Source organism: Sphingomonas elodea ATCC 31461 (genome assembly GCF_000226955.1).
Taxonomy (GTDB): Bacteria; Pseudomonadota; Alphaproteobacteria; order Sphingomonadales; family Sphingomonadaceae; genus Sphingomonas; species Sphingomonas elodea.
Window position 1 is genome coordinate 55,860 of record NZ_AGFU01000009.1, and the last position, 55,733, is coordinate 111,592.

54 protein-coding genes and 2 tRNA genes (2 of these 56 cut by a window edge) are annotated in these 55,733 nt (G+C 67.4%); 28 read left to right on the forward strand and 28 right to left on the reverse strand.

Annotated elements, in window-relative coordinates:
* From KK7_RS0103665 to KK7_RS0103690, 6 genes are all read right to left on the reverse strand, one after another.
* Positions 1-53 carry the 5' end (the start) of a superoxide dismutase gene (locus tag KK7_RS0103665; RefSeq protein ID WP_010543289.1) on the reverse strand. It extends 571 nt beyond the left edge of the window, so the window shows 53 of its 624 coding nt (coding positions 1-53); the start codon lies at positions 51-53; its stop codon lies off the left edge, out of view.
* Positions 54-154: 101 nt separating this feature from the next.
* Positions 155-1,504 carry a family 43 glycosylhydrolase gene (locus KK7_RS0103670; RefSeq protein ID WP_010543290.1) on the reverse strand — a complete coding sequence of 450 codons (1,350 nt, stop codon included), beginning with the start codon at positions 1,502-1,504 and terminating at the stop codon, positions 155-157.
* Positions 1,501-3,039 carry an alpha-N-arabinofuranosidase gene (locus KK7_RS0103675; RefSeq protein ID WP_010543291.1) on the reverse strand — a complete coding sequence of 513 codons (1,539 nt, stop codon included), beginning with the start codon at positions 3,037-3,039 and terminating at the stop codon, positions 1,501-1,503. The genes KK7_RS0103670 and KK7_RS0103675 overlap by 4 nt, the downstream gene beginning before the upstream one ends.
* The gene (locus KK7_RS0103680) at positions 3,039-6,290 is read right to left on the reverse strand and encodes a glycoside hydrolase family 2 TIM barrel-domain containing protein (protein ID WP_010543292.1); all 3,252 of its coding nucleotides are present in this window, start codon (positions 6,288-6,290) and stop codon (positions 3,039-3,041) included. Before KK7_RS0103680 ends, KK7_RS0103675 begins: the two co-directional genes overlap by 1 nt.
* A gap of 80 nt (positions 6,291-6,370) precedes the next feature.
* The gene (locus KK7_RS0103685) at positions 6,371-7,876 is read right to left on the reverse strand and encodes a tryptophan halogenase family protein (protein WP_010543293.1); all 1,506 of its coding nucleotides are present in this window, start codon (positions 7,874-7,876) and stop codon (positions 6,371-6,373) included.
* 100 nt (positions 7,877-7,976) lie between these two features.
* Positions 7,977-10,763 carry a TonB-dependent receptor gene (locus KK7_RS0103690; protein ID WP_202798660.1) on the reverse strand — a complete coding sequence of 929 codons (2,787 nt, stop codon included), beginning with the start codon at positions 10,761-10,763 and terminating at the stop codon, positions 7,977-7,979.
* Positions 10,764-10,948: 185 nt separating this feature from the next.
* On the opposite strand from KK7_RS0103690, the gene KK7_RS0103695 reads away from it, so the two are divergent.
* From KK7_RS0103695 to KK7_RS0103705, 3 genes are read left to right on the forward strand one after another with little or no spacing between them, the layout of a single operon-like run.
* Positions 10,949-11,656: a FadR/GntR family transcriptional regulator gene (locus KK7_RS0103695; protein WP_010543295.1), complete on the forward strand. Its 708-nt coding sequence runs from the start codon at positions 10,949-10,951 to the stop codon at positions 11,654-11,656.
* A 58-nt stretch (positions 11,657-11,714) separates the two neighbouring features.
* Entirely contained in the window at positions 11,715-13,082 is a 1,368-nt protein-coding gene (locus KK7_RS0103700) for a glycoside hydrolase family 27 protein (protein ID WP_083836031.1), read from the forward strand.
* Entirely contained in the window at positions 13,079-14,563 is a 1,485-nt protein-coding gene (locus KK7_RS0103705; RefSeq protein ID WP_010543297.1) for a glycoside hydrolase family 30 protein, read from the forward strand. Before KK7_RS0103700 ends, KK7_RS0103705 begins: the two co-directional genes overlap by 4 nt.
* 194 nt (positions 14,564-14,757) lie before the next feature.
* Here KK7_RS0103705 and tig read toward each other — a convergent pair whose 3' ends face one another.
* The gene (tig, locus tag KK7_RS0103710) at positions 14,758-16,365 is read right to left on the reverse strand and encodes a trigger factor (protein ID WP_010543298.1); all 1,608 of its coding nucleotides are present in this window, start codon (positions 16,363-16,365) and stop codon (positions 14,758-14,760) included.
* Between the two features lie 58 nt (positions 16,366-16,423).
* A tRNA-Leu gene (locus KK7_RS0103715) sits at positions 16,424-16,508 on the reverse strand.
* 112 nt (positions 16,509-16,620) lie between these two features.
* Here KK7_RS0103715 and KK7_RS22450 point away from each other — a divergent pair.
* From KK7_RS22450 to KK7_RS0103730, 3 genes are read left to right on the forward strand one after another with little or no spacing between them, the layout of a single operon-like run.
* Positions 16,621-16,803 carry a hypothetical protein gene (locus KK7_RS22450; RefSeq protein ID WP_010543299.1) on the forward strand — a complete coding sequence of 61 codons (183 nt, stop codon included), beginning with the start codon at positions 16,621-16,623 and terminating at the stop codon, positions 16,801-16,803.
* Positions 16,804-16,806: 3 nt separating this feature from the next.
* Complete coding sequence (locus KK7_RS0103725) at positions 16,807-17,010, forward strand: hypothetical protein (protein WP_100207503.1); 204 nt, start codon at positions 16,807-16,809, stop codon at positions 17,008-17,010.
* Positions 17,011-17,036: 26 nt separating this feature from the next.
* The gene (locus tag KK7_RS0103730; RefSeq protein ID WP_010543301.1) at positions 17,037-17,756 is read left to right on the forward strand and encodes a Crp/Fnr family transcriptional regulator; all 720 of its coding nucleotides are present in this window, start codon (positions 17,037-17,039) and stop codon (positions 17,754-17,756) included.
* 34 nt (positions 17,757-17,790) lie between these two features.
* Here KK7_RS0103730 and KK7_RS0103735 read toward each other — a convergent pair whose 3' ends face one another.
* The 4 genes from KK7_RS0103735 to gatB form a co-directional block, all read right to left on the reverse strand.
* Positions 17,791-18,648, reverse strand: a complete 858-nt coding sequence (locus KK7_RS0103735) for a hypothetical protein (protein WP_010543302.1) — start codon at positions 18,646-18,648, stop codon at positions 17,791-17,793.
* Positions 18,645-19,289 (reverse strand): hypothetical protein, encoded by a 645-nt coding sequence (locus tag KK7_RS0103740; RefSeq protein WP_010543303.1) that lies wholly within the window; start codon positions 19,287-19,289, stop codon positions 18,645-18,647. Before KK7_RS0103740 ends, KK7_RS0103735 begins: the two co-directional genes overlap by 4 nt.
* A gap of 100 nt (positions 19,290-19,389) precedes the next feature.
* The gene (locus tag KK7_RS0103745; RefSeq protein WP_010543304.1) at positions 19,390-20,001 is read right to left on the reverse strand and encodes a peptidylprolyl isomerase; all 612 of its coding nucleotides are present in this window, start codon (positions 19,999-20,001) and stop codon (positions 19,390-19,392) included.
* Between the two features lie 14 nt (positions 20,002-20,015).
* Positions 20,016-21,527, reverse strand: a complete 1,512-nt coding sequence (gene gatB / locus KK7_RS0103750) for an Asp-tRNA(Asn)/Glu-tRNA(Gln) amidotransferase subunit GatB (protein ID WP_010543305.1) — start codon at positions 21,525-21,527, stop codon at positions 20,016-20,018.
* Positions 21,528-21,655: 128 nt separating this feature from the next.
* Between gatB and KK7_RS0103755 the strand changes: the two genes are divergently transcribed.
* Positions 21,656-22,615, forward strand: a complete 960-nt coding sequence (locus KK7_RS0103755; RefSeq protein ID WP_010543306.1) for a glycosyltransferase family 2 protein — start codon at positions 21,656-21,658, stop codon at positions 22,613-22,615.
* Positions 22,616-22,649: 34 nt separating this feature from the next.
* On the opposite strand, the gene gatA is transcribed toward KK7_RS0103755, so the two are convergent.
* Both gatA and gatC read right to left on the reverse strand, forming a co-directional pair.
* Positions 22,650-24,131, reverse strand: a complete 1,482-nt coding sequence (gene gatA / locus KK7_RS0103760; protein WP_010543307.1) for an Asp-tRNA(Asn)/Glu-tRNA(Gln) amidotransferase subunit GatA — start codon at positions 24,129-24,131, stop codon at positions 22,650-22,652.
* Positions 24,128-24,415, reverse strand: a complete 288-nt coding sequence (gene gatC / locus KK7_RS0103765; RefSeq protein WP_010543308.1) for an Asp-tRNA(Asn)/Glu-tRNA(Gln) amidotransferase subunit GatC — start codon at positions 24,413-24,415, stop codon at positions 24,128-24,130. Before gatC ends, gatA begins: the two co-directional genes overlap by 4 nt.
* Positions 24,416-24,562: 147 nt before the next feature.
* On the opposite strand from gatC, the gene KK7_RS0103770 reads away from it, so the two are divergent.
* A complete protein-coding gene (locus tag KK7_RS0103770) occupies positions 24,563-25,675 on the forward strand; it encodes a DUF3089 domain-containing protein (RefSeq protein ID WP_010543309.1) in 1,113 nt (370 codons plus the stop codon).
* On the opposite strand, the gene KK7_RS0103775 is transcribed toward KK7_RS0103770, so the two are convergent.
* Positions 25,676-26,737 carry a Glu/Leu/Phe/Val family dehydrogenase gene (locus KK7_RS0103775; protein WP_010543310.1) on the reverse strand — a complete coding sequence of 354 codons (1,062 nt, stop codon included), beginning with the start codon at positions 26,735-26,737 and terminating at the stop codon, positions 25,676-25,678.
* A 123-nt stretch (positions 26,738-26,860) separates the two neighbouring features.
* Here KK7_RS0103775 and KK7_RS0103780 point away from each other — a divergent pair, with 123 nt between their 5' ends.
* The 4 genes from KK7_RS0103780 to KK7_RS0103795 are packed head-to-tail and all read left to right on the forward strand — an operon-like array spanning position 26,861 to position 30,073.
* Entirely contained in the window at positions 26,861-27,322 is a 462-nt protein-coding gene (locus tag KK7_RS0103780) for an Lrp/AsnC family transcriptional regulator (RefSeq protein WP_010543311.1), read from the forward strand.
* Positions 27,323-27,361: 39 nt separating this feature from the next.
* Entirely contained in the window at positions 27,362-27,823 is a 462-nt protein-coding gene (ruvX, locus tag KK7_RS0103785; protein WP_010543312.1) for a Holliday junction resolvase RuvX, read from the forward strand.
* Positions 27,824-27,866: 43 nt separating this feature from the next.
* The gene (locus KK7_RS0103790) at positions 27,867-28,856 is read left to right on the forward strand and encodes an aspartate carbamoyltransferase catalytic subunit (protein WP_010543313.1); all 990 of its coding nucleotides are present in this window, start codon (positions 27,867-27,869) and stop codon (positions 28,854-28,856) included.
* A complete protein-coding gene (locus tag KK7_RS0103795) occupies positions 28,853-30,073 on the forward strand; it encodes a dihydroorotase (protein WP_010543314.1) in 1,221 nt (406 codons plus the stop codon). The genes KK7_RS0103790 and KK7_RS0103795 overlap by 4 nt, the downstream gene beginning before the upstream one ends.
* 4 nt (positions 30,074-30,077) lie before the next feature.
* Here the strand turns inward: KK7_RS0103795 and KK7_RS0103800 are convergent, their stop codons facing one another.
* Genes KK7_RS0103800 through KK7_RS0103810 form a run of 3 tightly spaced genes read right to left on the reverse strand, consistent with a single transcriptional unit; the run spans position 30,078 to position 32,424 of the window.
* Positions 30,078-31,325: an SPOR domain-containing protein gene (locus tag KK7_RS0103800; protein ID WP_051121242.1), complete on the reverse strand. Its 1,248-nt coding sequence runs from the start codon at positions 31,323-31,325 to the stop codon at positions 30,078-30,080.
* Positions 31,326-31,327: 2 nt separating this feature from the next.
* Complete coding sequence (locus KK7_RS20055; protein WP_051121244.1) at positions 31,328-31,714, reverse strand: hypothetical protein; 387 nt, start codon at positions 31,712-31,714, stop codon at positions 31,328-31,330.
* Positions 31,711-32,424, reverse strand: coding sequence for a ParA family protein (locus KK7_RS0103810; RefSeq protein ID WP_010543317.1), 714 nt, complete (start codon positions 32,422-32,424; stop codon positions 31,711-31,713). The genes KK7_RS20055 and KK7_RS0103810 overlap by 4 nt, the downstream gene beginning before the upstream one ends.
* Positions 32,425-32,560: 136 nt before the next feature.
* Between KK7_RS0103810 and KK7_RS0103815 the strand changes: the two genes are divergently transcribed.
* Both KK7_RS0103815 and KK7_RS21455 read left to right on the forward strand, forming a co-directional pair.
* Positions 32,561-33,499, forward strand: coding sequence for an SPOR domain-containing protein (locus tag KK7_RS0103815; protein WP_010543318.1), 939 nt, complete (start codon positions 32,561-32,563; stop codon positions 33,497-33,499).
* 14 nt (positions 33,500-33,513) lie between these two features.
* Complete coding sequence (locus KK7_RS21455) at positions 33,514-34,308, forward strand: MipA/OmpV family protein (RefSeq protein ID WP_010543319.1); 795 nt, start codon at positions 33,514-33,516, stop codon at positions 34,306-34,308.
* A 4-nt stretch (positions 34,309-34,312) separates the two neighbouring features.
* Here KK7_RS21455 and serB read toward each other — a convergent pair whose 3' ends face one another.
* The gene (gene serB / locus KK7_RS0103825; protein WP_010543320.1) at positions 34,313-35,191 is read right to left on the reverse strand and encodes a phosphoserine phosphatase SerB; all 879 of its coding nucleotides are present in this window, start codon (positions 35,189-35,191) and stop codon (positions 34,313-34,315) included.
* Here serB and miaA point away from each other — a divergent pair.
* From miaA to KK7_RS0103855, 6 genes are all read left to right on the forward strand, one after another.
* Positions 35,190-36,116 carry a tRNA (adenosine(37)-N6)-dimethylallyltransferase MiaA gene (miaA, locus tag KK7_RS20065; RefSeq protein WP_193377988.1) on the forward strand — a complete coding sequence of 309 codons (927 nt, stop codon included), beginning with the start codon at positions 35,190-35,192 and terminating at the stop codon, positions 36,114-36,116. The two genes, serB and miaA, sit on opposite strands and share 2 nt — an antisense overlap.
* A gap of 93 nt (positions 36,117-36,209) precedes the next feature.
* A complete protein-coding gene (locus KK7_RS0103835) occupies positions 36,210-37,955 on the forward strand; it encodes an acetolactate synthase 3 large subunit (RefSeq protein ID WP_010543322.1) in 1,746 nt (581 codons plus the stop codon).
* Positions 37,956-38,002: 47 nt separating this feature from the next.
* Entirely contained in the window at positions 38,003-38,518 is a 516-nt protein-coding gene (ilvN, locus tag KK7_RS0103840) for an acetolactate synthase small subunit (protein WP_010543323.1), read from the forward strand.
* A 50-nt stretch (positions 38,519-38,568) separates the two neighbouring features.
* Positions 38,569-39,588, forward strand: coding sequence for a ketol-acid reductoisomerase (gene ilvC, locus KK7_RS0103845; protein WP_010543324.1), 1,020 nt, complete (start codon positions 38,569-38,571; stop codon positions 39,586-39,588).
* Between the two features lie 96 nt (positions 39,589-39,684).
* Complete coding sequence (locus tag KK7_RS0103850) at positions 39,685-40,284, forward strand: YceI family protein (RefSeq protein WP_010543325.1); 600 nt, start codon at positions 39,685-39,687, stop codon at positions 40,282-40,284.
* A 199-nt stretch (positions 40,285-40,483) separates the two neighbouring features.
* Positions 40,484-41,083 carry a TMEM175 family protein gene (locus tag KK7_RS0103855; protein WP_010543326.1) on the forward strand — a complete coding sequence of 200 codons (600 nt, stop codon included), beginning with the start codon at positions 40,484-40,486 and terminating at the stop codon, positions 41,081-41,083.
* 1 nt (position 41,084) lies between these two features.
* Here KK7_RS0103855 and KK7_RS0103860 read toward each other — a convergent pair whose 3' ends face one another.
* Positions 41,085-43,745: a TonB-dependent receptor gene (locus tag KK7_RS0103860; RefSeq protein WP_010543327.1), complete on the reverse strand. Its 2,661-nt coding sequence runs from the start codon at positions 43,743-43,745 to the stop codon at positions 41,085-41,087.
* Between the two features lie 218 nt (positions 43,746-43,963).
* Between KK7_RS0103860 and folE the strand changes: the two genes are divergently transcribed.
* From folE to KK7_RS0103885, 5 genes are all read left to right on the forward strand, one after another.
* Positions 43,964-44,587 (forward strand): GTP cyclohydrolase I FolE, encoded by a 624-nt coding sequence (gene folE, locus KK7_RS0103865; RefSeq protein ID WP_010543328.1) that lies wholly within the window; start codon positions 43,964-43,966, stop codon positions 44,585-44,587.
* The gene (locus KK7_RS0103870) at positions 44,587-45,360 is read left to right on the forward strand and encodes an SDR family oxidoreductase (protein ID WP_040597544.1); all 774 of its coding nucleotides are present in this window, start codon (positions 44,587-44,589) and stop codon (positions 45,358-45,360) included. The genes folE and KK7_RS0103870 overlap by 1 nt, the downstream gene beginning before the upstream one ends.
* Complete coding sequence (locus KK7_RS0103875) at positions 45,353-45,718, forward strand: dihydroneopterin aldolase (protein ID WP_010543330.1); 366 nt, start codon at positions 45,353-45,355, stop codon at positions 45,716-45,718. Before KK7_RS0103870 ends, KK7_RS0103875 begins: the two co-directional genes overlap by 8 nt.
* A gap of 108 nt (positions 45,719-45,826) precedes the next feature.
* Positions 45,827-47,590 (forward strand): methyl-accepting chemotaxis protein, encoded by a 1,764-nt coding sequence (locus KK7_RS0103880; RefSeq protein ID WP_010543331.1) that lies wholly within the window; start codon positions 45,827-45,829, stop codon positions 47,588-47,590.
* A 68-nt stretch (positions 47,591-47,658) separates the two neighbouring features.
* Entirely contained in the window at positions 47,659-48,054 is a 396-nt protein-coding gene (locus tag KK7_RS0103885) for a hypothetical protein (RefSeq protein WP_010543332.1), read from the forward strand.
* A gap of 87 nt (positions 48,055-48,141) precedes the next feature.
* On the opposite strand, the gene leuA is transcribed toward KK7_RS0103885, so the two are convergent.
* Positions 48,142-49,800 carry a 2-isopropylmalate synthase gene (leuA, locus tag KK7_RS0103890; RefSeq protein ID WP_010543333.1) on the reverse strand — a complete coding sequence of 553 codons (1,659 nt, stop codon included), beginning with the start codon at positions 49,798-49,800 and terminating at the stop codon, positions 48,142-48,144.
* Between the two features lie 284 nt (positions 49,801-50,084).
* Between leuA and KK7_RS20070 the strand changes: the two genes are divergently transcribed.
* Together KK7_RS20070 and KK7_RS0103900 are read left to right on the forward strand one after the other, a co-directional pair.
* Positions 50,085-50,480, forward strand: coding sequence for a BLUF domain-containing protein (locus KK7_RS20070; RefSeq protein WP_010543334.1), 396 nt, complete (start codon positions 50,085-50,087; stop codon positions 50,478-50,480).
* Between the two features lie 261 nt (positions 50,481-50,741).
* Positions 50,742-50,999 (forward strand): SWIB/MDM2 domain-containing protein, encoded by a 258-nt coding sequence (locus tag KK7_RS0103900; RefSeq protein WP_010543335.1) that lies wholly within the window; start codon positions 50,742-50,744, stop codon positions 50,997-50,999.
* Between the two features lie 112 nt (positions 51,000-51,111).
* Here KK7_RS0103900 and KK7_RS0103905 read toward each other — a convergent pair whose 3' ends face one another.
* Together KK7_RS0103905 and KK7_RS0103910 are read right to left on the reverse strand one after the other, a co-directional pair.
* A complete protein-coding gene (locus tag KK7_RS0103905; protein WP_029622754.1) occupies positions 51,112-51,912 on the reverse strand; it encodes a universal stress protein in 801 nt (266 codons plus the stop codon).
* A 79-nt stretch (positions 51,913-51,991) separates the two neighbouring features.
* On the reverse strand, positions 51,992-52,720 hold the full coding sequence (locus KK7_RS0103910) for a Crp/Fnr family transcriptional regulator (protein ID WP_010543337.1): 729 nt from the start codon (positions 52,718-52,720) through the stop codon (positions 51,992-51,994).
* A gap of 184 nt (positions 52,721-52,904) precedes the next feature.
* On the opposite strand from KK7_RS0103910, the gene KK7_RS0103915 reads away from it, so the two are divergent.
* Complete coding sequence (locus KK7_RS0103915) at positions 52,905-53,579, forward strand: OmpW/AlkL family protein (RefSeq protein ID WP_010543338.1); 675 nt, start codon at positions 52,905-52,907, stop codon at positions 53,577-53,579.
* 127 nt (positions 53,580-53,706) lie between these two features.
* Here KK7_RS0103915 and KK7_RS0103920 read toward each other — a convergent pair.
* The 5 genes from KK7_RS0103920 to KK7_RS0103940 all read right to left on the reverse strand — a co-directional run.
* Positions 53,707-53,783, reverse strand: a tRNA-Arg gene (locus KK7_RS0103920).
* Between the two features lie 34 nt (positions 53,784-53,817).
* Positions 53,818-54,258, reverse strand: coding sequence for a DUF1178 family protein (locus KK7_RS0103925; RefSeq protein WP_010543339.1), 441 nt, complete (start codon positions 54,256-54,258; stop codon positions 53,818-53,820).
* The gene (locus tag KK7_RS0103930; RefSeq protein WP_010543340.1) at positions 54,255-55,079 is read right to left on the reverse strand and encodes a carbon-nitrogen hydrolase family protein; all 825 of its coding nucleotides are present in this window, start codon (positions 55,077-55,079) and stop codon (positions 54,255-54,257) included. Before KK7_RS0103930 ends, KK7_RS0103925 begins: the two co-directional genes overlap by 4 nt.
* A complete protein-coding gene (gene grxC, locus KK7_RS0103935; protein WP_010543341.1) occupies positions 55,076-55,333 on the reverse strand; it encodes a glutaredoxin 3 in 258 nt (85 codons plus the stop codon). The genes KK7_RS0103930 and grxC overlap by 4 nt, the downstream gene beginning before the upstream one ends.
* Before the next feature lie 35 nt (positions 55,334-55,368).
* A protein-coding gene (locus tag KK7_RS0103940) for a ComF family protein (protein ID WP_010543342.1) crosses the window boundary here: on the reverse strand, positions 55,369-55,733 show its 3' portion. Its footprint extends 367 nt past the window's final position; 365 of the gene's 732 nt are visible here — the last part of the coding sequence; the start codon falls outside the window, past its right edge — the gene reads right to left on this strand; it ends in the stop codon at positions 55,369-55,371.

Sequence of the window (55,733 nt, forward strand, 5' to 3'; positions counted from 1 at the left end):
TGCGGCGCGAGCGCGTCCTTTGCGTAGGGCAGTTCGGGAAGTTCGAAGGCCATTTCATGCTCCTCTGGCATTGGAAAGCGTGTGCGGTCGCCTAACGCACGGAAGCGCGAGGCGCCGCAACATTTTTTGTTTCACCCCTGATCGACAATGGCGATCAGAAGAGCTGCCACTCCCAGACACCCGCTCCGGCAGGCACCTGCAGCCGAAGATACCGGGCGGTGACATTTACTGGCAGCACGATGGGCGAGCCACTGGCGCCCGGCCTGGAAACGACCTGCCGCCAGCGCCTACCGTCCGCAGATGCCTCGATGGCGACATCGTAGGGCCGGCTGGCATATTCCATCCGGAGCTGCGTCTGCCGCACCGGTCGTGCCGAGCCCAGGTCGGCGACGAGCGTCGCCCCGGGGGCGGCGCGCCAGAGCGTCGCGTAATTGTCGTCCCCGGCCCGCTCGGGCCCATGGAGCGCATCCGCCGCGGCGCCCGTCAGCGAGAGCGGGAGTCCACGTGTCCGGCGCGGCGCGAAGCCCGCCACCGCACTGCCGTGACTCGGCGTCACCTTGGCGATGGTGCCGTCCTCGTGGATCGCCAGCGGATCGACCGCGATCTGGCGCAGCGTGGCGTCGTCCCCCGGCCGCGGCCAGGGCAGCGACTGGCGGTGATAGAGGATATAGGGCTGCTGGCCGACGCGGAAGATCGCGTGGTGGCCGGGGCTGACCACGTCCCTGCCCTTGTCGGTCGACAGGATCGGGCTGTCCGGCCCCTCGCGGAAGGGCCCGAACGGCGTGTCGCCGATCGCGTAGCGGACCTTGTACGTGTCCTCGGTCGTCTTGCCGTCGCTATAGGTGAGGACATAGTGCCTGCCCGCCTTCACCAGGAACGGACCCTCGAAATAATTGGCGGGGGTCACGTCCTTGGGTTCGCCGTCGAAGCGGACCATGTCCGGTTTCAGCTTCACGACGAAGCAGTGGCCGTTGGTCCAGTTCAGCCCCGAGCCCCAATAGAGATAGGCCGTGCCGTCGTCGTCGACGAACGCCTCGGCGTCGATCATGTGATAGGCGGGTGCGAAATTCTTGGCGATCAGCGGCTTGCCGCCGTTCGCGTCGGCCCAGGGGCCGGCGGGCGACGGTGCGCTGCCCACCCATACCTCGGAGCCGACTGAGACATACATGTACCAGCGCCCGTTCGCCGCCTTCACCACGGAGGGCGCCCAGACCTTGGAATCCCCCGAGGTAGGGCTGGTCGCCGCGGCCTTGGTCGGCCAGGCCGGCGTCGAGAAGGTCCAGTCGCGTCCGTTGCTGGAGGTCCACATCCCCAGCCGGTCGTCGCCCCAGGGATCAATGGTGGCGTAGAGGTACCATTTCCCCCCTTCCCGCACGATCGACGGATCGGCGAAATAGCCGGGGATCAGCGGATTGCCGGCCCTCTGGCTATCCCAGCGCGGCGCGGGCGCGTCGGCGGCGGCGAGCAAGCCCGCCGCCACCGTCAGAAGAAACGCCTTGCTCACTTGATGTCGAGCATCACGATCGCCTTGGCGGGCACCTGCACCGTCAGGGTGCCGGCCGACAGGCTCGCGCCGGTGAACGCCGCCGGCTTCACGACGTCGGGCGCCTTGAAGTCGTTATGCGCGTCCATCGCCGCCCCGGTGAGGATGCGGCCGGCCACCTGCGTGCCGGCCACGCCGTCCAGCTTGACGCTGACGCTCGCCGGCTGGTTGGGATCGACATTGACCAGGCCGACATGGACGACGCCGTCGGTGCCGCGGACGGCGCTGGCGCTGACCGCGCGCATCGTCCACTGATCCTTGTTGTACCAGCGGGACTGCACGTCGACCGGCAGCACCGTGCCGTCCATATAGTCCTTGTACAGGTCGAACACCCAGTAGGTGGGCGTCTTCACCATCTTGGCGCCGTCGGTCAGCAGCATCGCCTGCAGCACATTGACCATCTGCGCGATGTTGGCGCCGCGCACACGGTCCGCATGCGCCGCGAAGATGTTGAAGTTCAGCGCCGCGACCATCGCATCGCGCAGGCTGTTCTGCTGGTAGAGGAAGCCCGGATTGGTGCCCGGCTCGACATCGTACCAGGTGCCCCATTCGTCGACGAGCAGCGCGACCCGCTTCTTGGGATCATACTTGTCCATGATCTTGCCGTGCTCGGTCAGCAGCTCTTCCATCTTGAGCGTCTTGGAAAGCGTGCGGGCCCAGCTCTCCTCGTCGAAGCCGGTGGCGGCCCCCTTCTTGCTCCACGGTCCGGGCACCGTGTAATAATGCACGCCGATGCCGTCGATCTTGTCGCCGGCCTTGCGCATCATCACGTCGGTCCAGTTATAGTCGGCCGAGTTGGCGCCGCTGGCGATCTTCATCAGCTTCTGGCCTTCGGGCACCTTGAGGAAGGTGGCGTAGCGGCGGGTCTCGTCGGCGGCATATTCCGGGTGCATGTCGCCGCCGCAGCCCCACAGCTCGTTGCCGATGCCGAACATCGTCAGCTTCCAGGGCTTGTCGCGGCCATTGGCGCGGCGCTGGTTGGCGATTGTCGAGCTGGTCGGCGAGGTCATGTACTCGACCCACTCGGCCATCTCGCTGGGCGGCGCGGTGCCGACATTGCCCGAGACATAGGGCTCGGCCCCCACCACTTCGGTGAAGTCCATGAACTCGTTGGTGCCGACGGCATTGTCCTCGGTCACCCCACCCCAGTTGGTGTTGACCTTCACCGGGCGCTTGGACTTCGGGCCAATGCCTTCCCGCCAGTGATACTCATCGGCGAAGCAGCCGCCCGGCCAGCGGATGACGGGCACCTTGATCGCCTTGAGCGCGTCGATCACGTCGCGGCGAAAGCCCTTCACATTGGGGATCTTGCTGTCGGTGCCGACATAAAGGCCGCCATAGATGCCGGTGCCCAGATGTTCGGCGAACTGGCCGAACAGGCGCTTGTCATATTTGGCACCCGGCTTGTCGCCGTGCACCGTCACCGAACCGCCGTCGGTCTGCGCCAGCGCAGGCATGGCGGCGATGAGCGCAATCGCACTGATAAGGCTTCGCATTATTCTTTCTCCGTCGCACGCGCCGGGCGCGCCTTGGCTGGGGTAGTGCCTTGGCCCGCGAACGGGGTCAGGCGGAAATGAAGAGACATGGGCATCAGCTGGGTGCGATATTTGAGCAGCGGCTTGCCGAACTCGCTCCACTGGGTGTCGCCGCCGACGCCCCATTGCGCGGCGTCGACCAGCAGCGTGCCCTGCGCCTTGGGCACCACATCGGTGCTCTTCCAGGTGCCGGGCACATGCCGGTCGAGATCGGCATAAGGGAAAGCGAGCGCGGTCATCATCAGCGGCACATCGCCCTGCACCCGCAGGCCCGCGCCGCCCCCGATCAGTTCCATCCAGCGGACATCGACCTTGTTGCCGGTTTCCTGCGGGCGGATATAGTCGTGGTTCTGCTCGGCGATCGCGCCGCGCCACAGCCCGATCGGGGCCGACGTCTTGCGGTCGACATAGCTTTCGTGCGGGCCCCGGCCATACCATTCGACCGTCTTGAAGCTGCCCGGCGTCGTGAAGGCGAGGCCGATGCGGAACGGCGGCGGCAGCTGCTTGGAGACCGGCTCGAACTTGCCATCGACCGCGACCGAGCCGTCCCCGGCCATGCGATAGACGCTGGTGAAGCGCACCGCACCCGCGCCCATCGTATAGGCGACGCGGACCTCGGCGCCTGCCTCGCCCAGATCCTGCACCTGCACCGAGGCGACGGTGCGCGTCTGGCTCATCCCCTTCCAGGCGGCGAGCTGCTTGTCGGTGCCGATGCCGATGTCGTTGTCCGTCACCGCGCGCCAGAAATGCGGTGCGCCGCCGCTGAGCAGCGTCTTGCCCCTGGCGGCGTAGCGATCGACGAGGCCCGTCGCGCGGTTCACCACCAGCGTGGCGCCGCCGGCCGAGAGCGTGATCGCCCCCTGCCCGTCCTGCGTCGTCACCTTGCCCTTGGGCGCCGCGACCTCGGCCGTGCGATAGGCCGGATCGAGCGCGAACTGCTCCCAGCCGATCACCGTCCCGCCCGGCACCAGCGGCACGGCATCGGCCTTTGCCCGAGCGCGGATCGTGACGAAATACTCGGCGCCCGGCTTGCGAGCGAGGCCCGCCAGCGGCAACGCGATGGTGCCCGCCCCGTGCGCCGCCACGTCCGGCGTCGCCAGCGCGCCCTTCGCCACCGCGACGCCGTTTTCCTGTACTTCCCACTCGAAGGTGAAGCCGGACAGGTCGCGGAAGTCGTGGCGGTTGCGCACCGTCACCGTGCCGGCCGCGGCATCGAAGCCGTCGAACTGGATCGGCGCATAGACCTTGCGCAGCTCGTAAAGCTGCGGGTTCGGCGTGCGATCCGACTGGAGCAGACCGTCCCCGAACTCGATGTCACCACCCGGGTTCGGGCCGTACTCGCCGCCGTCCCCCCAATAGCGTTTGCCGTCCTTGGTGTACCGGTACATCGACTGATCGACCCAGTCCCAGGCGAAGCCGCCCTGCAGCTTGTTCGGGTGGGCGTAGATGGTGTCCCAATATTCCTTCAGATTGCCGCCCGAATTGCCCATCATATGGGCGTATTCGCACTGGATCACCGGCTGCTTGAAGTTCCAGTTGGTGGCGTAATCCTCCAGCTTCACCGCCGGATCGTACATCGGCGCATAGATGTCGGCATAATAGTTCGGCCGATGATCCTGGATCCCGTCCCAGGTGCCCCAGCCGAGATAGGAGACCAGCCGGCCCGGATCGACCGCCTTGGCCGCCGCGGCCGCCGCCTCGAAGTTCGGGCCGATCCCCGCCTCGTTGCCCAGCGACCAGAAGATCACCGAGGGGTGATTCTTGTCCCGCTGGACCATGTTGACGACGCGGGAAACATGCGCATCCTTCCACGCAGGATCGAAGCCGACCTGCAGCTCGGCACGACGCTCGCCATGCTTGTTGGCATAGTCCATGTACGCGTGGCTCTCGATGTTCGCTTCGTCCATCACGTAGAGGCCGTAGCGATCGGCGAGCTCGTACAGATACGGGTCGTTCGGATAGTGCGAGGTGCGGATCGCGTTGACGTTCGCCCGCTTCATCAGCTGGATGTCGCGCTCCATCGACGCGCGGCTGACGACGTGGAACGTCTCCGGATCATGCTCGTGGCGGTTGACGCCGCGGATCGTGATCGGCTTGCCGTTGACGCTGACCAGGCCGTTCCTGATCTCCACCGTGCGGAAACCGATGCGCTGCGGCGTGGCCTGCACCACCTTGCCCTCGGCATCGACCAGCTCGACGAGCAGCGTGTAGAGATTGGGCGTCTCGGCCGTCCAGGGGCGCACGCCGCCCACGTCAGCGGCGAGCGTCAGCTTCTGCGCCGGGCCGGCGGCAAGCGCCGCCTCACGGACCAGCACGGGCTTGTCACCATCCAGTAACGTCATCCGTGCGGTGAGCGGCGCGGTGCGATCGGTGAGCGTCAGCTCGGTCGAGAGTTTGCCGTCCTTGTAGGCGGCGTCCAGCCCGGCATGGACAAACAGATCCGCCACGCGGGCCTTGGGCACCGCCGCCAGATAGACCGAGCGTTCGATGCCCGAGACGCGCCAGAAATCCTGATCCTCCAGATAGGAGCCGTCCGACCAGCGATGTACCTGGATCGCCACGGTATTGCGGCCTACATGCACCAGCTTGGTTACATCAAACTCCGACGGCAGCTTGGAATCCTCGGAGTAGCCGGCCTCGACGCCGTTCACCCAGACGCGATAGGCGGAGCCGGCCGCGCCGATATGGAGGATCACGTCCTGTCCGGACCAGGTCGCGGGAAGCTGCACGTCGCGGCGATAGGACCCCACCGGATTGGTGGCGTGGGGGATCAGCGGGCGGTTCGCCGGAAAGGGATAGGTGATGTTGTTGTAGCGCGCCTGGTCGAAGCCCTCGGCCTGCCAGTCGGCGGGCACCTTGATGCGCTTCCACGCGGTGACGTCATAGTCCGGCTTCTCGAACCCGTGCGGCACCGCGTCCGACGAGGGCGAGAAGTGGAACTGCCACTGGCCGTCGAGCAGCAGATAGCGGCTCGACCGGGCGGGATCGCCCGCCAGGGCGGCGGCGCGGCTCTCATAGGGGAAGTGGGTGGCGCTGGCGGGCATCTTGCCGCGTGCGAACACCGCCGGATTTTCCCAATCGGGGCGGCGCGGATCGACCTGCACCGGCTGGACCTGCGGTGCGTCACCTATCTTCGGGCCGTCCTGCGCGATCCCCATGCCGGAGGCGAGCGCAACACTTCCCACCGCCGCCAGCAACCCAAACTTGTTCACGTGATTCCTCCCGCCCCTGGGGGCATACTGCAAAGGCTGATTGTTTCGGTCAAATTTCTCGGAGTAATTTTGGCATAATTTTATGCCTGCATGGCTGCTGCATCACGCAGGAACGCCGCGTGGCTCGGCATGCGGGACGCCGCCAGCCCGGTCACCTCGGCGATCCGCGCCAGCCTTGCCTCCGCTTCGTCTCGCGGCATGCCGTCGGCGATCGGGTCATAGCCGCGCGGGTCGATGCCCTGTCCATGCAGCACCGCCAGCCAGCTGGTCTTGGAGAAAAGCTCGTCCGCCTCGCGGTACAGCCGACCGCTGGCACGATAGATCTCCAGGCGCTCGGCCAGCGCGTCCGGCACCGCCATCGTCCGCAGCCGACGCCAATAGTCGGTATCGCCGCGGCTGGTGGCGTGGAAATGGAGGATGAGGAAGTCGCGGATGGTCTCGAACTCCGTGGCCATCAGCCGGTTGTAGCGTCGAATGTCCGCGGGCGTGCCGCCGCCCACCGGCAGCATCTCGAGCAGGCGCGCGATACCCGCCTGGACGAGATGGATGCTGGTCGATTCCAGCGGTTCGAGAAACCCGCTGGCGAGCCCCAGCGCGACGCAGTTCTTCTCCCAGAAGCGCGCCCTCCGCCCGGCCCGGAAGCGCAGGAAGCGCGGTTCACCCAGCGGCGCACCCTCGATATTGCTAAGCAATAGCGTCTCTGCTGCGACATCCGTGCAATGGTCGCTCGCATAGACAAGGCCGTTGCCGACGCGGTGCTGGAGCGGGATGCGCCACTGCCAACCGGCGCCGCGTGCAGTGGAACGCGTAAAGGGGGAGCGCCCCTCCGGGCCAAGCGCACAGGGCACCGCGACCGCGCGGTCGTTGGGCAGCCAGCGGCCCCAATCCTCGAACGGCACGCCCAGAATGTCACCGAGCAGGTACGAACGGAATCCCGAGCAGTCGATGAAGAAGTCCGCGCCGATCCGCGCGCCCGATTCGAGCGCTACCGCCGCGATCGCACCGTCTTCGGCCTGTTCGACCGAGACGATCCGCCCTTCCTGCCGCCGCACGCCCCAGTGCTCCGCCTTTTCGCGCAGGAAGCCGGCATAGAGCGCCGCATCGAAATGATAGGCATAGCCGATATGGGCGAGCGGGTTGTTGCCGCTGGCCACCGGCCGCTGGAACCGGCCGAGCCGCGCCGCCTCGGCGCAGATCGAATAGGCCTCCAGCGGGGCAGCCTTGCCGGTAAGCCGCGCGCGCTGCCACACCGCCTCGAACGGGATCGCCCCGAAATCGACGCCGTGGGTGCCGAAGGGATGGAAATAGCGCGTGCCTTGCGCCCGCCAGTCGACGAACTCGATGCCGAGCTTGGCGGTGCCCCTGGTGGCGCGCAGGAATTCGCTCTCGTCGAGGCCCAGCAGCGCGTTGAACGCCTGGATCGGCGGGATCGTCGCCTCGCCGACGCCGACGGTGCCGATCGCTTCGGATTCGACCAGCGTGATCGCGATCGTGCGGGTGTCGAGCACGCGGGCGAGCGCGGCGGCGGCCATCCAGCCGGCGGTGCCGCCGCCGACGATCACGATATGCGAAAGCGGCGCGCTCATGCCGCACGCCGCCCGGTTGAAACCTTGATGTGGAAAGCCGTCATGCGCCGTCCCTCCCGCGAACGGCGGCCGGAGCGGTTGCCCGCCCCGGCCGGGATGGTCAGTAGGTCGCCCGCAGCGACAGGCCGAAGCGCCGATCGTTGAGTTCGTACCGCAGCGGTGCGGCCGGCGTTCCGATGTAGATCATGTTCAGCCGGTTGTTGAGGTTCACCACATCCGCCGAGACCGCGATCTGCTTGGTCAGGTTCACGCTGATCGAAGCGTCGAGCGAGGCATAGGGCTTGGCATATTGCGGGATGCCGTTGGCGCCGCTTCCCTGGGTCTGGTCGAGATAGCTGGACCGCCAGCTCCACGCCACGCGCGCGGTGACGGGGCCCTTCTCGTAAAGGCCGACAAGGTTGTAGCTGTGCTTCGACAGCTTCTCGAGCGGCAGCTGCTGCGGCGTGTTCGTACCCGCCACGGCGAACGGGTTGCTCACGCTCGAATCGACATAGGTATAGTTGGCCTGGAGGCCGAGCCCGCTCAACGGCCCGGGCAGGAAATCGAAGAACTGGTTGTAGCCGATCTCCGCGCCCTTCACCGTGCCGTTGCCCGAGTTCACCTGCGTGCTGATGTCGTAGGTGACGCCGTTGAACACGCCGGTGACGATGCCGCCCGCCAGGAAGCCGTTGACCTTCTTGTAGAACAGGCCGCCGGTCAGCGATCCGCTGGGGGCGAAGTACCATTCGGCGGTCACGTCGAAATTGTCCGAACGGATCGGGTTGAGCCGCGGGTTGCCCGAGCCGGCGCTCGGATGGCCGGTGACCGGGTTGATCTGGTTCGGATTGTTCAGCGTCAGATTGGTCGAGAGCTGGTCGAAGTTCGGCCGCGCCAGGCCCTTCGAATAGGCGAAGCGCATCTGGAACGTGTCGGTCAGCTTGCCGCGGAGGTTAAAGCTCGGCAACGCCTTGGTGTATTCCCTGCCGACGCTGATCGGCGCGGAGGTGCCGTCATTGTTGAACTGGGTGCCCACCGACGTCGTCCTGGTCTTCACCACGCGCACGCCGAGGCCGCCGTCAAAGCTCACGCCGCCCACATCGAAGCCATAGTCGGCGATCGCCCAGCCGGTATAGGTCTTCTCGGTCTGGCGATTGAGGTCGCCGGGCCTGAAACTGTCCTGCGTCGTCGCGCCGAGCAGCGCATACAGGGCCTTGGTCTGCGCCCATACGCCGTCACCGCCCGGGAATGCCGGGTAGAGCAGCCCGCCCTTCACGGTGTTGCCATCGAACCAGTTCTTCGACGGACCCGGCATCGCAAGCTGCGGATTCTTGGTCAGCGGGACCAGCGGGGTTCCCGACGGCGCACCGCAATTGGGATCGGCGCCGAGCGAGGTGATGCACACGCCGTGCCAGGTGCCGCGCAGGTCGATGCTGTTGTCGGCATAGCGAACGCCGGCGCGCAGCTTCTTCAGGAACCCGCCTTCGACGTCATATTCGATGTCGGACGCGAGTGCGAACGTATCCGCGTCGTTCCGCTGGAGTGCATCCGCAACATAGGGCGTGGTGTAGTTCGCCGGGTTGTTGAGCACACCCTGCTGACGCACGTCCCAGCGCGGATATTTGCCGCGCAGGTCGAAGTCGACGCTGAGCGGGTGCGGCGTGGTCAGCGAGGTCTGGCCGGACTGGCTGTACAGCGACAGCACATGGCCGTTGCGATCCGCATTGTAATAGGAATGGAGATACTGCGCGTCGAAATTCGCCTTGAGCCGGTCGGTCGGCTGCCAGGCTGCATTCAGCGTGAAGTTCTTGCTCGCGCTCCACAGCTGCTGGTCATAGCGGCCGGTCTCGAACGCGATCGGCGCCAGGGTGCCGCTGGTCGCATAGCCTTCCTTGTTGAAGGTGAAGGTCGCGCCCGGCGCCGGCGCGGTACCATAGCTGGTCACGACTCCGGCGGCGTTCCGGACGTTCGAGCGGTTGCTGTAATCGTAATAATAGGCGCCGGTCCGGTTGAACCAGTATTTGGTCATCTGCCCCTGCGCCGTGATGAGCAGCGCGTCGCTCGGCTTCCACTGGATGGCGCCGGCCACGCCCAGGCGCTTGCGATCGCCGCTATCGTCGTAGATTTCGGGACCGTACGGGATCTGGGCGTTCGCCGGCGCGCCCGCGATCGAGCCCGGCGCAACCGTGTCGAACGGCCCGATCAGCAGGCCGTCCTGGCGATACTGGCTCTTGGAATAGACCGCGTTGATCAGCACGCCGATCTCGCCCTCGCCCGCCTGGAAGCGATTGCTGTACAGGCCCGACACGGCATAACCCGGCTTGTCGACGCGGTCGTAGTAATTGCCGCGGACCGTGGCGCTGATCACCTGGCCGGCGGAATCGAACGGCTTGCGGGTGCGCAGGTTCACCGCGCCGCCCACGCCGCCTTCGATGATGTTGGCGGGCGCGTTCTTGTACACGTCGATGCCCGACAGCAGTTCCGGCGGCACGCCTTCAAGGTCGAACGCGCGCCCGCCCGAGGCGGAATAGACCGCGCGGCCGTCGAGAAAGTTCTGGACCTGGGTCAGGCCGCGCACGGTGATCGCGGGCTGGGTGCGGTGGTCGAAATCGGTGGCGCCTTCGCCGTAGCGGCGCTGGATCTGCACACCGGTGATGCGCTGCAGCGCCTCGGTGGTGTTCGCGTCCGGCAGCTTGCCGATGTCCTGCGCCTGCACCGAATCGACGATCTGGTCGGCGTTGCGCTTCAGCGCCTGGGCGGAGCGGAGGCTCTCGCGCACGCCGGTGACGACGATTTCCCCCGGCCCCTCATTGGCACCCTGCCCGCTGGCCTGCTGGGCATGGGCCGGCATGGCTCCGGCCACCGCCAGTGCGATCGCGGACGTGCCAAACAACGCAATTTTCGTGCTCACCCTCATCAGATCCTCCCTCATCCCCTGGCCCGAAGCTCCACGTCTGCGCGCGGATCAGGACCAGTTGTCTGACAACATATCCCATCTTATTTGTAAGACAAGTGAGATTCGAGCCGCGTGCATTTCCGGGATGGCGCCCGGCGCCAAGACCGACCAAGATCAGGCGGGATAGAGGGGGATGGCGATTGGCTGTCGAACGAAAGCGTAACCCGGCACATCGATCGATCGCGCGGGAACTGGGCGTGGCGATCGTGACGGGCCAGTATCTGCCAGGGGCGATATTGCCGGGCGAATTCGAACTGGCCGAGACACGCAGCGTCTCGCGCAGCGTCGTGCGCGAAGCGCTGCGCATATTGGCGGCAAAAGGACTGATCGAAAGCCGCCCCAAGGCGGGCACGCGGATCCGCAATCGCGGCGACTGGAACCTGCTCGATCCGGACATCCTCGCCTGGACGTTCGAAGCGGAGCCCTCTGCCACCTTTGTCGAGAATCTGTTCCAGCTCCGCATGATCGTCGAGCCGTCCGCCGCCGAACTGGCCGCAAAGTTCCGCACCGCGCGCCAGATCGGCCGGATGGGCCACGCCCTGGAAGTGATGGAGGAAATGGGGCTCGCGACGGCGGAAGGGCAAGCCGCCGACCAGCAGTTTCACAACGTTCTGCTGGAGGCGACGGCGAACGACCTGCTGGTCAGCCTTTCCGGAAGCATCGGCACCGCGGTGCGGGCGACCGCGCTGTTCAAGGCGCGCAAGGCGAAGCAGCTGCGCGACTCCATCCCGCTGCACCGCGACCTGTTCTCCGCCATCACCAACGGCGATCCGGCAGCGGCAAAAGCGGCCTGCGTCACGCTTATTCTCCAGGCGCACGAAGATACCGAACTCTCGCTGAAGCCTTGACCCGGCAGCGTTGACGCCCCCCATTCGTCCGTTTAGTCAGACAAAAACGGAGGGACGGATGAGCGAACGGAAACGCGGTGGTGTCCGCATCGATCGGCGCGGCCTGTTACACGGAGCGGCGACGCTCGGCGGTGCGGCCCTGGCGGCTCCGGCTGCGGCACGGGCCGGCCCCGGGCAGCTGGCCCCTACCCCGCCGATGGGTTGGAACAGCTGGAACAGCTTCGCCACCACGATCACCGAGGCACAGGCACTGGAGACCGCCGCCATCCAGGCGCGCGAGCTGCTGCCGTTCGGCTACGACATCTTTACCATCGACATCCAATGGTACGAGCCGGAAGCCAACAGCTACACCTACAACGCCAAGCCGGTGCCGGCGATGGACAGCCATGGCCGGCTGCTGCCCGCCCCCAACCGGTTTCCGTCGTCCACGAATGGCAAGGGCTTCGCACCCATCGCGGCCAAGGTCCACGCACTCGGCATGAAGTTCGGCGTCCACCTGATGCGCGGCATCCCCCGGCTGGCGGTGGAACGCAACCTGCCGGTGCTGGGCGCGAACGGCGTCCGCGCCGCGGATATCGCCGACACCACGAGCATCTGCCCGTGGAACCCCGACATGTACGGCGTCGACATGCGCAAGCCGGGCGCACAGGCCTATTATGACAGCGTCTTCGCACTGCTCGCCTCCTGGGGCGTCGACTTCGTCAAGATGGACGACATGAGCCGCCCCTATGACGCGCATGCGCCGGAAATCGAGGCGGCGGCCAAGGCGATTCGCGCGACCGGGCGGCCGATCCTGCTCAGCCTCTCGCCCGGCGAGACGCCGGTCCCGCACGCCGCCCATGTCGCGCAGCACGCCCAGATGTGGCGCATCTCCGACGATTTCTGGGACGACTGGAAGATGCTGGAGGCGCAGTTCACCCGGCTGGAGAACTGGAGCCCCCACGCCCGCCCCGGCGCCTGGCCCGATGCCGACATGCTGCCGCTCGGTCGGCTCGCGCTCGGCCAGCGCGACACCAAGTTCACGCCGGACGAGCAGCGCACGCTGATGACGCTCTGGGGAATCGCCCGCTCGCCCCTGATCATGGGCGGTGACCTGCGCCACCTAGACGCCCGCACCCGCGCGCTGCTGACCAATCGCGAAGTGCTAGCGGTCAACCAGGCGAGCAGCGGGAACCGGCCCTGGTTCGTCGCCGACGATCGCCGCGTGTGGACCGCCCGCGCTGCCACGGGCGGCCACTATGTCGCGCTGTTCAACACCGGCGACAAGGCGGGTGAGGCCGCGTTCGACCTGCGCCTGCTCGGCGCGACGGGCACCGTGCGGGTGCGCAACCTGTGGGAGGGCAAGGACGAGGGGACGAGCCCCTTGCGGCTCGCCCGCACGCTGCCGCCGCACGGCGCCGGTCTCTACAAGGTGACAGCGGCATGATCCGCGCGCTGGCCCTGTCGCTGCTGATCGCCGCCTCGCCCGCGGCCCTCGCCCAGACCAGCCCGCAGCCGCCGGTCGCGGAGCCGCACGTCACGCTGACGCTGCGGCCGGATCTGAAGCGCCGAGGCCAGCCTTTCGAGGGCTGGGGGACGGCGCTCGCCTGGTTCGCCCATGTCACCGGCGGCTATCCAGACCCGATACGCGAGAGGCTGGCGGACCTGTTCTACGGGCCGGAGGGACTGGGCTGGACGATCGCGCGCTACAATATCGGTGGCGGCGACGCGCCCGAGACCAAGCCCTATCTCCGCCCCGGCGCCGACGTGCCCGGCTTCTGGCGCCGCCCGGCGGGCGCGACCGGCACCGACTGGTGGAACCCTGCCGATCCCGCGATGTGGGACTGGCAAGCCGATGCCAATCAGCGCTGGTGGCTGGACGCGATCCGCAAGCGGGTTAAGGCCCCGATCTTCGAGGCCTTCTCCAACTCGCCGCCCTGGTTCATGACCGTCAGCGGACGTGTCTCCGGCGCCGAGAAGGGCACCGACGACAATCTCCGCCCCGGCCAGGAAGCGCGCTTCGCCGAATATCTGGCGATCGTGGTGGACAGGCTGCAACGTGCGCACGGCATCACTTTCCGCACGCTGTCGCCGGTCAACGAACCGAACACCGACTATTGGTTCGCCGCCAACACGCAGGAAGGTGCGCACTGGAGCCCGGCCCGCCAGGCGATGATGATCAACGCCGCCGACCGCGCGCTGAAGGCGCACGGATTGAAGACGGTGATCGCGGCGCCGGACGAGACCAACTCCCACCTCTTCGTGCGCGACTGGCAAGGCTATCCGGCGGCGACCCGCGCGCGGATCGGGCAGTTGAACGTCCACAGCTATGGCACCGTCCACCAGACTGCGGTGCGGGACATCGCGCAGGCGCACGGCATCCGCCTCTGGATGAGCGAGAACGACACCCCGCTCGACAAGGATCCCGAGCATTTCGACGGCATGGCCTCACCGCTCGCCTTCGCCGAACATGTCGTCCACGATCTCAAGCGTCTGGAGCCGGTCGCCTGGGTGTTCTGGCAGGCGGTGGAGCGCCAGAGCAGCGACAAGGGCGACGGCAGCGCCGGCGGCAGCAACTGGGGGCTGGTGAAGATGGCCTACGCGCCTGCCACCGCAGCCGAGCATCCGATCCACCTAACCCGCAAATACTGGGCCCTGGCGCAGTTCAGCCGGTACATCCGGCCGGGCTATCGGCTGGTGCCGGTAGACGACGAAGATACGGTCGGCGCAATCTCGCCGGAGGGCAAGCGGCTGGTGCTCGTGCACGTCAATGGCGGCGTAGTGCCGCGCCGGCTGACGATCGGCCTACCCGGGGCGCGGGTGGTGGAGCGGGTCGTCACCGATGCCAGCCGCGACGCGGCGGCGGTGTCGGCGGAAGCGCTGGCGGAGCCCAAGGCGGTCACCACGCTGGTCGTCGCGCTGCGCTGAACCCTAAGATCCTCCCCCAGAGGCGGAGCCCCCCCCCCGCCGAAGGCCGTGGTGGAGGGTTGTCCCGGCCGGGCAGGCACACGACACACCAGCGTCGCTCCCTCCGCCCCGCTGCGCGCGCAACCTCCCCGTGAAGGGGAGGATTTGGAGTAGAAAGAAGAAGGGCCGGAACTTTCGTTCCGGCCCTTCTCAAATCACTCGGCGTCGGCCTTCTTCTTGGCCGCTGCCTTTTTCGGCTTCGGCGCGGCGTCTTCGCCCTCGCCTTCGGCCTTGGCAGCCTTCTTGGCCTTCTTCACCGGCTCGGCATCGCCCTCGGCGGCCGGCTCGGCGTCTTCGGCCTTGGCCTTCTTGGCAGCCGGCTTCTTGGCGGGCTTTTCTTCACCGGCCTCGTCCGACGCGTCGGCCTTCTTGGCGGCCTTCTTCTTCGGCTTGTGGTTGTCGTGATCGTGGACATGGGTGCCCGACGAGAAGCCGTCCTCGCTCTCGATCGCGGCTTCCAGCTCTTCCTTGGTCACTTCGCGATCGGTGATCTCGGCCTTGTCGAACAGGAAGTCGACGACCTTGTCCTCGAACAGCGGCGCGCGCAGCTGGGCAGCCGCCATCGGCTCCTGCTGGACATACTGGATGAAGCGCTGGCGATCCTGCGGGCCGTACTGCTGCGCGGCCTGCGCGATCAGGCGGTTCATTTCCTGCGCGGTCACTTCGACGCCGTTGGCGGTGCCGATCTCGCTGAGCAGCAGGCCCAGGCGCACGCGGCGCTCGGCAATCGCACGATATTCGTCGCGCTCGCCTTCCAGCTCGGCCAGGGCCGCGGCCGGATCTTCCTCATGCTCGGTCTCGTGGACGAGCTGGTGCCAGATCTGGTCGAACTCGGCTTCCACCATCGACGGCGGCACCGGGAAGTCGTGGCCGGCGGCGAGCTGGTCGAGCAGCTTGCGCTTCATGTGGGTGCGGGTCAGGCCGTTGAGCTGCTGCTCGATCTGCCCCTTCAGCAGGCCGGTCAGCTGCTCCAGATCCTGGAGGCCGAACGCCTTCGCCATGTCGTCGTCGATCTTGGTCTCGCCGGCGGTCTGCACCGCGGTGATCTTGACGTCGAAGGTCGCGGCCTTGCCGGCCAGATCCTTGGCGCCGTAATCGTCCGGGAAGGTGACGTTGAGCTGCTTCTCGTCGCCGACCTTCACGCCTTCCAGCTGCTCCTCGAAGCCCGGGATCAGGCGGCCCGAGCCGAGCTCGACGGCCATGCCCTCGCCGGTGCCGCCGTCAAAGGCAACGCCGTCGACCTTGCCGACGAAGTCCATCACCACCTGGTCACCCTTGGTCGCGGCATGGCCCTCGTCCGCGTCGTCGAAGCGCTTCTGCTGGTTGGCGAGCTGCTTCAGCTGCTCCTGCACTTCCTCGTCCTTGACCGGCACGGTCAGGCGCTCGAGCTTCAGGCCCTCGATGGAGGGGGTCGGAACGTCGGGGAGCACTTCCAGCTCGACCTTCACTTCCGCGTCGCCGCCGGGGGCGTATTCGCCCTCGAGGCTGACCGACGGCTGCATCGCCGGGCGCAGCTTGTGATCGGCGATCAGCTTCTGGATGCCTTCCTGGATCGAGCTGTTGAGCGCGTCCTGCGTCAGCGCCTCGCCGTGCATCTTGCGGACCAGGTTGATCGGCACCTTGCCGGGGCGGAAGCCGGGCATGCGAATCTGCGGAGCGACCCGCTTGACCTCGGCATCGACCTTCGAGTCGATGTCCGCGGCGGTGATCTTCAGCGTGAAGGCGCGCTTCAGGCCCTCGTTCAACGTCTCGACAGTCTGCATTCTCACGCTTTCTCAAAGAATTCGGAATTGCGGTGTACCACACATCAGCCGCGAGGACTGGTGCGGGCGAAGGGAGTCGAACCCCCACATCTTTCGATACTGGAACCTAAATCCAGCGCGTCTACCAGTTCCGCCACGCCCGCAGGGGACACCGCCGGTCGGCGGGCTCTATAGCAGTCATGGGGTTCGGGGCAAGCACGAAGCAACGATTGGGCATCGCAAGGCGTTGGGGCTGAAACGACCAGGAGATGTCCCATGCCGGTAGAGCCCCCCATCCAGCCTACCACCCCGCCCTCCGAGATGCCCGCACCCAACCCGGGCCAGCCGAGCGGCCCGCCGCCGGAAATCGATCCGCCAGGCCCCGATATCGACGTGCCCGCCCCCCAGACCGAACCGGGCATCGATCCGGGCATCACCCCCGGCCAGCCGGTCGCCTGACCCATGGAGAACAGCCTTATGCCCGAGTCCGACAAGGACCACGCAGACCCCCGCTCCGACATCCAGCAGGCGGTGGAATCGCGTTCGGACGCGGCCGATGCCGCCACCAAGGAAGGCCTTCCCCTTCAGCGCGCGGTGCCGCTGGGCGCAGGCGGCGAGAACGGCGCCGACGGGGTCGTGAAGAACCAGGATCTCAACCAGCAATAATCACGCTGTCGGAGCCTCGCACCGCAATGATCGAACGCCACCTGCTGAAACTGCGCCTGCGCGACACGATCAGCGCGGAGGAGGACGCCGCGATCCGCGGGACGATCGTCGACACCATCGTGCATCCCGCCGGCCGCACCATCGTGCGCGCCGGCGAGGAACTGAACTATTCCACGCTGCTGCTCGACGGATTGCTCGGCCGCTACAAGGACCTCAAGAACGGCCAGCGCCAGATCACCCATGTCCATGTCGCCGGCGACTTCGCCGACCTGCACGGCTTCACGCTGAAGCGACTCGACCACTCGCTGCTGGCGATCACCCCCTGCACCATCGCCCGCGCGTCGCATGCGCGGCTTCGGCAGATCACCGAGACGCTGCCGCACCTGACCCGGGTGATGTGGTATTCCACCAATGTCGACGCCGCGATCCACCGCGAGTGGGAAGTCTCGCTCGGTCGCCGCTCCGCCATCCAGCGCGCGGCGCACCTGTTCTGCGAGCTGCATGTGCGGCTCCAGGTGGTCGGCCTGGCGGAGGTGGATAGCTATCCCCTCGCCATCAGCCAGGCGGAACTCGCCGAATGCCTGGGCCTCACCCCCGTGCATGTAAACCGGGTACTGCGCGAACTTCGCGAGCGCGTCCTGGTCGAGTTCCGCAACGGACGGGTGTCGTTCCACGATCTGCCCGGCCTAAAGCGACTTGCGGAGTTCGACCCCGGCTATCTCTACCTGGAGCCGCAGGCGCTGTAGGGCCGACACCCCTCACAGCGCCCGCGGCTACCCGTCACTGCGCGGTGAGATCGACGATCCGGTCGCGATCGTAGCGGAGCACGCCCGGAATCTCGGGAATACGGCCGATCATCACGCCGAAATAGTTCGGCAGCTTGCCGACCGGGCGATAGCTGGCCCGCCGGATCGGTAGGTTGGCGAGGCGCGGGTCGATTGCCTGCCCGTCCGGCGCGGGTCCGAGCAGATTGGGAATTGCCTGCGGTGCCGGGAAGTTCTTGTCCGCCACCGCGACAATGGGCTTGCCCTGCTTGCTCGCGATATAGCCGAGATCGGTGATCTCGCCGGCACGGACCTCCACCTTCACGCTGCCCATGCACCAGCAGGTGCCGGCCGCCCCGCCCTGCGGCATCACCATCACCGGCCCGTAGAGCCGGTACTCGCCGGGTGTGAGTTCCTGCAGATAGGTGGAACCGCCACCGTCCTGCTTGGCGAAGCGGTTGGTCGGGCCGATCGACGCCGCGGCCATGCGCTCGAAGGGGACGAACTGGAAATTGGCCTCGGTCGGCTCGACCGGCTTCTCCGGCACCGGCGTATTGGCCGCCCCGGACTTGCGGGCCTTCAGCGCATCCTCGTAGGATTTCAGCTTCTTCTCATATTTGCGACGGGCCTCGGCAAAGGCCCGGGCGCGCAGATCGGCATAGGTCGTGCGTTCCGCCTCGGTCGGTATCCGCATCAGATGCATCGGCATCGCCACATCGGTACGCAGCAGGACATAGCCGAACGCGGGATTGAGCGCGACGGCCGGCTTGTCGGCCATCGCCTTGGTCTTCACGAACACCGGCGGCTTCTCGCCGGCCAGCGCGGGCGCGGCGAGTAGGAGCCCGAAGGCGGCGAACAGAATTGTACGGATCATAGCCCCAGAGCCTCCCCCTTCGGCGTCGCCTGCGCGGCGACCAGCGCCTGGCGCTTCAACAGCTCGACGCGGCGTTCATGGCCGACATGGCCGATGCCTTCCTCGAAGTTGAACTCGGTCCATAGCGATTTGGGCAGCCCGAAACGCTGATAGCCCTTGTAGAACATGCACAGCCGCATGTTCACCCGGCGCGCCTTGCGCTTCTCGGCCGAGCCGAAGATCGCCACCGCCAGCGCGCTGCCGATGGCACCGCCCAGGGCGCCGGCCATGGTGCCGGTGTAGGGATAGGGCACCCCGGTATAGTCGATCCCGCTCGACAGACCGCTGGCATAGCCGTCGCATTCGCGCAGATCGGCATAGGCGGTCGCGAAATCGGTGCTGTCCCGATGGAAATAATAGTATTTGTCGAAGTCCTCGGCGTCGGTCGGCGAGGGCGTGAACGCCAGTTCCGGCATTTTCACCGAGGCAGGATCCAGTTCGGCCGCCTCGGGCTTGCCGAACGGCGACGCGCTGTCGGCGAGAATGCGCGGGGCCCCTCCGCCGTTCGCCGCCGTCAGGGCGCTGTCCTGCGCGATTGCCGCCTGGCTGCAGACCGAAACGGCCAGCAGGGCGCCGATGACGGCGCGACCTCTTCCTTTCATGCTTCCCCCTCCTCGGCGTCACCCGATCGGTACGCCTGGCGAGGAAGCTATGCGAAAATATATTGGCCGCGCAACGATTCTCCCCAAGCCAGCGTCGCGATCACGGCGTCAGGCGGCGAGCCGAGAGGATCTTGACGGGCGCTTCCGGCACCTCGCCCTTGAAGCTGCCCATCAGCGTCTTGGTCGGCGAGATCGGCCCGTCCAGAATCTTGAGCAGCACGTCGTGCCCTTCGATTACCCGGCCGAACGCGGCGAAACCCAGATTATCGCCGGGCTTGCTCGGGTCCGCATCGAAGGAGGGCTGATCGCCGACCATGATGGTAAACTCGCCGCGCGCGCTGCCAGGTGCCAGGCGGGGCAGCGAGAGCGTGCCGTCGAGATGCTTGATGCCGGTTTCGCTGGTCGGCTCATGCTTGATCGGCGGGAACATCTTGGCCGGCGCGTTCTGGATGCCGAACTGGACGAAGCCGAACTTCTCCGCCGGCTTGACGGTGCGGTAGAACACCACCCCGTCCAGCCGCTTGGCATCGACATAGCGCAGGAAGTTCCGGGCGGAGACGGGCGCCTTGTCGAGATATACCTCGACCACCATCCGCCCGGCGCTGGTCTCGATCGCCACCTTGGGATTGGCGGCAGGGGATGCGGGCGCGGTCTGCGCCGACGCGGTCAGCGGGAACAGGCACAGGGCCAGGACGACCAGTCGACGCAGCATCCCCTTGCCTCCCCTCAGCTCAGCGCCTTCTTGAGCAGCTCGTTGACCACCGCCGGGTTGGCCTTGCCGGCCATCGCCTTCATCGTCTGGCCGACGAAGAAGCCGAACAGCGCCTCCTTGCCGGCGCGATACTGTTCGAGCTGATTCGGGTTCTTGGCCAGGATCTCGGCGATCACCGCCTCGATCGCGCCGGTGTCGCTGGTCTGCTTCATGCCGCGCTCTTCGACGATCTTGCCCGGCGCATCGCCGGTCTCCAGCATGATCTCGAACACCTGCTTGCCCAGCGTGTTCGAAATGGTGCCGTCGGCGACCAGTGCGAGCAGTTCGGCGCCCGCCTCGGGGCTGACCGGGCTCTCGTCGATGCCCTTGCCCAGGCGGTTGAGCGCCCCGTACAGGTCCGAGAGCAGCCAGTTGGCTGCGGCGCGAGCGACTTCCTGCTCGCCCTTCTTCTGGATGCGCGCGCTTTCGGCGAGCAAGGCCTCGAACCAGCGCGCCGTCTCCGCCTCGGCGGTCAACACCGCGGCGTTATAGGCGGTGAGGCCCAGCGACTCCTCGTAGCGGCGGCGCTTGGCGTCCGGCAGCTCGGGCAGGCTCTGGCGGCATTCCTCGAGGAAGCTGTCGTCCAGCTCCAGCGGCAGCAGATCGGGATCAGGGAAGTAGCGGTAATCATGCGCGTCTTCCTTCGAGCGCATCGAGCGGGTCTCGCCCTTGTCGGGATCGAACAGGCGGGTTTCCTGAACGATCCGGCCGCCGCCCTCCAGCACCTCGACCTGGCGCCGCGCCTCATATTCGATCGCCTGCATCACGAAGCGCACCGAGTTGACGTTCTTGGTCTCGGTACGCGTGCCGAACGGCTCGCCCGGCTTGCGCACCGAAACGTTGACGTCGGCGCGCATCGAGCCCTGGTCCATGTTACCGTCGCACGAGCCGACATAGCGCAGGATCGAGCGCAGCTTCGAGAGATAGGCGCCCGCCTCGGCCGGCGAGCGCATGTCCGGCTTCGACACGATCTCCATCAGCGCCACGCCCGCGCGGTTGAGGTCGACATAGGAGCGGGTCGGGTGCTGGTCGTGCATCAGCTTGCCGGCATCCTGCTCGACATGGATGCGCTCGACACCGATGGACTTGATCTCGGCCTCCGGGTCCTTCTCGTCGAGGCTGATCGTGATCTCGCCCTCGCCCACCAGCGGGTGGTAGAGCTGGCTGATCTGGTAGCCCTGCGGCAGATCGGCGTAGAAATAGTTCTTCCGATCGAAGCGCGACCATTTGTTGATCACCGCGCCGATCGCCATGCCGGTGCGCACCGCCTGGCGGATGCACTCGCGGTTGGGCGTGGGCAGCATGCCGGGCATCGCGGCATCGATAAGGCTCACCTGGCTATTGGGCTCTGCCCCGAACGCCGTGGCCGCACCGGAAAACAGCTTGGCGTTCGACGTGACCTGGGCATGGACTTCGAGGCCGATCACGACCTCCCATTCGCCGGTATCGCCCTGGATTCGGTAGCTCGATGCAGTCTTGGTCGCCATGTGCTCTTCACAAGGTAATGGGATATGCGTGGCTCTGCCTATCGCGCGTCGCCGCCCTCAGGTCCAGCGCCCAATTGCGCGGCGCCCTCGAGTCGACTAGGCGCCCGGCGAGAAGGAGTATGGCGGGCATGGCCTCGGTGGCGTCGCGGTTTCAGGATCGGTTTGCGGGCTTGCGGGTGGCGGTCCTGCTGCCCTGCTACAATGAAGAGGTGGCGATCGCCCGCACCGTAGAGGCGTTTCGGTCGAGCCTGCCGGGCGCCACGGTGTATGTGTACGACAACAACAGCCGCGACCGGACGATCGAGGTGGCGCAAGCCGCCGGCGCGGTGGTGCGCAGCGAGCGGATGCAGGGCAAGGGCAATGTCGTACGCCGCATGTTCGCCGATATCGAGGCGGACGTGTACGTCCTGTCCGACGGCGACCTCACCTATGACGCCGATGCCGCGCCTGCCCTGATCGAGCGGCTGCTCGACGAACAGCTCGACATGGTCGTCGGCGCGCGCAAGTCCGAGGTGGAGCTGGCCTATCGGCGCGGGCATCGGCTGGGCAACCGGATGCTCACCGGCATGCTGGCCCGGCTCTTCGGCCGCAGCTTCAGCGACATCCTGTCGGGGTACCGGGTGTTCTCGCGGCGGTTCGTGAAGAGCTTCCCCGTGCTCTCCGCCGGGTTCGAGATCGAGACCGAGATCAGCATCCACGCGCTGGAGCTGCGCATGCCGGTGGCGGAGATCGTCACCGCCTATGCCGCGCGGCCCGAAGGCTCGACCTCGAAGCTCTCCACCTATCGCGACGGCTGGCGGATCCTGCGCACGATCGTGACGCTGTTCCGCATCGAGCGACCGATCCTGTTCTTCGGCGGCATTGCCGGTGCGCTGGCGCTGCTGGCGGTGCTGCTCGCGATACCCCTGGGTGTGACCTACTGGCACACCGGCCAGGTCCCGCGCCTGCCGACCGCCGTGCTGGTGACCGGCCTGTCGATCGTCGCGACATTGAGCTTCTTTACCGGGCTGATCCTCGACACGGTGGTGCGCGGCCGCCGCGAGGTACGGCGGCTGGCCTATCTCGCCGTGCCGATCGTGCAGGGATAAAAAGATCCTCCCCGGCACGGGGAGGATCGTTAGGTTACCACCAGGCCTTGGGACGCGCGGTGAAGCCAGCGCGCTGCTCGATCGCGAGGCCGGCGTTGAGCACGCCCTGCTCGTCGAACGGCTTGCCGATGATCTGCAGGCCCAGCGGCAGGCCGCCCGCATCCAGACCGCCCGGCACGCTCATCGCGGGCACGCCCGCGAGGCTCGCCGGCACGGTGAACACGTCGTTGAGGTACATCGCCAGCGGATCGACCTTCTCGCCCAGCCCGAACGCCGCGCTCGGCGCCGTCGGGGTGAGCAGCAGGTCGCACTGGCTCCAGGCATTGTCGAAGTCGCGCGCGATCAGCGTGCGGACCTTCTGCGCCTGGGTGTAATAGGCATCGTAGAAGCCGGCCGACAGCACATAGGTGCCGATCAGGATGCGGCGCTTCACCTCGTCGCCGAAGCCGGCGGCGCGGGTGGCGGCGTACATGTCCTGCAGGTTCTGGCCGTCGGCCAGTTCGCGGAGACCATAGCGCACGCCGTCATAGCGGGCGAGGTTGGACGAAGCTTCGGCCGGCGCGATGATGTAATAGGCCGGCAGCGCATATTTGGTGTGCGGCAGGCTGACCTCGACGATCTCGGCCCCGGCATCCTTCAGCCAGGCGATGCCCTGCTGCCACAGCGCCTCGATCTCGGCCGGGGTGCCGTCCATCCGGTACTCGGCCGGGATGCCGACACGCTTGCCGCGCAGATCGGCGGAGAGGCCCGCCTCCCAGTTCGGGACCGCCATGTCGAGCGAGGTCGAATCCTTGGGATCAAAGCCCGCCATCGCCTCGAGCAGGATCGCGCAGTCGCGCACGTCGCGCGCCATCGGGCCGGCCTGATCGAGCGAGGAGGCGAACGCCACCACGCCCCAGCGCGAGCAGCGGCCATAGGTGGGCTTGATGCCCGAGATGCCGGTGAACGCCGCCGGCTGGCGGATCGAGCCGCCGGTATCGGTGCCGGTCGCCGCCGGGCAGAGCCGCGCCGCGATCGCCGCCGAGCTGCCGCCCGAGGAGCCGCCGGGCGCGAGCGGCGTGGTATCGCCCTCGCCCCGCCGCCACGGCGAGATCACGTTGCCGAAATAGCTGGTCTCGTTCGACGAGCCCATCGCGAACTGGTCGAGATTGAGCTTGCCGAGCATGCCGGCGCCCGCGTCCCACAGCTTGTGAGAGACAGTGGATTCATACTCGGGCTTGAAGCCTTCGAGGATGCGGCTGGCCGCGGTGGTCTGCACGCCCTTGGTGGCGAACAGGTCCTTCATGCCGATCGGCACGCCGGCCAGCGGCTTGAGCGTCTCGCCCGCGGCGCGCGCCTTGTCGGCCGCATCGGCGGCGGTGAGCGCATGCTCGGGGGTCTTGACGATGAACGCGTTGAGCGCGTCGGCGCCGGCCACGGCGGTGTTGAACGCCTCGGCGACTTCGCGCGCGGAGAATTCGCCGTCGCGCACGCCGTTGCGGATGGCGGCGACGCCCAGATCCGTCAGCGCGCTCATTCCACCACCTTCGGAACCGTGAAGAAGCCATGTTCGCCCTGCGGCGCGTTCGCCAGCACCGCGTCGCGCTGGTTGCCCTCGGTGATCACGTCGGCGCGCAGGCGCAGCGTGTTCGGGATCACCGCAGTCATCGGCGCGACATCCTTCGTGTCGACTTCGCCGAGCTGCTCGATCCAGCCCACGATGTTGTTGAGTTCGGGCGCGAGGCGCTCGGCATCGGCGTCGCTGATCGCGATACGCGCCAGGCTCGCCACTTTCTTCACGGTTGCGGTGTCTACGGACATGTTCCTGCGCCTAACAGCCGAGCCCCGCCCCTTCAAGCGCCGCAATCGCGCATCGGCACTTGCGGTTGCATCCTTCGCACGCGAGACTGCCGGGAACGCGATTGCGTCCCCGCCTGTTTATGCTGCATTGCACAATGGAGAGGCCGATTGGCCCGGAAATTCCTCTATGCGGTTGCGATCCTGATCATGCTCGGCGTTGCTTCCATGTTTGCCTACCGGCTCTACGGCATCCAGCTGATGCGCCAGTTCATGGTGCCGGCAGGCGATGCCGCAGACCTGCCGCCGGTATCGCCGCGCGACTATGCCAAGGCGGAGATGTGGATCGCCCGGCCGGACAAGCCGGGCAACCCGGCGCTTTGGGCGCCGATCGGGCACAGCCCCGCGGCCAACCCTCGCGCGGCGCTGTTCTTCATCCACCCCACCTCGTTCCTCGACACCAAGCAGTGGAACGCGCCGCTGACCAACCCGGACGCCAATGCCCGCGCCGAGCTGTTCCTGCGCGGCCAGGCGAGCGCGTTCAATGAAAGCGCCGCGATCTGGGCGCCGCGCTATCGCCAGGCGACCTTCGGCGCGTTCCTGACCAGCAAGGCCCAGGCGCAGAAGGCGCTCGACCTCGCCTATCGCGACGTGGCGGCGGCGTTCGAGGAGTTCCTCCACGAAGCGGGCGATCGGCCGATCATTCTCGCCGGACACAGCCAGGGCGCGCTGCACCTGGCCCGCCTACTGGCCGAGCGAGTCGCGGGCACGCCGGTCGCTGCCCGCGTGGTCGCCGCCTATGTCGTCGGCTGGCCCGTGTCGCTGACCGCGGACCTGCCGAAGATGGGCCTGCCCGCCTGTTCGGGGCCGGACCAGGCCGGCTGCATCCTCTCCTGGCAGAGCTTCGCCGACCCAGCCGACCCGGCGCTGATCGTCGATACCTTCGACGCGACCAAGGGCTTCACCGGCCAGCCGCGGGCGGGCACGAAGATGCTCTGCACCAATCCGATCACCGGCAAGCCCAGCGACTCGGCCCCCGCAAGCGCCAATCTCGGTTCGCTGATCCCGGACATGAACCTCCAGTCCGCGCATCTGGAGCCGGGCCGTGTGCCTGCCCGCTGCGACGGGCGCGGCATTCTGACGATCGGCACCGCCCCGCCGGACTTCGGCCAGTATGTGCTGCCGGGGAACAACTATCATGTGTTCGACTACAGCCTGTTCTGGGCGAATGTCCGAGCGGATGCGGCGCGCCGCCTCGCGACGTTCGAGAAGCGGCCGGGCTGATCAGGCCGCGACCGGCGTCCGGACCCTGCCGGCGGCGATCGCCGCGCGGGCCAGCGCGTTCGCCGCGGCATGCGGGGCCAGCCCGTGCGCCTCGGCATGGTCGAGTACGGCCGCCAGCCGCTTGCCCGTCGCTTCCACCCGCTGCGAGACCTCGTGCGGCGCCCAGCCGAGATATTCGCCGGCCACGTTGATGATGCCGCCGGCGTTCACGACATAATCCGGCGCGTAGAGGATGCCGCGTCGCGCCAGCCGATCCCCGTCGGCCGGTGTCGCGAGCTGGTTGTTCGCTGCACCGCACACCAGCTGCGCGCGAATCGCGGCAACCGATTCGGCGTTGAGCACGCCGCCGAGCGCGCAGGGTGCCAGAATGTCGGCCCGCGCCGCCAGCACCTGCGTGCTCGACGCGACCTCGGCGCCGGTCGCCACTGCCACCCGTGCGACCCGCTGCGAATCGACATCCGCCACGATCAGCCTGGCACCGGCGCCGTGCAGCAGCTGCGCCAGCGCCTCGCCGACATGGCCGACGCCCTGGATGGCAACGGTGCATTCGCTGAGCTCCCGCCCGAGCCGACGGCGCGCGGCATGGGCCATCGCCATGAACACGCCAAACGCCGTATGCGGAGACGGATCGCCGCCCGGCCGCCCCTCGCGCTGGGCCAGTCCGGCGACATGGCGGGTCGCCTCCGCTACCGCCTCCATGTCGGCGACGCCGGTGCCGACATCCTCCGCCGTGACGTAGCGCCCCTCGAGCCTGGCCACGGCCCGCCCGAAGGCGCGGAACAGTTTTCCCCGGTCGAAATCCCCCGCCGGCCGCCGCAGCACCGCCTTGGCACCGCCCAGCGGCAGGCCCGCCAACGCATTCTTGTAGCTCATCCCCTCGGCCAGCCGCACCGCGTCGGCGAAAGCGGCCTCGCTGTCGGCATAGTGCCAGAGGCGACACCCGCCCGCCCCCGGCCCGAGCACGGTGGAATGGACCGCGATCACGCCGTCCAGCCCCGCCTCGACATCCTTCAGCATCAGCACTTCTTCCACCAGGCTGTCGCCCTGCACCTGCAATACCATCGTGAGCCTTCCTTTCGTTGCCGCGATTCTGGCAGGGGCGACCGGGCAATGCTTGCCGGAATTGGGCGCAGGACAGCTATTTTTGGGTTATTTTATCCTAGTACTTCGCTATAACCGGTAATTATGACCGACCTAGATCCCCAGGAGCGCAAGATTCTCCGCGAGCTGCAGCGCGATTCCAGCCTGACCACGGCCGAGCTGGCGGAGCGGATCGGGCTTTCCCCCTCCCCCTGCTGGCGGCGGGTCGACCGGCTGGAGCGCGAAGGCGTGATCCGCAAGCGCGTGGCGCTGGTCGATCGGCGCAAGGTGGGGCTCAACGCACACATCTTCGCGCAGGTGAAGCTGAACGCGCACGGCCGCGCCAATCTCGACGAATTCAGTGTCGCGATCCAGGGCTTCCCCGAGGTGCTCGACGCCTATGTGCTGATGGGGACCGTGGACTTCATGCTCCGAATCGTCGCCGAGGATATCGACGCCTATGAGCGCTTCTTCTTCGAAAAGCTGAGCAAGCTGCCCGGCATCCAGGAAATCAACTCGGTGGTGGCGCTTTCCGAGATCAAGTCGACCACCGAATTGCCGATCTGAGGCCTCGCACGGGCGTCGCCCACGCCGTATAGCCACGCGGTGATCACGACCACCCCCAGCGACTTCCGCGCCGCCCTGCCCCAGGGCGGCCGCCTGATCGGCCTCGACGTCGGCACCAAGACGATCGGCACCGCGCTGTGCGACGCCGGCTGGAGCTTCGCCAGCCCCGCCCAGCTGATCCGCCGCTCCAAGTTCACCAAGGACAAGGCCGCGCTGGCGGAGTTGATCGCCGCGCAGCAGGTGGTCGGCATGGTGATCGGCCTGCCCCTCAACCTCGACGGCACCGACAGCCCCCGCACCCAGTCGACCCGCGCCTTCGCCCGCAACTGTGCGGACATGGGCCTGCCGATCCTGATGTGGGACGAGCGCTGGTCGACGGTGGCGGTGGAGCGGACGCTGATCGAACAGGACGCCAGCCGCGCAAAGCGGGCCGAGCTGATCGACAAGATGGCCGCCGCCTATATCCTGCAAGGCGCGATCGACGGGCTGGTGAACGCCTGACCGGGTTGCGCGTGCGCTCGGCGGGCGTTAGGCGGCGGCTTTAATGCAAACCTCCGATCATCGCCCCGGTGCCCAGATACAGGGCAGCGCCGTTTTCCCGCACCGGCACCTCACCGGCATTTCGGGACTCCAGCCCCACGAAATCATGTTCCTGCTCGACGAGGCGGAACAATGGGTCGAGGCCAATCGCAGCCGCGCCAAGAGCGACAAGCGGCTGGAAGGCCTCACCCAGATCAACGCCTTTTTCGAGAATTCGACACGCACCCTGCTCTCGTTCGAGATCGCCGGAAAGCGGCTCGGCGCCGATGTCGTCAACATGCACGCCGCGCAGAGCAGCGTGAAGAAGGGCGAGACGCTGATCGACACGGCCGTCACGCTCAACGCGATGCGCGCCGACGTGATCGTCATCCGCCACGCCAGTTCGGGCGCGGTGCGGCTGATCGCCGACAAGGTCGACTGCCCGGTGCTCAACGCCGGCGACGGCTGGCACGAGCACCCGACGCAGGCGCTGCTCGATGCCCTCACCATCCGCCGCCGGCGTGGATCGGTGGCAGGACAGCGGGTGGTGATCTGCGGCGACATCCTCCACAGCCGCGTCGCCCGATCGAACATCCTCGCGCTGACCGCACTCGCCGCCGAGGTGCGCGTGGTCGCCCCTTCGACGCTGATGCCGCCGGCGATGGACCGGATGTTCGTCACCCCGTTCACCGATTTCGACGCCGCGCTGGAAGACGCCGACGTGGTGATGATGCTCCGCGTCCAGAACGAGCGGATGGATGGCGGCTACATCCCTTCGACTCGCGAGTTCCACATGCGCTACGGCCTCACCCCCGAACGCCTCGCCCGGGCCAAGCCCGATGCGCTGGTGATGCACCCCGGCCCGATGAACCGCGGCGTCGAGATCGACTCGATCGTCGCCGATCATCCGGAGCGCAGCGCGATCACCGAACAGGTGGAAATGGGCGTGGCGGTCCGCATGGCCTGCCTCGACGTGCTCACCAGGCGAGCCCGCGGCGTGGAGGGCTGGGCATGAGCAGCATCCTCTTCCGCAACGCCACGCTGGTCTGCCCCAAGGGAGGGATCACCGACGGCGACCTGCTGGTGCAGGGCGACACCATCGTCGCGGTCGGCCAGGTCGATGCGCCCGCCGATGCCGAGATCGTCGATGTCACCGGCAAGATACTTGCCCCTGCTCTGATCGATCTGGGCGTGTTCGCGGTCGACAAGGGCGCCTGCCGCTTCGGCGGGATCGCCCGGGTCGGCCTGATGCCGGACCAGTCGCCGGTGCTAGACGATCCCGGCATCGTCCGCCGTGCCGCCGTCTCCGGCAAGCCCGAGCTCTGGGTCCACCCCCTCGCCGCCGCCACGCGCGGGCTGGCGGGCGTGGACTTGGCCGAGATCGCGATCAACGCCTCGGCCGGCGCGCGCGCCATCGCCACCGGGCGGCGCTGGATCGCCAATGCCGGCACGATGCGCAAGGCACTGCTCTATGCGCGCGACCTGAACCTCACCGTCGTCGCCCATGCCGAGGATGGCGGGCTGGCCGACGGCACGGTCGCCACCGCCGGCGAGACCGCCGCGCGACTCGGCCTGCCCAGCGCACCGGCGATCGCAGAGGCGCTCGCCATCGCGCGCGACCTGATGCTGGCCGAGGAAACCGGCGCGAAGCTCCACTTCCGCCAGGTGACGACGGCGGCGGGATTCGACCTGATCCGTGCGGCCAAGCGTCGCGGCGTCCATGTCACCTGCGGGATCACGCCCGCGCATCTGCTGCTGTCGGACATTGCGATCAGCGACTTCCGTACCTTTGCTCGCCTCTCCCCGCCGCTGCGCGACGAGAGCGACCGGCAGGCGGCACTGGCAGCGGTGGCTGACGGGACGATCGACGTGATCGCCTCCGGCCACGATCCGCGCGGGCCCGAGGCCAAGCGTCTCCCCTTTGCCGATGCCGAACCCGGCATGGCGGGGGCCGAGACGCTGCTCGCACTCTCGCTGACCCTGGTGCGCGACGGCAGGCTGAGCCTCGACAAGCTGTTCGCCTTGCTCGCCGCCAATCCGGCGAAGATCCTCGGCCTGGAAAGCGGCGCGCTCGCGCCAGGCCTGCCGGCCGACCTGATCGTGCTCGATCCGGAAACGCCCTGGATCATCGACGCACGCAAGATGAATGCGCGCGCCGGCAACACCCCGTTCGACCGCCTGCCGACCCAGGGCCGCGTGCTGCGGCTCTACAAGGGCGGCACGCTGGTCTGAACGGTCAGCGGGCGGCGAGGCCGATGCGGGGGGCGGGCTTGTACCAGCTTGCCACCGCATCGCCCGCCGCCATGCGGACGAAGCAGGTACCGCCGCCGGTCTTGACCGCGCGGCACAAGCTTTTGGCGTCGGGCCGTGCGAAGCCGCCGACCGACAGGCGGTAGAGGGTCGCATTGCCGCCAGGCACGTTCGCACCCTGCGGCTTGTGGCGGCCCAGTGCCGGAACGCGGCCGCTCAGCTTCTGCCACGCATCCCGCGCCACGCCCGCATTGGCGAAGGCGCCGAGCTGGACGACATAGGGCCCGGTGGCGACGCGCGCCGGCGCGGGTGCCGGACGGGCTGCGGCGGGCCGGATCGGCTTCGGCGCGACTGTGCGGACCGGCACGGGGGTAAAGTCCGGCACCGGCTGGGGTGCTTCGACCATCGCCGCTTGCGGTTCGGGGGTCTCCGCCGCCACAGGGGACGGCGTGGGCTCTGACGTGGGCGCCATGGCGAGAAGGTCTGGCTGCCGGACGAGCGCAAGCGCCACCGGCTGGCCACCATCCTGCACCGCCTGCACGCCGAGCAGCGACGCCACCTGATCATAGGCATTGGCCGGCCGGGCGAAGCTCGCCCACTGCATCAGCCGAGCATTGAGCTGGTCGGGCGCGACGTCCATCGCGGCCACCGCCTTTGCCTCGCCCCAGCGGCCGGCCAGCGCCAGCACCAGTGCGAAGTTCTGCCGCGTCCGCGCGGTCGCGTCGGGCGCACGCACGGCGGAGGCGAGGATGTCCACTGCCCCGCCGGGATCTCCGGCCAACGCGATCGCAAGACCGCGGTCGGTCGCCGGGATCCGTGCCGCATGGATCTGGAGCAGGGACCGGGCACCCGCCCAGTCGCCCGCGCCGATGCTGGCAAGCGCGAGGTTCAGCGCCACCCGGCCATTTTCGGGATCGAGCGCCAGTGCGTCCCGCAGGGCCTGGCTGGCGGAGGTGAAGCGGCCCGCGAGCAGATAGGCCTGCCCCAGCAGCGCGCGATAGTCGCCGCGCTGTGGATCGTTCGCTACGGCCTGCTCGGCATGGGCGATGGCGACGGCCGCCTTGCGGGCTTTCAGCGCCTTCTGTGCGGCGCGGGCTTCGTGTTCGGCCTTCTTCGCGTTGGGCGCGACCGTCGCGAAGGCGGCGCTGCGCACCACCACGCCGGTCGCGGCGGTGCCGCCCAGCGCGAGCAGCGCCGCGCCGATCGAAAGCAGTGTACGGGGTGGCATACGCATCCTCATCCTTCGATCGCGGCGATGCGGCGCGCGAGCGATTCCAGTTCCGTCATCTCGCCGAGCATCGAGTCGATCGCCTCAGTAACCAGTTGCTGGGCCGAACGACCGGTCACCGCCGAGGCCAGCCGCAGACGCATCCGGCGCTCGGCATCGAGCCGCAGCGTGAACGCGGCCTTGTCCTTGGTCGCGCGTTCCGAACGGGCGAGTTGCATCGCCATCACGTCGGGGATCCCCGCGACGGCCTCCGCCCGCACCGGCGGACAAATGGTCGCGACGGCCGCCCTGCCCTCGTCGGCCGCCAGCACCGGCTTGCGCGCCAGCCCCTTGCGGGCGAGCAGGCCGGCGTCCAGCGCCGCCATCGGCTTGGCAGAGGCACCCATGCCGCTCATCGCACCACCCGGCGGCCGAAGCCGGCGGCGGGCCGCGCCGCCGCGAAGGCGGCGGCGGCGGTGGGTACCGCGAACACGGTGCGGCGGAAATTCTTCTCGAGCCGATCGGAGACATACCCCCAAAGGCTCGCCACCTCGGCGGCGGACTTGCTGCCGGCATCGACCTCCATCACCGTCCGCCCGTCGATCATCGAGGCGGCGAAGTCGGTGCGGTGGTGGAGCATCATCGGCGCGACGGTGCCGTGCTGCGACAGCGCCAGCGCGGCCTCGGCGGTGATACGGGCATTCTGGGTGGCGGCATTGACCACGAACAGCAGCGGCTTGTGGGCGCGTTGGCACAGCTCCACCGTCGCGCCAACCGCGCGAAGGTCGTGCGGGCTGGGACGCGTGGGAATCACGATCAGCTCCGCCACCTGGATGACGGTGAGGATCGCCTGGGTGATCGCCGGCGGGGTATCGATCACCACCAGCTTGAAGCCCTGCTGGCGCAGCGTCTCGATATCGGCGGCGAGCCGCGCGACGCTGCTCTGGGCGATCGCCGGCAGTTCGGCCGCGCGCTCGTTCCACCAGTCGGTGAGCGAGCCTTGCGGATCGAGGTCGATCATCGCCACCGGGCCGGCGCCGCTGCGTTGCGCCTGCACCGCCAGATGGCCGGACAAGGTGGTCTTGCCCGAACCGCCTTTCTGCGAAGCCAGCGCCAGGACGCGCATCCACCCTCTCGAAATTGCCGAACGTGGCGAGATACTTGCCACCAGTGCGGATAAGATCGGGTTAACGGAGCGAGCGTAAGCGGCTAGGTCTCGTTCGCCGGCCGGTTCGGCGTTCAACTTGGGGGAACCTTCGCGCATGCGCACATCAGCCGCCCTGTTTCTTCTGGCAATGCTCGCCGCGCCGGGCGCCGTACGGGCGCAGGACGCCGCGGTGAAGACCGGCGTGGAAGCGTATGATCGCGGTGACTATGCCGGCGCCCTGCGCGCCTGGCGGCCCCTCGCGGAAAAGGGCGATGCGGACGCACAGTATAATCTGGGCCAGATCTACAAGCTCGGCCGGGGCGTCCCCGTCGATCTGGCGGAGGCGGAGAAATGGTATCGCCTCGCCGCGCTGCAGGGCCATGAACTGGGCGAGGCCAATTACGGCATGGTCCTGTTCGAAAACGGCAAGCGCGAGGCGGCGGTGCCATGGCTCGAGCGGGCGGTCGGGCATGGCGAGCCGCGCGCCCAGTATCTGCTGGGCGTGATGCTGTTCAACGGCGACGGCGTCGCCAAGAACTGGGTCCGCGCCTATGCGCTGATGACCCGCGCCTCGGCCGGAGGGCTGGATCCCGCGACCCGCACCCTTGCCCAGATGGAGCAGTATATCCCCTTGGCCGAGCGGCAGGAGGGCAAGGCCCTGGCCGAGCGCTTTGCGAAGAACGAGCACGCGGCCACGCTCGCGGCGCCCGCGGCCACGCCCCGGCGCGCCCCGGCGATCAGCGCCGACACCAGCGTCGCGAACGCCCCGCCGGCGCCAGCCCGCAAGGCGGCCGTGCGGCCCGCGCCGACCAGACCCGCCCCTGCCGCGCCGGTGGCCGCGAGCGGCGCCTGGCGGGTGCAACTCGGCGCCTTTGCCACCCCGGGCAATGCCGAGCGCCTCTGGCGCCAGGTCCGCCCCCGCTTCCCCGGCCGCCAGCCCTTCTATCCCAAGTCCGGCCAGCTCACCCGACTGCTCGTCGGCCCGTTCGCGTCGAGGGCGGAAGCCGAAAAAGCCTGTGGCGCGTTGCAGCCCTGCATGGCAGTGCAGCGATAACAGGGAGATATTGGATGCGACGCCTAGTTCTTTCCGCCGGCCTGCTGCTCGCGACGGCCGTTCCGGCCCAGGCACAGACGAGCGACGACGCATCCGCGCCGCGGCGCTACCGTATCGCGATCGGCGCGCAGGCCGTGCCGAGCTATCCGGGCGCGGACCACAATGCGGTGCGTCCGCTGTTCGACTTCGCGACCGCCCGCGGCGACGCCCAGTTCGAATATGAAGCCGCCGACGAAAGCCCGAACATCACCCTGTACGACCGCAGCGGACTGGAAGCGGGCATCGCGATCGGCCTGCAGAGCGCGCGCACCCGACGCCGCGTCGGCGCCGACCTGACCAAGGTCAGCTTCACCGTCGAGCCCGGGGTGTTCGCCAGCTACTACGTCGCCCCCCAGCTCCGCGCCTATGGCGAGTTGCGCAAGGGCGCGAACGGGCATGGCGGCGTGGTGAGCATGCTGGCGCTCGACTATATCCAGCGCGATGGCGATCGCTGGCTGGTAGCGGTGGGGCCGCGCGTGAACCTGTCGGACGCGAAGTATCGCCGGGCCTATTTCGGCGTCACCCAGCGCGACGCGACCGCCGCCGGGATCCCGGTCTATCAGGTCGGCGGCACGGTGGTGCACAGCGTCGGCCTCGCCGCGACCGGCCTGCGCCAGCTCACCCGGCGCTGGGGCCTGTACGGCTATCTCGCCTATGACCGGATGACCGGCGACGCCGCGCGTTCGCCGATCACCGAGCGTTTCGGCGCGAAGAACCAGTTCTCCGGCGGCCTGGCGCTCAGCTACACCTTCGGGCGCGGCGTCCGCTAGGTTCTTACTCGGTGACCCACTCGGCGCTGGGGATGCCCTGGGCATAGAGCAGCGCCGTCAGGTCGCCATGATCGATGCGGGCTCCGGCGGCGGCGGCAACGATCGGCTTGGCGTGATAGGCGACGCCCAGCCCCGCCTTGCGGATCATCGCCAGATCGTTGGCGCCGTCGCCCACCGCCATGGTCTGCTCGGGCGCGAGGCCCAGCTCCGCCATCGCGCCGAGCAGCGTGGTTTCCTTGGTGCTGCTGTCGACGATCGGCTTGGTGACGATTCCGGTGAGCTTGCCGTCCTCGATCTCCAGCACATTGGCGATGCGGCGATCGAAGCCGATGCGCGTGCCGACCGGCTCGGCAAAGCGGGTGAAACCGCCCGAGACGAGGATCGTGTGCGCGCCGCGCGCGCGCATGGTCTTCACCAGCGCGACGGCACCCGGCATCAGCCGCACGCGCTCTTCGAGGCACTGGTCGATGGCACGCTCGCTCAACCCCACGAGCAGCGCGACGCGCGCGTCGAGCGCGGCGGCGAAGTCCAGTTCGCCGCGCATCGCCCGCTCGGTCACCTCGGCGATCTGCGGCTTGATGCCGGCATAGTCGGCCAGTTCGTCGATGCATTCGACGGTGATCATCGTCGAATCCATGTCGGCGACGAGCAGCTTCTTCTCGCGGTGGGCCTCCACCTGCACGATCACGTCGGCACCGGACACGGCGCCCTCCAGCGCGGTGCGCGCGGCATCGGGCTGCGCAGCGAAGGGAAGGTCCGCGGCAATGCCTTCGTCCAGCCACCTCCCTGCCCCCGGCGTGCAGCCTGCGGCGGCGAGCTTGCCGACGGCGGCGTCGACCTGCCCTGACGAAAGACCTTCTGCTATCAGCGTCGCAATGAACATGACTTCCCCTGAATTGCCGCGCGTCGCGCTCATTGCAGGGCCGACGGCCAGCGGCAAGTCCGCGCTGGCGCTGGCGCTGGCCGAAAAGCATCGCGGCACCGTGATCAACGCGGATTCGATGCAGGTCTATGCCGATCTCCGCATCCTCACCGCCCGCCCCTCGGAAGAAGAGGAAGCCCGTGCGCCGCACCGGCTGTTCGGCCATATCGACGGCGCCGAGGCCTGTTCCGCCGCCCGCTGGGCCGCCGAAGCGCGCGCCGCGATCGCCGAGGCACATGCCGCCGATCGTCTGCCGATCCTGGTCGGCGGCACCGGCCTCTATCTCCGCACGCTGATCGACGGCATCGCACCGATCCCGGAAATCGACCCCGCCATCCGCGCCGATGTTCGCGCCCTGCCTGTCGCAGAGGCCCATGCCGCGCTCACCCTCGCCGATCCCGCTGCGGCGGCGCGGCTGAGCCCCACCGACACCACCCGCGTCGCCCGTGCGCTGGAGGTGGTGCGCGCCACCGGGCGCACGCTCGCCGCCTGGCAGGACCGGCGCGAGGGCGGGATCGGCGATGCCGTCCGGCTCGCCGCGCTCATCCTGCTGCCCGACCGCGACTGGCTCGGCGCGCGGATCGACCGGCGCTTCGCGATGATGGTCGCGACCGCCGACGCCGAGGTTCGCGCACTGCTCGCCCGCACCGACATCCCGGCGGACGCGCCCGTGCTGCGCGCCATCGGCGTGGCAGAGATCGGCCGGCGGATTTCGGGGGAATGGAGCGAGGAAATGGCCGTCGCGGCGGGTGCTACGGCAACCCGCCAATATGCCAAGCGGCAATATACCTGGTTCCGCCGCCAGCCCCCTGGGGGGTGGGAGCCGACGACGGAGACAGATACGTACGAGAATCTCGCACGAATTGAAAGGAAATTATTTCCTTAGGGGTTGACGCATCATTTTCGTGCGAGTAGCAGCCCCTCTTCGACGGCCTTCTTGCCGTAGCGTACCCCATTTTTACGACGTGTGGAGGCAAAGGTGACCGAGAAGAGCGGCGCAGACATCCTGATCGAGGCATTGACCGACCTCGGGGTGGAAGTCGTGTTCGGCTATCCCGGCGGTGCCGTGCTTCCGATCTACGATGCCCTGTTCAAGCAGGACCGGATCAAGCACATCCTGGTCCGCCACGAGCAGGCCGCGACCCATGCCGCCGAGGGCTATGCCCGTTCCACCGGCAAGCCGGGCGTCGTCCTGGTCACCTCGGGTCCGGGGGCCACCAACGCGATCACGGGCATCACCGATGCGCTGATGGACTCCATCCCGATGGTCGTCATCACCGGCCAGGTCCCGACCGCGCTGATCGGCACCGATGCGTTCCAGGAAGCGGACACGGTCGGCATCACCCGCCACTGCACCAAGCACAATTATCTGGTGAAGCGGCCGGAGCTGCTGGGCGCGACCATCCATGAGGCATTCCACATCGCCACCTCGGGTCGCCCTGGTCCGGTCGTGATCGACATTCCCAAGGACGTCCAGGTCGCGACCGCGCGCTACGAGGCGCCGGGCCCGATCCAGCACAAGACCTACCGCCCCCAGACCGAGCCGGAAGCGGCGAAGATCCAGGAAGCGGTGGACATGCTGGCCGCGGCCGAGCGCCCGGTCTTCTACACCGGCGGCGGCGTGATCAATTCGGGGCCTGAGGCCACGCGGCTGCTGCGCGAGCTGGCGGCGCTGACCGGCGCACCGGTCACCTCGACGCTGATGGGACTGGGCGCCCTGCCCGCCTCGTCGGACCAGTGGCTCGGCATGCTGGGCATGCACGGCACCTATGAAGCCAATATGGCGATGAACCAGGCCGACCTGATCATCGCGGTGGGCTCGCGGTTCGACGACCGCGTCACCGGTCGGCTGGATGCATTCGCGCCGAACAGCCGCAAGGTGCACATCGATATCGATCGCTCCAGCGTGAACAAGAATGTCCGCGTCGACCTGCCCATCATCGCCGATTGCGCGCGGGCGCTGGACGCGATGGTCGAGAGCTGGAAGCAGCGCGGCCATCCGAAGCCCGATCTCGGCGAGTGGTGGAGCCGCATCCAGGGCTGGCGTGCGCGCCGCTGCCTCGATTTCCCGGAAGGCGGCGAGACGATCATGCCGCAGCGCTCGATCCGCGCGCTGTACGAGGCGACGAAGCACCGTGCCCCGATCATCACCACCGAAGTCGGCCAGCACCAGATGTGGGCGGCGCAGCATTTCGGCTTCGAGGCGCCGAATAAGTGGCTGACCAGCGGCGGTCTCGGCACGATGGGCTATGGCCTGCCGGCGGCGATCGGGGCGCAACTCGGCAACCCCGATGCGCTGGTCATCGATATCGCGGGCGAAGCGTCGATCCAGATGAACATCCAGGAACTTGCGACCGCTACGCAATATCGGCTGCCGGTGAAGATCTTCATCCTCAACAACGAATATATGGGCATGGTCCGCCAGTGGCAGGAGCTGACCTACCAGTCGCGCTATTCCGAGAGCTATTCGGACGCGCTGCCGGACTTCGTGAAGCTGGCAGAAGCCTATGGGTGGAAGGGCATCCGCATCGAGAAGCGCTCCGAGCTGGAAGACGGCATCCAGGCGATGCTGGACCATGACGGCCCGGTGCTGGTCGATTGCCGCGTGGCGAAGCTGGCCAACTGCTTCCCGATGATCCCATCGGGCGCTGCGCACACCGAGATGCTGCTCCAGGCGAGCGAAGTCTCCGGCGAGATGGACGACGAGGCCAAGGCGCTGGTTTGACCGGAACACGGGTCCGCTCCTGACCGAGCAGGATCGAAGGGGTAGAAATGCACATCAAGGAAGAAGCCATCGAGCGCCACACGCTGGCGGTCATCGTCGATAACGAGCCCGGCATCCTCGCGCGGATCGCCGGCCTGTTCACGGCGCGCGGCTACAATATCTCGTCGCTCACCGTGTCCGAGATCAGCGACGACGATCTGATCAGCCGTATCACCATCGTCACCTTCGCGTCGGCACCGGTGATGGAGCAGATCATCGCCCAGCTCGAGCGGCTGGTGCCCGTCCACAAGGTGGTCGACCTCACCACCAAGGGCGAGCATGTCGAACGCGAGCTGGCGCTGGTGAAGGTGGTCGGCACCGGCGATCACCGGATCGAGGCGCTGCGCCTTGCCGAGGTCTACCGCGCCCGCGTGGTCGATGCGACCATCTCCAGCTTCGTGTTCGAGGTGACGGGCACGACCGACAAGATTGACAAGTTCGTCGAACTGATGCGCGAAGTGGGCCTTGTGGAAGTTGCCCGCACCGGCATCGTCGCGATCTCGCGCGGCCGCGAAGCCGCCTGAATTTCTCCGCGCGCCTGCGCACCGCCGATTTGAAAGGGAAGAACTACAACATGCGTGTCTATTACGATCGCGACGCCGATCTGAACCTGATCACCGACAAGAAGATCGCCATTCTCGGCTATGGCAGCCAGGGCCATGCGCACGCGCAGAACCTGCGCGACTCGGGCGTCAAGGAAGTCGCGATCGCGCTCCGCCCGGGTTCGGCCTCGGCCGCCAAGGCGGAAGCCGCCGGCTTCAAGGTGCTGCCGAACAAGGAAGCCGCCGCCTGGGCCGACATCCTGATGATCCTGGCGCCCGACGAGCACCAGGCCGCGATCTGGGAGGCCGACCTCAAGGGCAACATGAAGCCGGGCTCGGCGCTCGCCTTCGCGCACGGCCTCAACGTGCATTTCGGCCTGATCGAGCCGCCGGCGGATATCGACGTGATCATGATCGCGCCGAAGGGCCCGGGCCACACCGTGCGCAGCGAATATGTCCGCGGCGGCGGCGTGCCCTGCCTGATCGCGATCCACCAGGACGCCTCGGGCAATGCGCATGACGTGGCGCTGGCCTATGCGTCGGGCGTCGGCGGTGGCCGTTCGGGCATCATCGAGACCAACTTCCGCGAAGAGTGCGAGACCGATCTGTTCGGCGAGCAGGCCGTGCTGTGCGGCGGCGCGACCGCGCTGGTCCAGGCCGGGTTCGAGACGCTGGTCGAGGCGGGCTATGCCCCCGAAATGGCCTATTTCGAGTGCCTGCACGAGCTGAAGCTGATCGTCGACCTGATGTATGAGGGCGGCATCGCCAACATGCGCTACTCGATCTCGAACACCGCCGAATATGGCGACATCAAGACCGGCCCGCGCATCATCACCGAAGAGACCAAGAAGGAAATGAAGCGCGTGCTTGCCGACATCCAGTCGGGCCGCTTCGTCAAGGACTTCGTGCTCGACAACCGCGCCGGCCAGCCCGAGCTGAAGGCCAGCCGCATCGCCGCCAAGCGCCACCAGATCGAGCAGGTGGGCAGCGAGCTGCGCGCGATGATGCCGTGGATCGGCGCGAACAAGCTGGTCGATCAATCCAAGAATTGATCATTAGCGGAAACTTTAGGTTGCCGGCTGCGCACTAGCATTGCGCGGCCGGCGGCCTCATTACGGGCATGACGCAACCACCCAAGGGGATTTGTCATGCGCGCTCTCATTGCCCTCGCCCTTCTCGCGACCGCGCCGGTCGCTTTTGCCCAGGAACTGCCCGGCCAGGCCGACGCCAGCCGCGTTCCCGCCGGCACCTATGTGGTCGACACCGGCCACACCCAGGTCGACTTCACCGTCAACCATTTCGGCTTCAGCCAGTTCACCGGCCAGGTGGGCGGCACCACCGGCTCGCTGACCATCGACCCGGCCAAGCCGAACGACGCCAAGCTGGACATCACCATCCCGACCAGCGGCATCGTCACCACCGTTTCGGCGCTGGACAAGCACCTCGCCTCGCCGGACTTCTTCGATTCCGCCAAGTATCCGACGATCCGCTTCGTCTCGACCAAGGTCGTGGTGAGCGGCACCAAGGCGCAGGTAACCGGCGACCTGACGCTGCACGGCGTCACCAAGCCCGTCACGCTCGAGACCAGCCTGGTCGGCGCCGGCACCAACCCGATGATGAAGAAGCTGAACTTCGGCTTCGAGGCGACCACCACGATCAAGCGCAGCGACTTCGGCATGGACAAGTATGTCCCCTTCGTCTCGGACGAAGTGAAGCTGCACATCAACGCCGCCTTTTCGGCGAAGTAACCTCTCCCCGTCATCCCGACGGAAGCCAGGATCCATTCGCCACGCGGCCGCGGCTCGATCCGAACCCGACAGGCCAATGGACCCCGGCTTTCGCGGGGGTGACGATTTGAGGCCTGGGGCCTCGCTAGACCTAAACCCTTGGTCTAGTTGCCTCCGCCTCCTGCCTGCGCCACCACGTGGGCAGGCAGGAGGACGGGACATGCGGGACCAGGAAGGCCGCGACGGCGCCAAGCGGGTAGAGGCATTTTCGGATGGCGTGATCGCCATCATCGTCACCATCATGGTGCTGGAACTGCACGCCCCGCAGCAGCCCGGCCTCGGCGCGCTGCTGCGGCAATGGCCCGTCTTCCTCGCCTATGCGCTCAGCTACGCCTATGTGGCGATCTACTGGGTGAACCACCACCGGCTGTTCCAGTTCGCCACCCGCGCCGGGAACGCGCTGCTCTGGTCGAACATCGTGCTGTTGTTCACGCTTTCGCTGGTGCCCTTCGCCACCGCGACCCTTGGCGAGCAGCATTTCAGCCGCGAAGCCACCCTCCTCTACATGCTGCTACTGCTGCTGCCCTCCTTCGCCTATAACTGGCTGCAGCGGGTGATCCGCCGGACGGGCGCGCAGGGCAGCACCGCCCGGACCTATCACCGTCGCACGCTGCGCAAGGGCACCCTAGCCTGCCTGCTGTACCTCGGCGGCCTCGCGGTCGCGTTCGTCTCGCCGGCGGCGGGCCTTGCCTGTGCGGCGCTGGTCGCGCTGCTCTGGTGCCTTGCCGACGGCCCGCTCGACCGCCTGTTCGAGCACTGAGCTAGAATCCGAACCGTGCCCGCACGCCGTAGAAGCGCGGCGTGCCGGGGTAGCCGGCATAGTTGCCGTTCTGCTCGGGCACGCCGAAGCCGGTGATGTAGTAGAACTGGTTGGTGAGGTTCTCGATCCAGAAGGTCAGCCGCAGCCGCCCATCGGGGCTTTGCACGCCGATCGCCGCCGAGACCAGCGGATAGCCCGGGTTGGCAAGGACGTTGCGCCCGTTGGCGTCGGGCGGGCTGGACGGGATGTTGACCTCGCTGTTGTAGCGCATGTCGACATGGAACAGCGCGTCGAGCCCGCGGGCGATCCGCGGCGTCCAGGTGCCGGCGACGGTAAGCGTGTGCCGCGGCTGGTTGTCGATCTGGAGGTTGCCCTTGCCGATCAGCGGCGTGCCCGCGAAGTTCCGGCCGTCGTCGTCGTAGCGCGCATCGATATAGCTATAGCCCAGCTGGAAGATCAGCGGGCGCACCGGCTGCAGCGTCGCTTCCGCCTCCACGCCCTTGCTGGTCGTTCTGGGCACGTTCTGCACGACGAAGTTGGTGCCGCTGAACACGAGGCTCTGGAGGTTGTAGAATTTCGAGTAGAAGCCGGCCAGGTTGAGCGTGAACTGTCGGCTGAGCTGGGTCTTCAGACCCAGCTCATAGGCGTCGACCGTTTCGCGGGAGAAATGCAGGTCACCCGCCTGTGCGCCGTTGCCGCCGAGCAGGACGGTATCGAACGCCGCCTGGTCGAGATTGTAGCCGCCGGACTTGTAGCCGCGATCATAGCTCGCATAGCCGAGCACATGCGGGCTGAACTTGTAGGCGAGCTTCACCGTGCCGGTCAGCTGGTCTTCGGTGCGCGTATCGGCATAGGCGCCGTTGAACTCGCTGTTCACCGCCGGATTGCAGCTGAGCAGGAACAGGTTGTTGAACAGCCCCGGCACCTGACGAAGGATATTGGCGTAGGCCGCCGCCGCCGCATTGCCGGTCCGCGCCTGGTTGAAGAAGGTGCAGGCGCCGGTGGTGCTGTTGATCGTGGCACGCAGGTCCTTGCGCTCATGGTTCCAGCGCGCGCCGAGGGTCATCGACAGCCTGTCCGTCAGGTGGAAGATATTGTGCGTGAACAGCGCAACGGCATCGGTCTTCACCCGATAGTTGTTGTCGTTGTTGCCCTGTCCCGCCAGATTGCCGGGCAGCGGCTGAAGCGCCAGCGCGGCAAGCCCCGGCACCACCGGCACGCCGGGAAGCGGTGCGATGCCGGCCTGCGCCCGGAACAGGCGAACGAGCGGGGCGAGCTGGCCATAGGCGGCAACCGGCACGCCGGGGTTGAGCAGCACCTGTCCGAAGGTCGGCACCCCCGGCCCCAGCGATCCGTAGAACTGCACGGGCGTGCCGAACAGCGGCCGCAGCTGTGCCGAGAAGATCGAATCGACATAGCGGTTGGAATCATTGCCGGTACGCACGGTGTCGCGCAGGCGATTGCTTTCGTTGAGATAGAAGGCGCCGACCAGCCAGTCGAGCCTGCCGCCGATCGCCGAGCCCTGCAGCCGCACTTCCTGGGTGAAGTCGACCAGCTGGTTGCGATAGCCTTCGCGATAGGCGCGATCGATGCCCGAATAATCGATGTCCTGCGATCGCAGCACCTGCCAGCGCCGATAGGCGGTGATCGCGGTGAGCTTGATGCCGCCCAGCTCCCAGTTCAGCTCGCCCGACACGCCATAGTCGCGCACCTTCTCGCCGTAGGTCCGATTGGGCGAGATCGCCTGGATGCGATCGGCAGGCGCACCGGCGTAGAGGCCGGTCAGCCCCTGTGCCGCCGCGATCCCCTGGATCACCGGCGCCAGCGCCCCGCGCACGGCGGAAACGGCGGCGCAGCAGCGTTCGTCCGTCTCGTAATAGTCGCCGATCAGGCGGACGGTGACGGGTCCGCCGTCGAACAGCGCCTGGCCGCGGACCAGCCAGCGGTTCAGGTCGTTCATCGCCCGGTCGCCATTGGCATCCGCGATATAGCCGTCGCGCTTGCGATAGGCGCCGTCCAGCCGCAGCGCGACCTTATCCGCCACCGGCCCGGTGACCGCGCCCCGCGCCTCATAGGCGTTGTAGTTGCCATAGCCCGCCTCGACATAGCCGCCGGTCTCGAACCGGGGCTGGGCGGTGAAGATGCTGAGCGCGCCGGCAGAGGTGTTGCGGCCGAACAGGGTGCCCTGCGGCCCGCGCAGGATCTCCACCCGCTCCAGCTCCGGCAGCTCGGCGATCGCCACGCCGGAGCGGGCGCGGAACACGCCGTCGATGAACACGCCTACCGAGGGCTCGAACCCCGGATTGTCGCCGCCGGTGGTGATGCCGCGAAGATAGATGGTGGTCCCCGTGGCCGAGGACTGGCCGGTCGACGATTGCAGCGAGGGCGCCAGTTGCTCCAGGTCGCGGAGATTGTCGACGCCCGCATTTTCGAGCAGCTGCGGCCCGATGGCGGTGATCGCCACGGGCACGTCCTGCACGGTCTCGTTGCGGCGGGTGGCGGTTACGATGATCTCGTTCGCCGCGACATAGCCACGCTCCTGCTCCTGCTCCATGCCCGATACCGGCGCCGGCGCTGTCGGCCGGTCCTGCGCCGACACGGGTGCGACCGGCGCAAGGATGAGCGCCGTCGCGGCGAGCAGCTCGCCCTTCGTCATGGTCATTTGTCTCTCCCTGCTCGCCCCGATCTTGCGCCGGTCGCGACTTTGCTGTTTTTGCATGTGGAAGCTAATGCCGGGCTTTCCCGGAGGTCAACGGAGCAAACGTTGCCAAATGCGCGGGAATCCTAGGTTTTCGGCGGATTTAGGTTGGGGTTCCGGAGCGCCGTCCTGCGAAGCACGCCTGCCGTAACGGCAAGGCCGACCGGCGACCGAAAGGACGAATGATGCACGATCACCATCATGATCCGGAGGACGGCGATCTCGTGGCGCCCTCGCCGAAGATCCCCGTGCCCGAAAACGTGGCAGAGGCCATTCGCACGCTGCTGCGCTGGGCGGGAGACGATCCCGGCCGCGAGGGCCTGCTGGATACGCCCCAGCGCGTCGCCCGCGCGTGGAAGGAATATTGCGCCGGCTATGCCGAGGATCCCGGCCACCATCTGTCCCGCGTGTTCGAGGAAGTGGGCGGCTATGACGAGATCGTGCTGCTGAAAGACATTCCCTTCCAGTCACATTGCGAGCACCACATGGCACCGATTACCGGCAAGGCATCGATCGCCTATCTGCCCAGGAACCATGTTGTCGGCATCTCCAAACTCGCGCGTGTCCTCCACGCCTTCGCCCGCAGGCTGCAGGTGCAGGAGCGGCTCACCGCGGAAGTGGCGGATTGCATCTGGAACCATCTGCACCCGCAGGGCGTGGCCGTGGTGATCGAGGCGCAGCATGGCTGCATGACCGGTCGCGGCGTGCGCACCCCGGGCGTCGGCATGGTCACCAGCCGGATGATGGGGGTGTTCCGCGAGGACGAGCGCAGCCGGGCCGAAGTGCTCAAGCTGATGGGCTATTGATGCCTGGACGGGTGCTGGTCACGGGCGGCGCACGACGCATCGGCGCGGCGATCTCGCGCGGACTCGCCGCCCGCGGCTGGGCCGTCGCCGTCCACCACCATCACTCGCCCGACGAGGCGGAGGCGTTCGTCGCCGCCCTGCGGAAAAACGGGGCAAGCGCTGCGGTGGTCTGCGCCGAGCTCGCCGACCCCGCGGCCCCCCAGGCACTGGTCGATGCGTGCCGCGCCGCCTTCGGCGCCCCGCTCGACGCGGTGGTCAACAACGCCTCGCTGTTCGCCTATGACGAAGCGCCGATCGCCGACCATGCGCTGCTCGACCGGCATATGCATGTGAACCTGGCAGCCCCGGTCGGCCTTGCGATGGCGCTGGCCGCCCAGGCCGATCTCGAAGCCGGCGCGGTCGTGAACCTGCTCGACCAGAAGGTCGGCAACCTCAACCCCGACTTCTTCAGCTACACCTGCTCCAAGCTCGCGCTCGAAGGCGCGACCCACATGCTAGCGCAGAAGCTTGCGCCGCGGGTGCGGGTGAACGCGGTCTCGCCCGGCCTGACCCTCCCCAGCCTCGACCAGACCGAGGAGGAATTCGCCCGCACCGGTACGCAGAACCTGCTGCGCCGCACGGTCGATCCGGCCGACATCGCCGCCACCGTCGCTCATCTACTCGAAAGCCGCAGCATCACCGGACAGAATGTGTTCGTCGATTGCGGCCAGCATTTCCTCGCACGCGACAGCGACGTGATGTTCGAAGGACGCGAGCACCGCCCCGATGCCTGACTATGTGATCCATCTCGACGCCCTGGAGGTTTCCATGGGCCTCGGCATCCATGCGCACGAGCGCGCCGCCCCGCAGCGCGTGCGGATCGACGTCGCGATGACCTGCCGCTACCCCGCCGCACCCGAAGACCGCATCGACGCGGTGGTCGATTACGACTTCCTGCGCGAAGGTATCCATGCCCTTGTCCGCTCGCGACATTTCGAATTGCAGGAAGTGTTGTGCGAGGAAGTCGCCACGCTGGCGCTGCGGGACCCGCGCGTCGTGGAGGTCCGCGTTCGCTCGATGAAACAGGATATTTACCCCGATGCGCGGGTCGGCTGCGAGATCATCCGTATTCCTACGAATAGGCAGGAATAATCTCGAATCGGGGCACCGCCCCCGATCCTCTCCCCTATAATCTACCGAGGGCCTTCCTCGCCGAAGGCCGGTCAGGGGATACGTGCGCCTGCCACCAGAGGATCGTGAATGTCGATTGCAAGCTTCGTTCGCAACAGTGCGCTGGCCATGATGGCAATCCTGCTCGTCGGCGGGGCGCTGGCAGCGTGGCGCCTGGATCGCATCCGCATGGGGGGCGAGGTGCAGCATCGACAACAGGTCAACGCCGATCTGATCGCGGACATCCTGCCGCCGCCGGAATACATCATCGAACCGTTCCTTGAGGCGACGCTGATCGCCCGGAACCCGGAAACCGTCGGCGCGCATGCGGAGAAGCTGGAAGGCCTCCACAAGCTGTACGCGGCGCGCAACCAGTTCTGGCAGAAGGCCCAGGTCAACGAGGCCCTGCGCACCCAGTTGCTGCAGCAGGCCCATCCGGCCGCGCAGCGCTTCTGGGACGAACTGGAGCAGGGCTTCCTCCCCGCCGCCCGCAAGAATGATCGCGCCGCCCTGGAGGCAAGCTACGCCAAGCTGAGCGATCTCTATGCCGAGCACCGCACCGCGATCGACAAGCTCGTCGCGATGACCACGGAACAGCAGAAGCAGGTGGCATCGAGCGGCACGTTCGAATTCTATCTGGCAATCGCGATCGTCGCGGTGCTGGGCGTCATCGTCGCGGCACAGGCCGCCCATTTCTACCTCACCATGTATCGCCGCGTCCTGGAGCCGATCGGCACCCTTTCCAGCCTGACCGACCGGCTTGCCCGCGGCGAAGTAGCCACCATCCCCTATCAGGATCGCAGCGACGAGATGGGCCGCATCGCCTGCGGCCTCGAGCATTACCGCGCCGCCGCCGCCGCCCAGAGCGAGGCCGATGCCCGAAAGCTCGCCGAACAGCGCGAGGTCACCCAAGTGCTCGGCAACGGTCTGCTTGCGCTGCGCGAGGGCGACCTGACCCGTACGATCGATCGCCGTTTCCCGGAGGAGTATGAAGTGCTCCGCGAGAACATCAACGAGGCGATCGCGTCGCTGCGTGCCCGCATCCAGCTTGTCAGCGAAAGCTCGGAGAACATCCGCTCGACCTCGAACGAGATCGCGCATGGCTCCGAGGATCTGGCGCAACGAACCGAGAAGAGCGCCGCCAATCTCGCCCAGGCCACCATGGCGCTGGAGAAGATCGAGGAGCGCCTGCGCGCGACGATGATCGCCGCCGACAATACGGTGAAGCGCGCGGGCGAGGCAACCACGGCGCTGCGCGACGGCCGCGGCACCACCGCTCGCGCCGTCCAGGCGATGGACCGCGCCAGCGGCAGCGCCAAGAATATCGACGGCGTGATCGAAGGCCTCGACAAGATCGCCTTCCAGACCCGCGTGCTCGCGATGAACGCTGCGGTCGAGGCCGGGCGGGCGGGCGAAGCCGGACGCGGCTTCATGGTGGTGGCAGACCTGGTCGCCGCGCTCGCGCTGCGCGCCGAGGATCAGGCCAAGCAGGCCCGCGACATGCTGAGCGAGACCCAGGTCGACATCATCCAGGCCGCCGACGCCGTGCACGATACCGACACCGCGCTCGACACCATTTCGGGCGACGTCGAGGCGGTGCACGACCTGATCGCCGCGATCGACCATGACAACCACGCCCAGTCGGCAGCGGTCAGCCAGGTGGCGACGGCGATGAAGGCGATGGACCTGGTAACCCAGCAGAACGCCGCGATGGTGGAAGAAACCTCGGCGGCGATCCGCAACCTTTCGGGCGAGGTGAACGCCCTCGCGCAGCGCGCCGCGGCCTTCCGCTTCGAACGGACGGCGGGCGGGCGGATGGCTGCGCCCGAACGCGAACTCGCGACGGTGCATTGATTCGGCCTCAGAACAACTTGACCTGAAAAACGCAGGTTCACAGCATGGAATGATCCGGGGAGATCACCATGCTCATTGCCCTTACCCTGTTCGCCAGCCTGCAAGACACGCTCGCCTCCGCTACGCCGGTCAACCCAGCAGCGCAGGAAGAAATCGTGGTGATCGGCCGGAAGCTGCGCGATTGGCGCGGCAAGCTCGATCTTTCAGCACGCGGCACGCGCTGCCTCACGAAGCGATCGACCGGCGACCGGGAGGTCGACCAGATCGGCTGCGATGCGATGATGATCTGCGTGCCGAAGTTCGAGGCCGAACTGAAGGCAGCCCTCAACCAATCGAAGGACAAGGCGTCGCGCGAGCGCGCCAATGCCGACGTCAGCCGACGGATCACCCTATGCTTCCAGACGGAGCATGATCGGCGGAGCGCGGCCTTGGCCGAACGCCGCGTGGCCTTGCGCCGCCGCTGACAGCCAGGGTTCCAGATTGGGGCCGCGACGCCGCAGACCGGCCCCTCCCCCGGGCCGCCGATCCCGGCGAGCCCGAGGTGCGGTGGATCAGGCCCGGTTGGCGGCGCTCAGCACGGCGCGAACCGACGCGGTCGCGATATCGGCATCGATGCCCACCCCGAACACGGTCCGGCCGTCCTCGGTACGGCACTCGACATAGGCCGCCGCCTGCGCATCCGCGCCGCCGCCGATCGCGTGCTCGCTATAGTCGACCACGTCGAAGCGCGGTCCGGTCGAACCCGCCAGCGCATCGACCACGCCCGAGATCAGGCCGTTGCCGCGGCCCGAGATCGACTGCGTCGCCCCGTCGATCGAGATCCGGCCGACGAACACGCGACTGCCCGCGCTGCCCGTCTCCTCATAGTCGACCAGCGCGATCCGGTCCGTGTCACCGGGCAGATACACGCGCTCGAACAGGCCCCAGATGTCGGCGGCGTTGAGCTCGCGGCTGGTCTCGTCGGCCAGCCCCTGGACGTGCTTGGAGAATTCGGCCTGCATCCGCTTGGGCAGCTTGAGGCCCTTGTCCTGCTCGATCACCCAGGCGACCCCGCCCTTGCCCGACTGCGAGTTGACGCGGATCACCGCCTCGTAATCGCGGCCGAGATCCTTGGGGTCGATCGGCAGATAGGGCACGTCCCAGACCTGATCGTTGCGTGCCGCCTGCGAGGCGAAGCCCTTCTTGATCGCATCCTGGTGGCTGCCCGAAAAGGCGGTGAACACCAGATCGCCGGCATAGGGGTGCCGCGGATGGACGGGGAGCTGGTTGCAATATTCGACCGTCTGGATCACCTCGTCGATGTCCGAGAAGTCGAGGCCGGGGTTCAGGCCTTGCGTGTACATGTTGAGCGCCAGCGTCACCAGATCGACATTGCCGGTGCGCTCGCCATTGCCGAACAGGCAGCCCTCGACGCGGTCCGCACCGGCCAACAGGCCCAGCTCCGAGGCGGCGACGCCGGTGCCGCGGTCGTTGTGCGTGTGCAGGCTGATGACGACGCTCTCGCGATTCCGGATGTTGCGGCAGAACCATTCGATCTGGTCGGCATAGACGTTGGGCGTCGCCGCCTCCACCGTCGCCGGCAGATTGAGGATCAGCGGGCGCTCCGGCGTGGGGCGCAGGATGTCCATCACCGCCTCGCAGACCTCGACCGAGAAATCGAGCTCGGCGGTGGAGAAGGTTTCCGGGCTATATTCGAAATGCCACTCGGTATCGGGCTGCTTCCCCGCCTCGTCGCGCAGCACCTTGGCGCCTTCGATGGCGATCTGGCGCACTTCGTCGCGGCTCATGTTGAACACGATGCGGCGCCAGGCGGGCGACACGGCGTTGTAGAGATGGACGATCGCCTGCTTCGCACCCTTCAGCGACTGGAAGCTGGTCTCGATCAGGTCGCGGCGTGACTGGGTGAGCACCTGGACGATCACGTCGTCGGGCACCTTGCCTTCGCGGACCAGCCCCGAGATGAAGTCGAACTCGGTGGCGCCCGCGCTCGGGAAGCCGACCTCGATCTCCTTGAGGCCTACCTTCACCAGCAGTTCGAAGAAGCGCGTCTTCTTCTCGCCGTCCATCGGATCGATCAGCGCCTGATTGCCGTCGCGCATGTCGGTGGAAAGCCAGCGCGGCGCCTTGGTGATGGTGCGGCTGGGCCACTGCCGATCGGGCAGATCCACCTGCGGGAAGGGACGATATTTGACGCTGGGGTCGCGCAACATGTGCCGTGTCTCTCTTCAAGGTCGGGCCGCGCCTAGCGCAGCCGTGATGCGATAGGGAAGGTCCAGTTTACCCTTAGGGGAGACGCGCGCGTGCGAAATCGGCCCCTAAGGGCGGATAAGTCGCAGGGTAAGGCGCAGGGCGTCGATCACTCGCAGACAGTGCCGCAATTATACGAACTTGTCCAGCGCCGAGGAAGTACCTGTAAAACAACGGAGCTTCGGTGGCGTTGATCGCTTGTTAACCATCGTTGGCCGAAAATGCATGCTCGCAGGAGACAATTTCCATGCTGCAGCTCGTCTATATCAGTTCCGCCAACCCGGCCGCCCCCTGCCCGACCCAGGATATCCTGACGATATCCCGCCGCAACAATGCGCGCGATCGGATCACGGGGCTGCTTTATGCCGATGCGGGCCGCTTTCTCCAGGCACTGGAGGGACCCGAAGATGCCGTCGAGGCCGCCTATGCGCGAATCCGGCAGGATGCCCGCCACCGCGCGATCGTCATGCTCTCGCGGCGCACCGTCGACCGGCGCGAATTCGGCCATTGGGAAATGGCGCACCGCGCACCCGGCGCGGATGCGGCTGCCTTCCTTGCCGACGTGCAGCGACTGACCGCGGCGGCATCGGCCGAGGTCCGCGGCACCTTCGAAGGGCTGGTCCAGGCGCGCGCGCTGGCCTGAAACGGCAAGATTCGAACAATTTTCCCGCAAACTGTTGCGTGGTTGCACCACCGCAGCGCCGCAAAGTGACGGTTCGGCGCGCTCCGGTGCGGTCTGTGCTGGACAGACGCCCTTTCCCACGATCAAAGGCGTACAGGGGCGTGCATCACCGCACGAACCGCAGTACATCGTTGGTTGCGACAAGGGGGAGGAAGCCTCTCAATCCCGAGGCGCTGACGAAGGAATAGCCCCACTAAGGGGCACGAACAGGAGTTAGACACGATGGCCGAGACCAAAGCACGCGGCGGCATTGCCAAGCCGGTTACCCCTTCGCCCGAACTGGCGAAGATCGTTGGTACCGCCGATCTGCCGCGCAGCGAGATCGTCAGCAAGGTTTGGGAATACATCAAGAAGAACAACCTGCAGAATCCCGCGAACAAGCGCGAGATCCTGGCCGACGACACGCTGAAGCCGATCTTCGGCGGCGACAAGGCCACCATGTTCGAAATGAACAAGCACCTCGCCAAGCACGTCAAGTAAGCGAGGGGCGCGCCGCTCTATTCGGGCGGCACGAACAAAAAGGGGCAGGCATCCTTGCGATGCCTGCCCCTTTTTCATGCCCGCGTGCGGCCTCCGGCGCGCGAGTCGGTGGTCAATGGGCCAGCACCAGCGGCACCGGGCTTTCCGCCAGCATTCGCCGGGTGACGCCGCCAAAGGCCGCCTCCAGGAAACGGCTGTGGCCGAAGCCGCCCATCACCAGATAGGCCGCGTCGAGCGCCTTGACCGTATTCAGGATCGCGCCGCTGACGGTATCCGTCTTCGGCACCACCCGAATCTCCGGCCGAATGCCGTAGCGCGAGAGATAGGCGGCCGCATCGGCGGCGGTCAGCCGCAACGTGCCCTCGTCGACGACAAGGATCGATACGGTGCCGGCATGTTTGAGCAGCGGCACCGCCGCCTGCAGCGCTGCCTCGGCGGTGCGCGAGCCATCCCATGCCACCACCGCATGACCATAGAGATCGAAGGCGAGCGCATGTCCGGGCACCGCGACGATCGGCTTGCCCGTCTTGAGGATGGTGTCGCAGATCAGGTCGCGCATGTCGGGATAGTCGATCTTGTCGAGCTCGCGGTTGAGCACCACGATGTCGGCGAGCGCAGTCGCCCCGCGCAGGCATTCGCGGGCGAAGCCGGTCGTGTCGACCCAGTCATAGGGCACGTCCTCGCCCTTGAGCCGCGCCTCCATCCGCACGCGGTTTGCCGCCTCTCGGGTCTGCTCGTCCGCCATCAGCGCGGCACCGCCGCCGAATTCGACATAATCGCCGACATAGGCCGGCACCATCGCAATATCGACGCAGCGCAGATGCCCTTCCAGCCCGCGTGTCAAATCCAGTGCCGCCTGAAAACGTGCTTCCTGCCCGGCATCGTCATGCATCAGAACGAGAACATTCTTCATGGTCGCCTCCATTTCATGTCCTGATCTTCCAGGATGAAGCCAGACTAGGCAGCACCGCTCCCATACGACATGCGGTTAGTTACGGAGTCTCGGCCGCGATTGTCGCGAGCGCATCGCGATCCAGAATGACGAAGCTGCGCAGATCGGGCAGCGCGATCACGCCGTCGCGCTTCATCGCCGTCAGCTTGCGGCTGACCGTCTCGATGGTGAGGCCCAGCAATTCCGCCATCTGCTGGCGGGTGAGCGGCAGCGGCACCGGCGCGCCGGAGGAACAGGTCCCGCGCGCGGCGAACTGCAGGAGCAGGCTGGCGACCCGCTCCTCGGCCGATTTGCGCCCGAGCAGCAGCATCCAGCGCCGCAGCTGGTCCAGTTCGTCATAGGCGCGGGAGAGCAGCGCCTGGCCGATCTCGGGATGCGCCTCGACCAGGGCGGGCAGCGCGCTGCGGGAGAACACGCACAGCTCGGTTTCGGTGAGCGCGGTGACGCAGTGGCTCGACGGGCGCTCGCCGATCGCGCCGACGAAATCGGCCGGGAAGGCGAGGCCCAGCATCTGCTCGCGGCCGTCCTCGAGCGAGGCGGAGAGCTTGACCAGCCCGTGATGCAGGATGCCGACCTGCTCCGCCACGTCGCCCTGCCAGATCAGCGCTTCACCCCGGCGCAGCACCCGCTTGCGTCCGATGCGATTGAGCGCTTCCAGCGCCGCCGCGGAGATGCCGCCGCACAGCGAGCCCATGCGCACGCCGCAGGCCGCACAGCGGCTCGGCAGGCTCCATTCGGCAGCGCCCAGGTCCGGCTGATTTCGATCCATGTACATATCCGCCTCCGCGCGCTGGATGCCGCGCCGGACGCCGGGCTGTCGTTACGTATAGGTCCGCAGACTGCCCGTCCCATGCCCTCGGAACATTACCTAGCCGCAACGTTGCGGCGGATCAAAACCGCGCATCTTGCTTGGCGGTACCCGGTGCCTCGTCGAACACGAGGAGAAATGAACCATGCGTACTTCGCTTTTTGTCGGTCTGGCCGCTGCCGGCCTGCTGGCCTCCACCGCGAGCGCCCAGGCACAGGACAAGGCGGGCATCGCGGCCGGCGACTGGCTGGTCCGCCTGCGCGGCATCGTCGTAGCCCCGAACGAATCGTCGACCGGCATCACACCCGGCATTCCCACCGGCAAGGTCGGTCTCGGCGATGCGGTGATGCCCGAAGTCGATTTTACCTACATGGCCACCGACCATATCGGCGCCGAGCTGATCGTCTCCAGCACCCGCCACGACATCCAGGGCCGCGAAGCGATCTCGGCGCTCGGCAAGGTCGGCCACACCTGGGTGCTGCCACCGACGCTGACGCTGCAATATCACTTCATGCCCAAGGCGGCGGTGCGCCCCTATGTCGGCGCGGGCATCAACTACACCACCTTCTATTCGGCCAAGACCAGCGACTCGCTCAACAAGGCGCTGGGCCAGACCAGCCTCTCGCTGAAGGACAGCGTCGGCTATGCGCTGCAGGCAGGCGTGGATATCGATCTGAACAAGAAGTTCTTCCTGAACCTCGACGTCAAATACATCGACATGGGAACCACCGCCCGGCTCAACACCGGCGGCGTGATCAACCAGACCAGCGTCACCATCAACCCGCTGGTGTTCGGCTTCGGCGTCGGCACTCGCTTCTGATCGCTTCGCCCTCCGCTTCCACCGGCCTCACCCATCGGCGGAGGGCAACACTGGGGAGTCGTGCACCAGGGCGCGCGACTCCTCTTCTTTGTCGGGGGGGGCGCGGCGAACGCGAAACGTGTGGAGATGGTGACCCGGAGAGGATTCGAACCTCCGACCTCTCGATTAGGAATCGCTTGCTCTATCCTGCTGAGCTACCGGGCCACATTTGCGCTCGTACCGACCAATGCCGGGCAAATCAATTGCGCGCCTCGGGCGGGATTACCGGCACCAGCAGCGGGGCGACGGGCACCCCCTCCTCAACCAGCGCCTTGGCCTCCTCCAGCGTCGCCTGGCCGTGGATGGGCGCCTCCGGTGTCTCACCCGAATGCATCGATCGGGCTTTCTCGGCAAAGGCCCTGCCCACCCACTGCGACGTCTCAAGCTGCTTTGCCTGGATCTGGGCGATAGCAGCAAGCGCGGCCTTGAACGCCTCGGGCTTGGCGGGCGCCTTCTTCTCGGCCAGCTGGTTGCCCTTGGGTGCGACGGCCGGCGCCATCACCGCCTTGGTGACCGTGCTGTCGCCGCAATAAGGACAGGCGATCAGCCCCTGCGCGCGCTGCTCCTCATAGGCGCTGCTCGACTTGAACCACACCTCGAACACATGCTCACCGCTGCACTTCAGGTCGAAGACGATCACGCCAGCGTCGCCTCCGGAATGGTGCGGCGGTGGCGGAGCACGGGCACGCGGGTGCGGACATCGTCGATCCGCGACGGATCGATCTCGGCAAAGCCAAGCCCCGCAGCCTCACCCATGTCGAGCAGTGTCGTCCCCCAGGGATCGATGGCGAGGCTGTGGCCATAGGTGGCGCGGCCGTCTTCGTGTTCGCCCGTCTGCGCCGCTGCGATCACGAAGGCGGCAGCCTCGATCGCGCGGGCACGCAGCAGCACGTGCCAGTGCGCCGCGCCCGTCGGGCGGGTGAAGGCGGCAGGGACTGCAAGCATCGTGGCGCCGGCATTGCTCAGCGTGCGGAACAGGTCCGGGAAGCGCAGGTCATAGCAGATGGCGAGGCCGAGCTTGCCGAGCGGGGTGTCGACCACCACCGGCCCCTCCCCCGCCGTATAGCTGTTCGATTCGCGCCAGCTCTCGCCGGTGGGAAGGTCCACGTCGAACAGGTGCATCTTGTCGTAGCGGGCGCGGATCGCGCCGGTATCGTCGATCACGAAGGCGCGGTTGGCGAGCTTGCCGTCCGCACGCAGCACCGCGAGGCTGCCCAGATGCACCCAGATACCATGCCTGGCCGCAGCCTCGCGCACGGCCGCCAAGACCGGATCTTCCGCCTCGCGCCGATAATGTTGCTGCGCACGCTCGCGCTTCCCGTCGAGCAGACCGGACATTTCCGGCGTGAACAGCATCGCCGCACCGCCCGCCTTGGCCTGCGCCACGCCCTCGACCAGAGCCGCGGCGTTGGCGGCGGGATCGATCCCGCTCGTCATCTGGAGCAGCGCGGCGCGGGTCATGCGGCGAGCAGCGGGTCCAGTCCGCCCTGACGGTCGAGCGCGGCGAGATCGTCCGACCCGCCGATATGCTTCCCGTCGATGAAGATCTGCGGAACCGTGGTGCGGCCGGGGGCACGCTCCAGCATCTCGGCGCGCTTCGGCCCGCCCATCGTGATGTCATATTCCTCGAACGTCGCGCCCTTGGCGGAGAGGAGGTTCTTGGCGCGCGTGCAATAGGGGCAGAACGCCTTGGTGTAGATTTCGACCTTTGCCATAATGCCCCCAGAGGTGTGCGCGGGGGTCTCGCTTGTCAATCCAGCGTCTCGTCCGCGAGCACGCGCGCCCAGCACAGAAGGATCACCTTCGCCGCCCCGCCGCGCTTGAGCAGCCGGGCGCAGGCATCCCCCGTGGCCCCGCTGGTATGGACATCATCGACCAGCACCACGACGCGCCCCTCCAGCCGAGCCTCGGCACCCGGCGCAAGCGCGAAGGCCCCTGCCACCGCCTTGGCGCGCGACCGCCTGCCGAGCCCCTGCAGTTTCGGCGTCCCTTTCACCCGGCGCAGCAGATCCACCTCCACCGGCATCCCCGTGCCCCGCGACACGCCACGTGCGATCAGCAGCGCCTGGTTGAATCCTCGCGACCACAGCCGCCAGCGGTGGAGCGGCACCGGTA

Bases quoted from the DNA above. Each gene is read 5' to 3' on its own strand.
- KK7_RS0103755 (WP_010543306.1), top strand. From the start codon at position 21,656: ATGGCCTCGGTGGCGTCGCGGTTTCAGGATCGGTTTGCGGGCTTGCGG.
- KK7_RS0103775 (WP_010543310.1), bottom strand. From the start codon at position 26,737: ATGGTATTGCAGGTGCAGGGCGACAGCCTGGTGGAAGAAGTGCTGATG.
- KK7_RS0103675 (WP_010543291.1), bottom strand. From the start codon at position 3,039: ATGCGAAGCCTTATCAGTGCGATTGCGCTCATCGCCGCCATGCCTGCG.
- KK7_RS20055 (WP_051121244.1), bottom strand. From the start codon at position 31,714: ATGAGCGGCATGGGTGCCTCTGCCAAGCCGATGGCGGCGCTGGACGCC.
- tig (WP_010543298.1), bottom strand. From the start codon at position 16,365: ATGCAGACTGTCGAGACGTTGAACGAGGGCCTGAAGCGCGCCTTCACG.
- KK7_RS0103855 (WP_010543326.1), top strand. From the start codon at position 40,484: ATGCGGGACCAGGAAGGCCGCGACGGCGCCAAGCGGGTAGAGGCATTT.
- KK7_RS0103780 (WP_010543311.1), top strand. From the start codon at position 26,861: ATGACCGACCTAGATCCCCAGGAGCGCAAGATTCTCCGCGAGCTGCAG.
- KK7_RS0103735 (WP_010543302.1), bottom strand. From the start codon at position 18,648: ATGATCCGTACAATTCTGTTCGCCGCCTTCGGGCTCCTACTCGCCGCG.
- KK7_RS0103815 (WP_010543318.1), top strand. From the start codon at position 32,561: ATGCGCACATCAGCCGCCCTGTTTCTTCTGGCAATGCTCGCCGCGCCG.
- KK7_RS0103790 (WP_010543313.1), top strand. From the start codon at position 27,867: ATGCAAACCTCCGATCATCGCCCCGGTGCCCAGATACAGGGCAGCGCC.
- serB (WP_010543320.1), bottom strand. From the start codon at position 35,191: ATGTTCATTGCGACGCTGATAGCAGAAGGTCTTTCGTCAGGGCAGGTC.
- KK7_RS0103725 (WP_100207503.1), top strand. From the start codon at position 16,807: ATGGAGAACAGCCTTATGCCCGAGTCCGACAAGGACCACGCAGACCCC.
- ilvC (WP_010543324.1), top strand. From the start codon at position 38,569: ATGCGTGTCTATTACGATCGCGACGCCGATCTGAACCTGATCACCGAC.
- KK7_RS22450 (WP_010543299.1), top strand. From the start codon at position 16,621: ATGCCGGTAGAGCCCCCCATCCAGCCTACCACCCCGCCCTCCGAGATG.
- KK7_RS0103870 (WP_040597544.1), top strand. From the start codon at position 44,587: ATGCCTGGACGGGTGCTGGTCACGGGCGGCGCACGACGCATCGGCGCG.
- KK7_RS0103875 (WP_010543330.1), top strand. From the start codon at position 45,353: ATGCCTGACTATGTGATCCATCTCGACGCCCTGGAGGTTTCCATGGGC.
- KK7_RS21455 (WP_010543319.1), top strand. From the start codon at position 33,514: ATGCGACGCCTAGTTCTTTCCGCCGGCCTGCTGCTCGCGACGGCCGTT.
- gatA (WP_010543307.1), bottom strand. From the start codon at position 24,131: ATGAGCGCGCTGACGGATCTGGGCGTCGCCGCCATCCGCAACGGCGTG.
- KK7_RS0103800 (WP_051121242.1), bottom strand. From the start codon at position 31,325: ATGCGTATGCCACCCCGTACACTGCTTTCGATCGGCGCGGCGCTGCTC.
- KK7_RS0103810 (WP_010543317.1), bottom strand. From the start codon at position 32,424: ATGCGCGTCCTGGCGCTGGCTTCGCAGAAAGGCGGTTCGGGCAAGACC.
- KK7_RS0103850 (WP_010543325.1), top strand. From the start codon at position 39,685: ATGCGCGCTCTCATTGCCCTCGCCCTTCTCGCGACCGCGCCGGTCGCT.
- KK7_RS0103795 (WP_010543314.1), top strand. From the start codon at position 28,853: ATGAGCAGCATCCTCTTCCGCAACGCCACGCTGGTCTGCCCCAAGGGA.
- gatC (WP_010543308.1), bottom strand. From the start codon at position 24,415: ATGTCCGTAGACACCGCAACCGTGAAGAAAGTGGCGAGCCTGGCGCGT.
- KK7_RS0103915 (WP_010543338.1), top strand. From the start codon at position 52,905: ATGCGTACTTCGCTTTTTGTCGGTCTGGCCGCTGCCGGCCTGCTGGCC.
- KK7_RS0103905 (WP_029622754.1), bottom strand. From the start codon at position 51,912: ATGAAGAATGTTCTCGTTCTGATGCATGACGATGCCGGGCAGGAAGCA.
- KK7_RS0103930 (WP_010543340.1), bottom strand. From the start codon at position 55,079: ATGACCCGCGCCGCGCTGCTCCAGATGACGAGCGGGATCGATCCCGCC.
- KK7_RS20070 (WP_010543334.1), top strand. From the start codon at position 50,085: ATGCTGCAGCTCGTCTATATCAGTTCCGCCAACCCGGCCGCCCCCTGC.
- KK7_RS0103700 (WP_083836031.1), top strand. From the start codon at position 11,715: ATGAGCGAACGGAAACGCGGTGGTGTCCGCATCGATCGGCGCGGCCTG.
- miaA (WP_193377988.1), top strand. From the start codon at position 35,190: ATGACTTCCCCTGAATTGCCGCGCGTCGCGCTCATTGCAGGGCCGACG.
- KK7_RS0103900 (WP_010543335.1), top strand. From the start codon at position 50,742: ATGGCCGAGACCAAAGCACGCGGCGGCATTGCCAAGCCGGTTACCCCT.
- grxC (WP_010543341.1), bottom strand. From the start codon at position 55,333: ATGGCAAAGGTCGAAATCTACACCAAGGCGTTCTGCCCCTATTGCACG.
- KK7_RS0103910 (WP_010543337.1), bottom strand. From the start codon at position 52,720: ATGGATCGAAATCAGCCGGACCTGGGCGCTGCCGAATGGAGCCTGCCG.
- gatB (WP_010543305.1), bottom strand. From the start codon at position 21,527: ATGGCGACCAAGACTGCATCGAGCTACCGAATCCAGGGCGATACCGGC.
- KK7_RS0103685 (WP_010543293.1), bottom strand. From the start codon at position 7,876: ATGAGCGCGCCGCTTTCGCATATCGTGATCGTCGGCGGCGGCACCGCC.
- KK7_RS0103705 (WP_010543297.1), top strand. From the start codon at position 13,079: ATGATCCGCGCGCTGGCCCTGTCGCTGCTGATCGCCGCCTCGCCCGCG.
- KK7_RS0103885 (WP_010543332.1), top strand. From the start codon at position 47,659: ATGCTCATTGCCCTTACCCTGTTCGCCAGCCTGCAAGACACGCTCGCC.
- KK7_RS0103880 (WP_010543331.1), top strand. From the start codon at position 45,827: ATGTCGATTGCAAGCTTCGTTCGCAACAGTGCGCTGGCCATGATGGCA.
- KK7_RS0103860 (WP_010543327.1), bottom strand. From the start codon at position 43,745: ATGACCATGACGAAGGGCGAGCTGCTCGCCGCGACGGCGCTCATCCTT.
- KK7_RS0103740 (WP_010543303.1), bottom strand. From the start codon at position 19,289: ATGAAAGGAAGAGGTCGCGCCGTCATCGGCGCCCTGCTGGCCGTTTCG.
- KK7_RS0103730 (WP_010543301.1), top strand. From the start codon at position 17,037: ATGATCGAACGCCACCTGCTGAAACTGCGCCTGCGCGACACGATCAGC.
- leuA (WP_010543333.1), bottom strand. From the start codon at position 49,800: ATGTTGCGCGACCCCAGCGTCAAATATCGTCCCTTCCCGCAGGTGGAT.
- ilvN (WP_010543323.1), top strand. From the start codon at position 38,003: ATGCACATCAAGGAAGAAGCCATCGAGCGCCACACGCTGGCGGTCATC.
- folE (WP_010543328.1), top strand. From the start codon at position 43,964: ATGATGCACGATCACCATCATGATCCGGAGGACGGCGATCTCGTGGCG.
- KK7_RS0103745 (WP_010543304.1), bottom strand. From the start codon at position 20,001: ATGCTGCGTCGACTGGTCGTCCTGGCCCTGTGCCTGTTCCCGCTGACC.